The organism is Pseudomonas coleopterorum (assembly GCF_900105555.1).
Lineage (GTDB): Bacteria > Pseudomonadota > Gammaproteobacteria > Pseudomonadales > Pseudomonadaceae > Aquipseudomonas > Aquipseudomonas coleopterorum.
In genome coordinates, this window is sequence record NZ_FNTZ01000001.1 from 1,715,717 (window position 1) to 1,771,229 (window position 55,513).

A 55,513-nucleotide genomic window follows, 5' to 3' on the forward strand; every position below is an offset into this window, starting at 1 on the left:
ATTTACCAGATGAAAGAGGCCGCTTGACTTCCCGTGCGGCTGGCGGCATCATTTCGCCATAGTTAATATTTTGCCTCTGGCAAACACAGCGAGCCCGGACGAACCTCCGGGCTTTTTTGTGCCTACGATTTACCCAATCCCTCGGAACCTCTGATCGCCATGTTCAGCGAGGGCCTCAATAGTACCGGAGCAAAGATGGACCCAACCGACCTCGGCCCAGGCACAGCTACCTGGCTGGGCGGCACGGGCACCGTATTGCTGGGTGGATTCCTGTGGTTGCGCAAATTCCTGTCCAAGGACGCAACCGACAGGGCCATGGACAACGCCGACATCGGCACCGTCCGCCGCCTGAATGAACTGCTCGATTCCGAACGCGAGGCCCGCAAGGCTTCAGATGCTCGTGCCGATCAGTTTGCCAAAGAACGTAACGAACTCGCTGCCGCAGTTGGCCGTATGGAAGGGAAGATAGAAGCCCTCACTGGCCAGGTCGCCCAACTCACAGACAAGGTAACCAGTCAGAGCGCCGAGATTGCGCGGCTGCGTGCCCAGCTCGGAGGCGCCAACTGATGGACAGATGCGCAATGGAATTCATCGCCCGCCGATGGTGGAGGCGCGTAGAGGTATGGGTGATTGCGGTGCTGTTGGTTGCTGGGGGCTTGGTCCTCGGATTCCAGGCAGCTCAGTGGTCGCTTGCCAGCTCTTACGTCGCCCAGGTCGCCCAGGTTCGTCACGCGTATGACGAGGCACTGAAGCAGCGTGACCTTCGCTTGACCAAGTTGGCCAACAGCGCCACAGAGGCAGCCCAGAAGGTCGAGCAGGCCGCCAGCAGTGCTACCCAGGCAGCTGACACCGCCAGCAAGGCCGTCGACAAGGCGACCGAAGCGGTGGATCGGGCGAATCAGTAGGCCGGCCAATGCTCTAAAAAATGACTTGCCGGTCGTCCTGAACGGATCAGCGAAATGAACTCGTTTTCGGCCTTAGCATCTCAGCAATATTCACCTGATGCTGAGTTATTGCCATGAATAAACACACCGATCTTGAGTCCGATAGCGATATGGATTTTGCAGCTGACCTGGAGTGTCTAGGTACGCTTTTGGTCATCATGATTGTCTTGGCGGCGACCTGGGTACTGCTGTAATCCATCATCGCGCCACAGATTCAGCACAGCCATTTTGTGGCGCGGAGAAAATCATGAAGCTGATACTCAAGCGGGTAGAGCCGAGCATTGAAACAACATCGCTCGAAGATATCGGTAGACGCAGGGAGATTGGCAGCACCATCAGGGCACGCCCATTTGCACTTCACACCGAGGATGGGCAGGTTCTTCCCTGCCAATCCAGCACGACCATCGTCAGCCTGCCGTGCAGCGCCGTGGAGCTCACCGTGAAGTTCATCATCGACGGCAAGAAGCTGCGTCTTGAAGGCGACCCTGCGGGGGAGTGATCCATGGCCGCATCCAGCATCACCGTCACCATCAGAATCGCCTGGTGGGTGAATCCCTACATCAGCGCGGTGAACGCGTTCGCGGCAATGGCTGGCATGACGCCTGACGTGGACAAGGTGGTCGCCACTGCAATGCGTGGCGTTAAGTTCAGATTTCCATAGTTACAGGTAGCCCAATGACAACCAAGCAACCCGACTGGGAGGCGATTGAACGTGCCTACCGGGCCGGGTCGCTTTCGGTTCGAGCCATCGCCGAAGAGAACAGCATCTCTCACGTAGCGATCGCCAAGCGAGCCAAGAAGGAAGGATGGGCTCGCGACCTCACCGACAAGGTGCGTGCTGCTGCCAAGCGCAAGGTTACCGATGCGGTTACCACAAAGGGTTACCAAGACCCACTGGTAACCGAAGCTGAGATAATTGATGAGGCATCCGACAAGGTTGCTGCCGTCGTGCTGGCTCACCGGATCGACTTGGCTCAGTGGCGTGGCATTGCAAACAAGCTCAGCGCCGCGCTGCAAGAGATCGAAGTGACCGAAGACAACCTCGGCGACTTCTCCCGCTCGCTCAATGCTGGCGTCGACGCCCAGCTCAAGGTCATCAAGGGCGAACGCCAGGCCTATAACCTCGACACCGAGGAGGGCGACAAGACAGTTGATACCTTGGCCTCTCTGATGGACGAGCTATCGAAGGAAGCCTGACATGAAGCCCGAGCATCTGAAGCTGCTCCGGGACAAGCGCTGGCGACTGAACAACCTCTACTTCATCACGGACAAGCAGGGCAAGAAGGTCCGCTTCCGGATGACGGACGAGCAGGTCGAGTACTTCGAGGGTATCCACACTCGCAACATCATCCTCAAGGCTCGACAGCTCGGCTTCACCACTGAGTGCTGCATCATCCAGCTGGATGCAGCACTGTTTGAGTCTGCGAAGTGCGCCCTGATTGCTCACACCCTGAACGACGCCAAGCGCTTGTTCCGGGAGAAGGTGAAGTACGCCTACGACAACCTGCCGAACGAGATCAAGGCAGCGAACCCGGCCAGCAACGACGCTGCCGGCGAGCTGGTGTTCAGCAAGGGCGGATCGATCTACGTCAGCACCTCGTTCCGGGGCGGCACACTGCGCTACCTGCACGTTTCCGAGTTCGGGAAGATCTGCGCCAAGTATCCGCACAAAGCGCGCGAGATAGTCACTGGTGCGTTCGAGGCGGTGGCCGCTGAATGCTTTGTCACGATCGAGTCGACCGCAGAGGGTAGGGCGGGCTACTTCTTCGATTACAGCCAGGCTGCCGAGAAGCAGCACCTTTCCGGCGTCCCGCTGGGTCAGCTGGATTGGAAGTTTTTCTTCTTCAGCTGGTGGAAGAATCAGGGCTACTGGCTCGACCCTTCTACCGCGATCATCCCGGACCGGCTGACCAAGTATTTCGACGAGCTTTGCGCCAAGCACGGCATTGTCACCAACCCCGGTCAGCGCGCCTGGTACGCAGCCAAAGAGCGGACGCTGGGCGACGACATGAAACGGGAATACCCGTCGATACCGGCCGAGGCGTTCCAGCAGTCGATCGAGGGCGCGTATTACGCCCAGCAGTTCAACAAGCTCTACACCGATCAGCGCATCGGTGTGATCCCGGACAACCGACACCTGCCGGTGATGACCTTCTGGGACATCGGTGTGAGCGACTCCACGGCTATCTGGTTCGTGCGCAAGGTGGGCGAGCAGTACCACCTCATCGACTACTACGAGAACAGCGGCGAGGGCCTGCGGCACTACATGAAGGTGCTGAAGGACAAGGGGTACACCTACTCCGAGCACTGGGGGCCGCACGACATCGACAACCGCGAGTTTGGCAGCGATGCCAAGACCCGGCGGGAACTGGCCCGCGAGGGCTATGAGATCGACGGCCAGAAATACAGCATGACGTTCCAGGTGGTGCCGAAGATCGGCATCAACGACGGTATCGAGCAGGTCCGCGAGATCCTTCCCCACTGCGCGTTCGACGAATCCAAATGCGAGGAGGGTATCGCGTGCCTGGAAAACTACCGCAAGGAGTGGGACGACAAGCGTGGCTGCTGGAAAGACAAACCGCTTCACGACTGGACCTCGCACGGCTCTGACGCCTTCCGGTACTTCGCTGTCGCCAAGAGCGCCCGCAAGCCGGTCAAATCAATCAAGATGGGATTCGCACGCTGATGCCAGACGTCCAATTCAAACGCACCGAATACGACGGCGCCCAATCGCGTTGGCGCTTGGTGCGTGACGTCTGCAAGGGCTCCGAAACTGTAAAGCACCGCGGCGATTTGTACCTGCCCCGACCAAACCCGGGCGATACATCGGACGACAACAAGGCGCGGTACCTGAGCTACATCGCTCGTTCCGTGTTCTACAACGCCACCGGCCGCACGAAGAACAGCCTTGTGGGTGCAGTCTTCCGCACCTGGCCGACATTGACTGTTCCGGCCGCGCTCGACTACGTCGCAAAGGACGTGGATGGCCAGGGCGTGAGCATCTACCAGCAGTCCCAAGCCGTCATTGGCCATCTGCTGGAGGTTGGCCGTCACGGCCTGCTGGTTGACTACCCCACGGTTGAATCAGGCGCTGTGAGCGTCGCTGACAGCGTTGCCAGCGGTATCCGGCCAACCGTTGCCAGCTACGTCGCTGAGTCGATCATCAACTGGAAGGCTCGCAAGGTTGGCGGTCAGTACCTGCTGAGCCTGGTCGTGCTCAAGGAAGTGGTCGACAAAGAAACCGAGGATGGTTTCGGCGTTGAGGCGAAAGACCAATACCGGGTTCTGCGCCTGACTGATGAGGGCGTCTATCAGCAGGAGCTTTGGGACGAAGAGGGTGGCTGGACTGCGGCGACCGAGGTGCAAACCCCGCTCGATGGTGCAGGTCAACCATGGCGGGTAATTCCGTTCATCTTCGTGGGCAGCGAGAACAACGATTCCAGCATTGACGACGCGCCGCTGTACGACATGGCCGAGATCAACATCGGCCACTACCGCAACAGCGCCGACTACGAGGAGGCCAGCTACTTGGTCGGTCAGCCTCAGCCGTGGATGGCGGGCCTGGACGAGCAGTGGCGGGATCACCTGGAAGAGACTGGGATCTACCTCGGTGCGCGTGCGCCGTGGTTGCTACCTGCCAATGGCACATGCGGCATGCTGCAGGCTCAACCCAACACACTGGCCAAGGAGGCCATGGACGCCAAGGAAAGCCAGATGGTTGCCCTGGGCGCCCGGCTGATCGAACGCGGCAGCGCAGTGAAGACTGCCACGCAGGCCGACAACGAAAGCGCCGCTGAGCACAGCGTGCTGTCGCTGGTCGTCAGCAACGTAAGCGAGGCTTACACCCAGTGCCTGGCCTGGATGCAGCAGTTCATGCGCCTGTCCGGTGAGGCTGAGTACAAGCTCAACCAGGACTTCAGCCAGATCACCCTGGACGCGACCATCCTCTCTGCGCTGTTCAATGCTGTGCAGGGCGGGCGCCTACCGGCTGCCGACTTCTGGCAGTACCTGCGCGATCGCGGCGTGATCAACCCAGAGAAGACCGACGACCAGATCCGTGGCGAGCTTGAGGCTGAAACGGCAAGCCTGGGCCTGGATGATGAGGAAGACGAAGATGACGGAGCAGCAGCAGGCAATACTTGATGCCACGATCCGCAACGCCGTCTTTCTGGAGCGATTGAAAGCCTCGGAAGTGGAGAAGTTTGCCCCATTCCTCAAGGAGATCGACCGATCGCTACGCCAGCGGCTCAATCGTGGTGACCTGAGCACTTACACGATTGAGCGGCTCAATAGGCTGCTGGACGAGGTAGGCGCTCTGCTCTTGGGTATCTTCGGCCGATTCACGGATCAGCTGACGCTTGACCTGGTGGACCTTGCCAATTATGAGGCCCAGTTCGAGGCGACCAATCTGACCAAGGCAGCACCTATCACCGTGAGCGTCGAAGCAGTGGTGCCCACGGCGGCTGCAATCAGGTCAGCGATCCTCACCAACCCTCTGAGCATTCGTGGGGCAGATGGCGGCAAGCTTCTGGAGCCCTTCATCAAGGATTGGACCACTGCCGAGCGCAACCGGGTAACCGGTGCGATCCGGCAGGGATTCTTCGAAGGGCAGACCAACAGCCAGATCATTCAGCGCCTTCGCGGCACCAAGGCGCTGAAGTATTCAGATGGAATCCTGGCTGTCACAGACCGCAACGCGACGACGGTGGTGCGCACATCCATCCAGCACGTTGCCACCCAGGCGCGCATGGAGACGGCCAAGGCCAACACCGACATCGTGACCAGGATCGAGCTGGTGGCCACACTCGACAGCAAGACCAGTCAGATCTGCAGGACGCTAGACGGCAAGACGTTCCCGGTGGATTCGGGGCCTCGGCCGCCATTCCATCCGAACTGCCGAACCACCTTCGTTATGGTGACCAGGCTCAGCGAGTTGTTCGCTCAAGGCGCCACGCGCGCTTCGAAAGGCGCTGACGGGCCAGGCCAGGTCAGTGCTGACCTCACCTACTACGAGTGGCTCAAGAAGCAGCCTGCAGCATTCCAGGATCAGGCCATCGGCAAGGCCCGCGGCGCCCTGTTCCGCAATGGCGGCTTGACCACCGAACGATTCTCCGAGCTCCAGCTCGACCGCAACTTCAAACCGCTGAACCTCGAGCAGATGAAGGCCCTAGAGCCTTTGGCGTTCGAGCGCGCAGGCATCTGACCCGCTGGCTGAGCCGGCACACCAGTCCCAGGGGGACAAACATGAAATATCTGATCGACAAGGCCGCCTACGACGCTTTGGAGCCATCCCTGCAAGCCTTCTACAAGGCCCAGGGTGAAAACTACGTGCTGGTGATCGAAGGGCTGCCTGCCCCCGAAGACACCGCGGGCTTGAAAGCCAAGGTCGACGAGTTGTTGCGGGAGAAGAAGGACGAGAAGACCAAGCGCGAGCAGGCCGAGGAAGCTGCCCGCCTGGCCGCCGAGGAAGCCGCTCGCAAGAACGGCGATACCGAAGCGCTGGAGCGCAGCTGGAACGAGAAGCACACCAAGGCACTGGGCGAGAAGGACACAGCCCTCTCCGCTGCTCAGGCGCAGATCCACGCGCTGACTGTGGGCGCCACTGCTGCCCGCCTGGCCGGTGAGCTTGCTGTGCATGGCTCTTCCGCCGTCCTGCAGCAGCTGATCGAGCCACGCCTGAGCATGGAGATCCGCGACGGCAAGCCTGTCGTGATCGTGCTCGACATCGATCGCCGCCCATCTGCGCTGACGGTCGACGAATTCAAGGAACAACTGTTCAACGATGCCGCTCTGGCGCCGTTGATTGCAGCAAGCAGGGCTACTGGCGGCGGGGCCGGCGGTGGCAAAAGCGGCGGGGCCGCGAAAACGTGGGACCAAATGAGCGGCATGGAGCGCGTTGAGCTCCGCCGAACCAACCCCGCCGAGCACGCGCGCCTGAGCGCCGCGGCCAAGGCAAAGTAAAGGACATCAGCAATGCCAACCATCCTCTCCGATGTGATCTTCCGCGACGAATTGCGGGATTACATCAACGTGAACACCTCCGAGCGCACCGCGTTCTTCCAGTCCGGCATCCTCGCGATGAACTCGGATATGGCCCAGCTTCTGGCCAGTCCATCGAACACCTTCACCATTCCGTGGTGGGTCGATCTGGACGCCTCGATCGAGTCGAACTACTCGAACGACGTGTACACCGACATCGCGGTGCCGCTGTCGGTCACCAGCGCCTCCATGCAGGCGCGCGCCGCCTACCTCAACGAAGGCTGGAACGCGATGAACTTGGTGAAGAACATCACCAAGCAGGATCCGCTGGAATTCGTGGCAGGCCGTCTGACCAGCTACTGGCAGCGTGTCGCCCAGCGCCGCACCATCGCTACCAGCATCGGCATCTACAACGACAACGTAGCGTCCAACGGTGGCGACATGGTCGTTGATGCAGGCGGCACCATCAACGCTGCTTCCATCATCCGCGCCAAGGCCACCATGGGTGACTACTCCGGCCAATTGGGCGGTCTGAGCGTCATTGCAATGCACTCGGCGGTGCAGACCGAACTGCAGATCCTCAACCTGATCGACTTCACCCCGCTGGCCGACCAGATCCCCGAGTTCGGTCGCTTCCAGGGCATGCGCGTCGTGGTAGACGACTCGATGCCAGTGATCGGCACCGGTGCAACTGCCAAGTACCTCTCCGTCATCTTCGGCCCTGGCGCAATCGGCTACGAAGAGCAGCAGCCTGAAGGCGAAGACGGCCTGGAATACGAGCGCGCCCCGGACCGCGGCAATGGTGGCGGTACCGAAACCCTGTGGAGCCGTCGCAACTTCGTTGTGCACCCGCTGGGCTTCTCGTTCACTGGCAGCACCATCACCGGCACCCCTACCACCAGCCGTCCAATCTCGGCGAACTGGTCGGACCTGGCGCTGGCGACCAATTGGGAGCGCAAGTTCGACCGCAAGCAGGTCCCTCTGGCGTTCGTAACCTCCACCGTATCGGCCTGACCGACAGCTGGCCCCGCCCGGGGCCGGCAGCTCTGAAGGAGAAAGATCATGGCAGTTGAAAAAGACAAGCACATCGACCCGAACGTAAAAGCGCGCTGGGGCTACGGTGGTTCCGAAGGTAATATCACCGTCGGCCCGCAAACCGTTGGCGAAACCGGTGGTGTGGATTCGGTCCGCACTGATTCGGACGAAACCGCGGCGCGCAACAACGGCGGCGGCAAGAACACCGAGGCCGCCAAGGCCGGGAAAACCACGAAGGAATAATCCATGCTCATCATCGAGGACGGTACCGGCAAGCCAAATGCCGACAGCTACTCAACGGCGGAGGAACTGGTCAGCTACGCCATGATGTATGGCGTGACCATTCCGGCCGATGAGGTGGCGCAGGAGGCGCTGCTGCGCCGGGCCGCCTTGGCGATGAATGGCATGAAGTGGAAAGGACGCCGAACAAACCCGGATCAGGCCTTGGCCTGGCCCCGGAAGGACGTGATCGTCGATACCGAGATCAAGCCTTCCAACTACATTCCTGCACGTATCCAGTACGGGCAGATGGCGCTTGCCGCCGAGATCCATGCCGATGACGTTGACCCGGTTGATTCGCGCAAGGGCGCGGTCACCCTGGAGCGTGTCGAAGGCGCTGTGACGCGTGAGTACGCCGCGATCAGCAGCACCAGCAGCAGACTGTTGCCGGCGGCGCCAGACCGGCCCAGCCGCTCGCAGTTCGCTGATTACCTACTCAAGCGGGGGCTCTTCGCCGTCCGCGCCTGATATAATGGTCGGGCGGCTAGGTTGATCCCCGAAGAGCCGGCCCCTAACCGGCCTGCCGCACCTCCAAGTTAGGGTTCGTACTGTAGGGGTATGAAATGGCAGAAGCAGATAAGGTCTGCAGCGAAAGCGGCTGCGCCAGAAAGCATTACGGCCGCGGATTGTGCGGACTGCACTATCAACGGCAACGGAAGTCCGGCAGCACCACTGCAAATGGCACTGAGCGCGGCGCGCCAAAACGGATGCTGGATGCAGCATGTGATTCGAAATCTGAACTTTGTCTGATTTGGAAATTTTCCGTAGGCGGCCACGGCTATGGCCAAATCAATATCGGCGGGGCGCCCAGGCTTGTTCATCGCATTGTCTGCGAGAAATTACACGGTCCGGCACCTTCGTGCGAGTTCGAAGCAGCCCACTCTTGCGGCAATCCGCTCTGCATAAACCCACAGCACCTTGCTTGGGCTACACCAGTTGCCAACCAGTCGGATAAGTACAAACACCAAACAGATAACAAAACAGTCCAGAACTGGCAGCGCAAGCTGACCACACAAGATGTTGTCGAGATTCGGGAAAACGTGCTTGGGTTAACTATCAAGCAGGCTGCTGCGCACTATGGTGTATCGCTGAGCAGCATTATTCGAGTCCGTGCGCTAAAGCAGAACGCTGACGTGATCTAAATATAAGGAGCAGACGTGGCCATTTTCTACGACGAGATGGCCGCAGTGGCTCTCGACCTGATCACTGAGTTCGGCCAGCCGGTGATCATCCTGGACGTAACGCCGGGTGAGTATGACCCCGAAACAAGCCAGAACGGCCCAGACACGGTCGTGGAGCGCACCGCGCAAGGCATCCTGCTCGACTTCACCGGTTACGAGTTCCAGACCAACAGCCTGATCCAGTTCGGCGACAAGAAGCTGAAGATCGCCGCGCAGGGCCTTGGATCGGCGCCCGGCCTTCTGAGCAAGGTCGCGGCCCAAGGCCGAACCTGGTCGATCATCCCGCCGGTGAAAGAGATCAACCCGGCCGGCACGCCGATCCTGTACGAGCTGCAGGTGCGCTCATGAGCAAGTACGCGGGCAAGCAGGGCAGCTTCGGACTGCAGCTGGCCGAGTTTGCAGAAAAAGCCAATGCGGCGATCAATGCCTCAGTACGCGAAGTGGCCATAGAGATCGGCAACTCGCTGATCCGCATGTCTCCAGTGGATACCGGCCGATTCAGGGCCAACTGGCACGCCTCTTTGGACTTCATTGAGCCATACACCTTTGACGATCTCGACCCAAGCGGGCGCGAGACGATCGAATCGCTTGTGGCCGCATTCAACGACTTTCGGCCAGGTCAGCAGATCTACATCGTGAACAATCTGCCCTACGCCATCCCGCTCGAGTACGGCCACTCTGCTCAGGCGCCCGGAGGGATGGTGCGGATCACTCTGGCCCGATTCCAGCGGATCGTCGACGAAGCCATCAGGAACAACCAGGTATGACTCACGCGACGATACGCAAGATCTACGAGGCTCGACTCCAGGCTTGGGCCGCCGCTCGGGTACCGGCACTGCGCATCGCCTATCAGGGCGACAAGTTCGAACCCCAAGCCGGCGAGACCTACCTGGCAGCCTTCACTCTGCCGGCCAGCGTCGATAGCCAGGACCTGCAAGGCGCGCACCGGCTCTACCTCGGCATATTCCAGGTGAGCATCGTCACACCGGCAGGCAAGGGTGCAGGCTCAGCCGAGGCGATCGCTGACGAGCTGGCAGCGCTGTTCCCGCTGAACCTGCGCCTGACGCGTGATGGGATGACAGTCATGGTCTACACGCCCGTTGAGCCAGGCCCAGGCATCAGCGAGGACGCCACCTACACCGTCCCGGTCTCCTTCCGATACCGCTCAGACACCATCTAAATTCGCCCGTTGGGCAAACACCAGAACCCGCCATGTGCGGGTTTTGTCATTTCTGCATAGAGGGAAACACAATGGCATTTCGTCTGCCCAACGGCGCAACCATGGAAATCGCAGCCACTTTCAGCGCTCTGGCGCTGGTCACTGCGATCAGCAACGCAAACCCGGCCGTGGCCACTTCGAACGCTCACAGCTTCGAGGATGGCGACATCGTTGTCGTTACCTCCGGCTGGTCGCGCCTCAACGAGCGTGCGGTGCGCGTCGACAATTCGCTGACCAACACCTTCGCGCTTGAAGGCGTCAACACCCTCAACACCCAGGTCTACACCGCCGGCGGCGGCGCTGGCAGTGCGCGCTCCGTCGACAGCTGGGTGCAGATCCCGCAGATCACCGATGTGGCATCCACCGGTGGCGAGCAACAGTTCCTCACTGTCGGCTTCCTGGAAGACGACGAGGACAAGCAGATCCCCACCAACAAGAACCCGATCAGCATGACGCTGACGGTCGCCGACGACCCGACCCTGCCATATGTGCCCGTGGTCGAAGCCGCCGACGAGGACAAGGAAGCCCGCGTCCTGCGACTGAACCTGCCGGATGGCTCCTCGATCCTCTACAACGCCTTCGTGTCGATCACCTCGACCCCAACTCTGGGCCGAAATGCGCTGATGACTCGCACCATCACCATCTCGCTGACCAGCCGTATCGCCCGCTACATGGCCGCGTAAGGACAGATCATGCCCAGCTTCAAGATCGCTCAACCGACCACGTTCACCGTGAAGGTGCCTATCCCGCAGGTCGGCCTCCAGCCTGCGATGGTGGGGATGACGTTCAAACACCGCAACCGCGAGGAAATCGCCGAGCTGTACGACCAGTGGGACAAGCAGGTCGAGCAGCTTCGCAAGAGCTTCGAAGGCAAGGAGCCGACTCTCGCCGAGGTCACCGCCGCCGAGATCGACAACAGCGCGCGACAGGTGAAGGACCTGGTCGTCTCCTGGGGCTTCGACGATGAGTTCAGCGACGAGAACATCCGTGAACTGGTCAAGAGCTGCATGGGCGTGTCCGACGCCATCGTGCAAGCCTATGGCGACGCCTACACCAAGGCCCGCCTGGGAAACTGAAAGCGGCCGCACGTATGCTTTACGAAGCCGGGCCCAGCGCTGCCGAGGTTGGCGCGTTCGGCCTGACGCTCGACCAGATACCCCAGGAAGAGTGTTACGTGTGGCCGGAGAACTGGCCAAGCTTCTGCGTGTTCGAGTCAATGACCACGCAGTGGCGCAGCGGGCCGGGCGGCGCGACGGGGCTGGACTACGTGTCCATACCGGTTGTGATGCGCCTGGTGGGGGTCGAGAAGAAGCGCCGGCCCATGGTGTTCGAGGATGTGCGCGTCATGGAGGCTGCTGCGTTGGGTGTGATGGCTGATGAGCGGGACCGGTCGGCATAGTTGGCTATCCGTACAGATGCTAGAATCATCGCATCATGAACGGAGGTATCAACGTGACGGAACCGTCGAGCCCATTGCTTTCCATTGGATTGCTGCTGTTGGCGTTCTTCGCCTATTTTCTGCCTGCAATGATTGCCTCCAAGCGCAATCATCCTAATGCGCCGGGCATATTCCTTCTGGACCTGTTCTTGGGCTGGACATTCATCGGTTGGCTCGCAGCGCTGATCTGGTCGGTGTCCGCTATCCGTGAGAAGGATTCGGTACCCTCGACCGTGGCTGGTGAGGACAAGTACCAGACACTGGAGCGGCTGGCCGCCCTGAAAGAAAAGGGCGCGCTAACTGAGCAGGAGTACCAGCTGGAGAAATCCAAGCTGCTGAGCTGAAACGAATACCCAACTGAACCCGCTCCGGCGGGTTTTTTTATGCCCGGAGAAAACATGAACATCGCTGAACTTGGCATCAGAATCGACACGACTGGTGCCGACAAGGCGACCGCTGACCTCGACAAGTTGACAGCTGCGGGTGACCGTGCAGAGCAGTCCACGACTGGGCTGATGGGCGAGATCAATGCGCTGGAGAAGTCCCTTTCGCAAGGGGCGAAGTCTACGCAGGAGCTGGCCAAGCAGCGCGATAGCCTGGCGCGCCTCACCAAGGCTGGCGCCTACAATGAATCCGAGTTCGCAAGGATCACCAAAGACCTGGACAAGCAGCAGGTCGCCCTGGTCAAGTCGACGCTGGACGAGCAAAAAGCCCTAAACAGCCTCCTCGCAGCGATTGATCCGGCTCAAGCGAAGCTGTCAAAGCTCGACAGTCAAGTGCAAAGCCTGGGCAAGGCATTCGACCAGGGTAAATTGACACAGCAGCAGTACAATGCGGCGTTGTCGAAGATCGACTCCCAGCACTCCGAACTCGACAAGGGCGCATCAGCCATGTCGCGCCTGGGGCTCAATACTAGGCAGGCGCAAGAGAACGTCGTTCAGCTCGGCAATGCCCTCTCGACTGGCGATGTGGGTAGCGGTCTGCGCGCCATTACCCAACTCGGCGCTGAGGCGAAGGTTTCGGCGGCAAGCATTGCTTCAATCGCTGTACCTGCTGGTATCGCAGCGGCTGCCATCGGCACAGTAGTCTACGCCTGGATTGACGGTCAGCGCGAAGCGTCCGCATTCAATCGAGCGTTATCGGTAGGAAACAATGCAGCAGGTCTGACTGCTGATGGCCTGCAGGCAGTTGCTCGCCGCGCCGCTGACGTCACACAGAACTTCAGCGCCTCCCGCGATGCTGCGCTTGCCCTGGCCGAAAGCGGAAAGGTCAGCGCTGACCAGATGCAAAACCTGACAGAGGCGTCTGCCGCGATCGCTACCTTTACCGGTAAGGGAGCAGATGAGGTAGCGAAGGGTTTCGCCTCCATGGGGCGCTCGGCAAGTACCGCGGCCGAGAACATCAGTCAGCAGTACGGCCTGATCACTTACGAGCAGTACCAGTCCATCAAGGCCATCGAAGACAACGGCAGTGCGCAGGAAGCGCTTGACGCACTCAGCGCCACACTGAACGAAAACGCTCAGAGCCGGCTGAAGCGCTACCGCGAATCGCTTTCTGACATTGAGCGCGTATGGGACGACATCAAAGAGGCAACCAAGCGGGCCTATGCAGAGGTGCGCGGCGAGATATTCCCTGACGCCACCAAGCAGCTGGAGCTGGTGCGCCGGCAGATCAAGTTTATCCAGGACAATCCGCTCACGTCGGCGATCCCATCCTTTTTCACCAACGGCCTGAAATCCCGTGATGAGGTATTGGCTGGATACGAAGCTCAGGCGGCAGCCCTGGAAGGGCAGATCAAGCTGACTGGGGAGCAGACGAAAGAGCAATCGGAGCTGGACAAAGCCAATCAGCGGCTGATTGATCTTCAGAAAGGCCTCGATGCACAGATGGACAACGTCAGCCCGCTGGCGCGCCGCACGAAGGCGATCAAGGACCTCAGGACGCAGTTCTTCGAACTGTATGAGGCATCTGAAAGGACGGGCACGAAAAGCCCACTGCTCGACGGAGTGGACTTCGACGGCAAGAACTTCTCCGGCGGAGCCTATGACAGCCTCCTGAAAGGAATCAATGATCGCATCAAAGACAAGCGCACTCCCAAGGCAAAGGCTTACACGGAGGATGCAGGCACGAAGGCGCTGGACAATGCCAAACAGCAATATGCCGTCCTGCTACAGCAAGAATCTGCTATCGACAAGCAGTCGCTCAGCTCTGAGAAAATCGGAGCTCAGGCCCAAGCTCTGATCAAATTTGAGCAGCAGCTAGCCGACATCAAGGAAAAGAAAACACTGACTGCCGAGCAGAAATCTTTGCTGGCGAATCAGGAGCTCATCCGCGCCCAGCTCAAGAGAAACGCCGATCTTGAGGCTAGCATCACAAAGCAGCAGAAGGGTATTGAGGCAGTAAAACAGGCCGAGAAGGATCGTATCGAGCTGCTCAAGCTGACCGGTCAGGCGTTGGCAGCGAACGCTGCTGAGTCCGGCATCCTAGAAGCCGAGCAGCGCTTGAAGTACGAGCGCGAGGGTAACGTCGAAGCCTTGAAGCGCCTGGAAACTTTGAAGAAGATCCGCGACGTTAATCTGCGTGCCTCTCAAAAGACTGACACAGTCGAAGGCGTCAGCAAGGCACCTGAGGCCGCTGGACTCGATGCTGTTGTCGGTGGTGCGGCGAGCGAAATAACGAGGCTCGACAAGGCGGCCAAGGAACTGGACGACTGGCGCCAGAAAGAGCTTGAGAAGCAGAAGGCCTATTTCGACCTTAAGGAACTCAACGAGGATAAGTACTTCGAGCGAGTTTCAAATATCAACAAGCAGTCCCAAGATAACCAGTCCAAGATCGAAGACGCGCGGAACAAGGCTTCCCTCGAGAACGCCTCGGAGTTCTTCGGCACGCTGGCCACCCTGACCCAGTCCGAGAACAAGAAGCTGGCCGCGATCGGTAAAGCTGCGGCAGTTGCCCAGGCCACCGTTGACGGTTTCCTCGCTGCGCAAAAGGCACTTGCTGCGTTCCCGCCCCCGTTCAACTTCGTCGCTGCTGCAGCGGTAGGTGTGGCCACCGCGGCCAACATCGCCTCCATCGCAGGGGTCGGCTTCATGGATGGCGGCTACACCGGCAACGGTCGCCGCGACGAGGTGGCCGGCCCTGTGCACCGCGGCGAATACGTCTTCGACGCACAGGCCACATCGCGCATTGGTGTCGGCAACCTTGAGGCGCTGCGCAGCGGCAACATCACTGCCAGCGCGGCGCCGATCGTGGCAGCCAGCCGCGCGCCGGTGTCCTCTGGGGCAGGTAACCCGATCCAGATCACCCAGCACAACAGCTACCCAGGTATCAGCAGTGCAAGCGAGGCCAAAAAGAGCAGCGCTCAGGCATCGAGGGATACCGTGCGGGCCATTGACAGAGCAAGGAGACACACCTGATGGCACAGTTCCTCGAAGAAAGGCTGCCGGCCACGATCAGCTATGGGGGCAGCTTTTCCGAGGATCATGCGGTGTCCACGGTTGAGACAGTCGGCGGCGATGAGTATCGAAGCCTGAGGCATCCGTTCGTGCGGTTGTCCTACGATATCTCGTACGCGCGGAACATCGGCTTCGTGCGGGACAAGGTGCTGAACCTCTACGCGCGCGCCAATGGCATGTACCGCGGCTTTCGGGTGAAGGACTTCAAGGACTTCACCACGAACGCCTACATCCTGGCACCGACGGCGCTGGATCAGCCGATGCAGTTGGTGACGCCCGGCGTTTACCAGCTGATGCGCTGGTATGGCAGCCCGACAGATCCGCAGGCGGCGCGGCGGAGGCTGCGCAAACCGGTCGCCGGGACGGTTAAGATCGCGTTCGGCGGTCAGGTCATTCCGAATGATCAGGTGACCATCGATTACACCACCGGTCTCGTCAGGCTTCCAGGCCTGGTCAGGTCCAGCATCACAGCGATCACAAAGGCTGCGCAGGCGGTGGTCACGGCTCCGGCGCATAGCTTCACCACAGGCCAATCGGTCGCGCTGTACGGTGTGCAGGGCATGACGCAGATCAACGGCCGCCGGGCAATTGTGACGCGCACCACCACCAACACCCTGACCCTGGACCTCGACAGTTCGTCATTCAGCGATTACGCCAGCGGCGGCCAGATCCAGAACCTGCCCCTGGATGGCGAGCAAATGACGGCGGGGTGTGAGTTCGACATCCCGTGTCGCTTCAATTCAGACATCTCGACCGGCTTCCCCGGCCACGGAGTGCTCACCTCCGACGGCATCCAGATCATCGAAATATTCAACCCGTAAGGCTTCCCTGATGAAAGCACACGTTGCCGACTGGCAGACGCGGGTTTACTGCGTCCGCATCGTGCCCGAGGGTGCTCCACCGGTGCGCATTGCCGGGTACCCGATCCCGCTGATCATGGGCAATGGTGCCGAATACCTGACCGAGAACGGCTACGAGTTTTCGGGCCTAGGCTCGGAGAGCGGCCTGGCTGCGGCGAGCGTCGACCTGGAAGGGATCCTATCGGCCGGCGCTATCAGCCGGGCCGATCTGACCTCGGGCGTCTACGACAATGCCCGCGTCTACCTGTTTGCTACCAGCTGGGCCGCGCCGGTCGAGGATGAAGAGCCGCTGAGCCTGATGTTCTGGGGCAAGACGACCATCACCGACGACAACAGCTACAAGGCCGAGCTGATGGGCGTGATCGATCTGCTGTCGCAGGAGACGGCGCGCACCTACGGGAACATGTGCGACTACACGTTCCTGGACCGCAGCCTGGACGGGACGGTGCTGCGCTCGTTCCGCAGTCGCTGCACCGGGCCGCGCGCCGCGCCGGACGGGCCGGTGTTCGAGAACCTGCTGGTCACCGGCACTGCTACGGCGGTGGCCTCCCAATACGTATTCACCGACGCCGCGCGCACCGAGCCCGACGACTACTTCGGCAACGGGGCCATACGGTTCCTGACCGGCCTGAACGCCGGGCTTAAGCCTCTGGAGATCAAGAGCTACGCCGCCGGCGTGATCGAGGTGCATGAGGCGTTCTCCTACCTCCCGCAGGTGGGCGACCAGTACGAAATGCTCCCCGGCTGCCGCAAGCGCCTCACCGAGGACTGCGCGGGCAAGTGGGGTAATGGCAAGAACTTCGGCGGCTTCGATGACGTGCCGACACCGTCGCAGTACACGCAGGTAGGGAGGAACTGATGGATATCGTGGATTACGCGCAGGAGTGCGCGCGCACGCCCTTCAGGCACCAGGGCCGGGTGAAGGGGCTGGGCATGGACTGCGCGGGCCTGCTGGCCTACTGCCTGGACCGTGCCGGGCTTCCCTACAAGGACGAGAACGGCTACGGCCGCAACCCCTTCGACGGGACGCTGGAACGCGCGCTGGATGATCAGCCCTCGCTCGATCGCATTCCCACCGGTGAGGCCCAGCGCGGCGACGTGCTGCTGATGCGCCTGCTCCGGTCCCCGCAACACATCGCAATCCACGCCGGCGATATCGACGGCCATCCCTATGTCATCCATGCCAGCGAGCAGCACGGCGGGGTCGTCACTCACCGCCTTGATGAGGTGTGGGGCGCCCGGGTCATGCGTGCGTACCGAGTGAGGCCATCTGAATGAGCACAAGCGCACTGCTGGGCGGCCGTGGCTCCATCCTGTTCAAAGCGTTCAATACCACATTCCTCGGCGTGCCCGGTTGGCTGGACCGAAAGTTTGCCGCGCCTGAGACCGAAGGCCCGCGCCTGGGCGACCTGTCGGTGCAAACCTCCACCTACGGCGCCGAGATCGGCCACGTGCACGGCACAATCGCGCTGGCGGGCAACCTGATCTGGCTTGAGAACAACAAGCTCAAGGAGACGGTGCACAAGAAGAAGTCCGGCGGCAAGGGCGGGGCCAGCACCACGCCGACGCGTACCTTCAGCTACTCGGCGACCTTCATCATCGCCATCTGCGAAGGGCCTATCGATGGCATCGCGCGGATCTGGTGCGGTGACAAGCTGATCTACAACGCGGCCAGTTCCGACATTGGCACCATCATCGCCAGCAACAAATCGGCCAAGGGCTTTCGGATCTACTACGGCACCGATGACCAGCTGCCGAATCCGCGTTACGAGGCAGCCAAGGGCGTCGGCAAAGCCTCTGCATTCCGTGGCCTGGCCTACGTCGTCTTCGAAGATTTCCAGCTGGCCGACTATGGCAACACGCTGCAGGCTGCCGAGTTCAAGTTCGAGATCGTGCAGGTTTCAAGCTACAGGGACGAGCGAGAAGTTAATCACTCCGAAATCCCGATCAAATTTAAGTCAGGTTCAGCGGATGGCGCGGGCTACCCCTATCTGGCATCGGCTGACGGGGTGCTAAACGTCACTACCGGGAAGGGTGGACAATACACATTCGGGCTCGACGGAGATTTCCTTGGTCCTATAGGGTCAGGAAAGGTTTTACCAGAATTTCCCCCAGGGGGACCATACCCTTGCGGTTTCGTAGGTACAGACCTTGTCACGTTGAATGACGCCCTCATCGGCTCCCTGACTATCGGGCAGAAGGTATTCCTGACGCCACGAAAGTATCAAGATTTCCTTCCCCAGAATCATTATCTCGTCGGCATGGCGTTCACTGATGATGCAGAAACGCTGATGGTCTTCACGGACTCTCGACCTGGTTCGGAACAGGCCCATTCGGCTGACACGTTTTTCGTGCTAGACAATGGCGGGCAGATCCAGAAACAGGGGAAAGTTAGCGCCACCGGGCTCAATAGTCAGACAATAGGGTTCGGTCCTGCAGCTCGAGCCAGCTATGTGTGCAATTCCTTGGAAAATGAAGGCGAGTACCTCTGGACCGCAAGTGGGCTGCGTGCCGGCAACCTGATCCTGTATAGGATTGCAGATGAGCTATCGCTCGTGGGCTCTATCCCTGGCACGGTCTATTCGGACTTCGCGTACCCATCGATGCTTGCCAAGGACGGGATGGCCTATGTCGTTGCCGGCGACCGTATCAACGTGTTCACTCGTCTCGGCCAGCTCCTGTCCGAGCCGCCCGCACTTGAGCAGGTCCTATCGGCCGAGGTTCTGCGCTCAGGCCTACTGAATCAAGATGACATTGATGTCTCGATGCTTGACTCTTCAGTCAAGGGATACGCTGTACAGGGCGGAACCATCCGGTCGGCTATAGAGCCACTGCAGCGCGCGTATCGTTTCGACGTGGTGCAGTCCGGGTATGTGGCCCGATTTCTCCCGCGCGGAGGTGAGCCCGTCGCAACAATACCGTACCTGTCCCTGATCTCCGAAGGGGGCAACTCGTCGGATGTGTTGCTTGAAGAGCGCGAGATGTACACCGAGCTGCCAGTGCGCACCACAGTGAAATACATCGATGCGCCGCGGGAATACTCTGTATCGAATCAGACTTTCGAGCGCCTGAGTGCGAAGGCGGTTGGCAAGCAGGACCTGGAAGTGCCGATCGTGCTGACGGCAACCGAGGCGCTGCAACTGGCCGAGATCATGACGTTGCTGCCCTGGCTGGAGCGTTCGTCGTTCAGCTTCAAGCTTCCGCCGATCTATCAGCCCTTGGAGCCGGGTGACGTTATTATCATACCGGCGCCGTGGGCGACCATGGAGCTGCGCCTGGACAAGGTCGACTATGGACAGGACGGCACGCTGCAATGCGAGGGCATGCCGAATAGATCGACGCTGTACACCAGCAAGGCCATTGCCAACGAGCCACCGGAGCCGATCAGCACCATACCGGTCTCTGGGCCGACCTTGTTCGTGCCGATGGACATACCGGTCATATCGGAGAACCAGCAGAACTCGCCGAGCTTCATCGGCGCTGTAGTTGGCTACACGCCTGGCTGGAACGGCGCGCTGCTGGTGCAGAGTCAGGATGACGGCCAGACCTGGTCGGACCTGCAAGGCTTTGTCGGGCCAAGCACCATCGGTATCGCTTCCAACACGCTTCCGGCCAGTGCCTCGACAGTGATGGACGAGCGCGTGCTTTCGGTGCGTATGATCGCCGGGCAACTGGAGAGCATCACTCGCGACCAGATGCTGGTGGGCCGGCATTACGTGGCCTACGGCGTGGACGGCCGATGGGAGATTGTACGCTTCCAAAGCGCTGAACTGCAGGCCGATGGCACTTACAACGTCAGTCGCTTCGTGCGGGGCGAGCGAGGTACCGAGTGGGCCACAGGCCTGCACCAGGCCAATGACTACTTCATCCTGCTGGACGACCCCGACAACATCAGCATCGGCATGTCGACTGAATCGCTGATGGCCGACCGTACGTACCGCGCGATCACCAACGGTTCCGACCTGGACAGTGCCAGCGACGTGGACTTCACGTATCGGGGTGTCAACCTCGAACCGCTGAGCCCGGTCTACCCGGCGGCGCGGCGCGATGCCGATGGGGCAGTTACGCTCACGGTGCAGCGCCGCAGCCGGCTGTCATCGTCGTGGTGGGCAAACGGTATGGAGGCACCCGTGGGCGAGACCACACTGACCCTGGAGGCGGACGTCATGTCAGGCGGATCCGTCAAACGAACCCTGACCAGCACCACCGGCGTGTTCACCTACAGCGCCGCCGAGCAGACCGCCGACTTTGGCGCCGTACAGGCCTCGATCAACTTTCGTGTCTACCAACTCTCGACCGTTGTCGGTCGGGGCTACCCCCTTGAGGTCTCCGTATGACAGCAACCAACAAGCTCGGGCTTGAGCTGCTGCAGAATGCTGCCGCAAACCAGACCCTGGCCAACACCACCTTTGCTCTCTTGAACCAGCTGGTGCAGGCCGGAGTGGCGGACAAGGATCTGGCCGCGCCGCCTGCGTCGCCTGCCGATGAATCACTTTACATCGTGGGTGCGTCGGCCACCGGCGCCTGGGCGGGCCGAGATGGCCAACTGGCCTACTGGCTGATCACAGCTGGCGCCTGGCAGTTCATCGAGCCAAGGGAAGGCTTCTTCCTGCATGTGAACGATGAGGACGTTTTCTACAAGTTCACCGGAGCGGCCTGGGAAGTTTTCTCTGGCGGATCGGGCGGAGGTGGGGACTTCAAGAAAGACGGCTCGGTTCAGATGACCGGTGCGATTGAATACGCCAATGAGGTCTCGGTCACTAACGCGTTCAGCGGTAATGTGTGGGATATGGGTGCTGCGAATAGCAACTTCGTATCCGCCACGTTCTACAGTCCGAACCCCGTCATCACCATGCTCAGCAGTTCACCGCTTCCTCAAAACGGTTCATTCCGGCAAGTACGATTTGAAAACGATGGAACACTGAAGCATGACCCCGCATTCCTGATACTGCCCACCGGCGCCGATATTGCAGTTCGCGCAGGCGATACAGCGATTTTCCGTTATCGAGGGCAGAGCGAAAACAAATGGGAATGCTCTTTTTACCAGCGCGCGGATGGAACGCCTCTCAAATCTGGAGCTGGCTTCACCGAAGCCCAGGTGCGCGCAACGCCGCTCACCGGTCTCCCTGCAACAACCGGCGACGTCACCGAAACCGACAGCGTACTGTCCGGTATCGGCAAGCTCCAGGCGTCTAAGGTCGCCAAGGAGAGCGGCAAGATCCTGTCGACCAACGACTTCACGACCAATGAGAAGAACAAGCTGGCGGGTATCGCGGAGGGCGCTCAGGTCAACTCTGTCACTTCGGTTGCTGGGCGCACTGGCGATGTAAATTTGGCGAAAGGGGATGTAGGCCTCGGCAACGTCACCAACACCGCCGACGCCGATAAGCCAGTTAGCACAGCTCAGCAGACAGCGCTGAATGCCAAAGTCAGTAAAGCTGGTGCCGAATCAATTGATGGGGTCAAAACGTTCAGTAGCAGTCCCATTGTGCCTACACCTGCTGCTTCGGATACCTCGGCCAGTGTCGCGAATATGTCCTCCCTACGATCGGCGATGGCTCTATTTGGGATTGGAACGGTCAACGGACCCGCTATATCCGACGCCAATAGTGCAAACAACGGAGGGCTATTCAGCTTACCTTCCAATGCTTCCAATAACCCAACGGCTACTCCTTCGGCATTGCTGGTGGTGCCCTTCGATAGCGGCGGCTGCTTACAAATCTGCGCTTCTCTAACGTCAGGACAGAGGCTTCTTTGGCGTACAGAAGCAGGTGGCAGCTTTTCAGCTTGGCAGGAGGTTGCTCGGATCACATCTCCAACATTCATGGAGGCAATGAATGTTCTTTCAACCACGGGTAATGCCGGACTCCGTTTTGGCCGACAGAACGGAGCCGCATCAACTCCATACTTTGATTTTATAAGCGGCGGGGCAAATATAGGTTATGACTTCCGTCTGATTGCAACAGGAGGAAGCCCTTCTAACACTACCGTTGGTACTGGATTGCTAAGCATGTTGGGCGCAGGCCTAAATATCGGTACGCAATCGCAAAACGGTTCTGACAGGCTAACCGTAGCAGGCTCTGCTTCGTTTACCGGCGCCGTCAAGCTCGGAACCTTTACGCTAACCACATTGCCATCCGCGAGCGCGTTTAGCGGCTGTGTGATTTTAGTCTCGAACGCTACAGGGGGGCCGAAGTACTGCCACTCAAATGGCAGCGCCTGGCAAATACTCAACACTACGACGACTGTGAGCTGATAATGCCCGTATACAACGAAGACACCTTCAACTATGAAATCCTCCTGCGCTTCGGCGACACCGGCCCGAACAAAGGTCTGCTGACCGGCGCATCCAGAACCACCATCACGCAGACCACAAAGGATGGTGTGCCGATCGCCACGAACATCAATGCGCCCGAGCAGCTGGCGCTGATCGCGGGCGAGGAAGGCGAACTGCTCTCCACGGTCCTGGGCGAGGTCAACGCTGAAACCATCGTGCTGAACGGCCAATTGCAGGCCAGCTTGGCCGACCTCAATGCCATCGCAGCGCAGCAGCTGGAGCAGTTGACCCAGGTGCGCGGCGAACTCAGCGCCAAGGTGGCGGATCTGACCACCGCCCAGCAGACCATTGCAGACCTGCAGGCGCAGCTTGCCCAAGGCCGCACCACCGAGGAAGCGCGGGTCGAGGTTGCGGCCGAGCCCGACCCGGCAGCCTGACCCATCGCGCCATCCGATGCCCGCCCCGTGCGGGCTTTTTTTCGCCTGGAGAAAAGCATGAAGACCTCATCGAAGGGCATCGCCCTGATCAAATCCGCCGAAGGGCTTCGCCTCAAGGCCTACCCAGACCCCGGCACCGGCGGCCTTCCCTGGACGATCGGTTACGGCAGCACTTCGGGCGTCACCCGGAACATGGTCATCACCGGAGCTCAGGCCGAGGAGATGCTCGCGGAAGATCTGGTGCGGTTCGAGTGCATCGTGGAGCGCGCGGTGCGCGTGCCGCTCAACCAAGGCCAGTTCGATGCGCTGGTGTCGTTCACCTACAACGTCGGGGAGGGCAATTTCACCAAGTCGACGCTGCTACGCAAGCTGAATGCCGGTGATACCGCTGGCGCCGCCGGGCAGTTCTCCCGCTGGGTCCATGCAGGCGGCAAGGTGCTGCCGGGCCTGGTCAAGCGCCGTGCCGCTGAGCGGGCCATGTTTCTGGGTGTCGCGTGACGCGGGGCAAAGCGCTGGCCTATCTGGCTGCTGTGCTGGCGCTCATGGGCCTGTGCGGCGCTGCGCTGTACGCCGCCTACAGCCACGGCGTCACGGTGACCAACGCCGCGCGGGACGCTGAATGGTCGCAGGCCGTGGCCACCCAGCAGGCCGAACTTGCGCAGGCGGTGCAGACCGCTCGCGCCGAAGAACAACGCCTCCAGCGCGAGGCCAACCAGGTAGGAATCAATGCGAGAGAAAAGAACGCTGCTGCCGATGCTGATGGTGTCAGCCTTGATGCTGCTGGCGACCGGCTGCACGTCGAGGCCGGAAAGCTTGCCGCCAGCGTCGGCACCTGCTCCAGTGGTACCGGCGCTGCCGATCGAGGCGCGTCAGCCACCCGCGCCGCCCTGGTGCTCTCCCAACTGCTCGATCGCGCTGATGCGAGAGCGGGAGAACTGGCAAAGGCTTATGACCGAGCCCGAATAGCGGGGCAGGCGTGCGAGCGTGTATATGACAAAATTAGCAGTTACCGTTAATATCTAAAGCGACCTAAGCCAGGAAATAACACTTAGGTATGAAGGGCTAGCTGAGAGCTGGATTATGTTGCTTATCGTACTCGAAAGATTTGAGCTGTTTTGAAGGTAATCTTTAAGCTTTGATGTTTTTATTAAATTTACTTTTTCTTCATCAGATCTTTCGCCTTTCGATTTTAAGAGCGACAGTGCATCAATCAAAGCATCCGGCGGTGTGTCTTTAGGTAGAGCAATGTGTTCGAAAAGTGACACAGGCTCACGCTCTTGATATCCAATCTCCCTAGCCGATATTCTTCCTCCGTCGAAAACAACCTCAGTGCCATGCGAAACAGATATTCCAATGTTTGCGCCATCAATGACAACGTTAGTGAACTTTGCAGGCATGGTTAAATCCTTTTAAAGTTTAATTTAATTAAGCTTATTTAATTTCAGTATCAATCGGCTGGATCAGCGCGAGTTCTCTCCACAATTCACAGTAGATCAAGCCAAGGGAATTTGCTCTGACCGCCCGTCAGCTTGCAGTAGGGGTTGCGCAGGAATGGTTGGGTTGAGTCGACGAGCTGCTGCCACCCATCACAGCTTCTGCAGCGGATGTGCGGGAAGGGGTCATCGTGCACAGATCGGAACTTGGTCCAGGTGTCTACGTCACTGGGCTTGGGTGTCAGATTCAGCCATCCCGGCGTGTCGATATCCGCCTCCGTTCTTCTGGAGTAATGATAGTCGCCAGAGCCGTTCCTCGTTGCAGGATTGCAAAGCCCGGCTGGCTGGTGCAAGAATACTGTTCATCTGTACAGTGTTCGAGCCATGCCATGGAAAGCCCATTCCAATCCGAAGCCCTCAACATCTCCCTTGATGACCTGCTGTGCATCCGCGCGCCCGGAACTTATCTGGTTCGCGTGGCCGGGGACAGCATGACCCGCGCGGGGATCTTCGATGGTGATCTGCTGATCGTCGACAAGGGTGCAGAAGTGAAGCAGGGCCAGGTGGTGATCGGCGTGGTGAACCAAGAGCCGATGGTGAAGCGCCTGGATTATGTCCGGGGCATGCCCGTGCTGAGGTCTGAAGGTACGGGCCACCACCGCTTCATCATGGAAGGCGACGAGTTCACCGTTTGGGGCGTCGTCACCCACAGCGTACGCCAGCATGGCGTCGAACCATGAGGTGCCAGGTCACCCGCAGGATGCTACAGGGGAAGCCGATTGATGCGGCCGAGGTACGGGCGCTTCCGCCGGCGGTTGGCGATCTGCGGATCAACGACGAGATGTGCCAGGCCCTGGGCCGGACATCGAAGACGGCCAGTGTCCGAGGGGTGAATTCAATCGGGCCGAGTGAGCTGCCGCTGCTGCATGAGGCGGTGCTGTCATGGATGGCGCCGAACGGGTTCGTTCTGAGCGGCCTGGAGGAAGAGGGAGGTTGCCTCTATGCGCAGTCTTGGTGGTGCAGGAATTTGGGATAGAGTTGGGCAGAACGCCCGAGGAAGGATGCGTGAGGTGCTGCGTGACTTTTGCGTGACTCTCATGAAACCCTGTGAGCACCTATGAGCATTCGGTTGCAGCGAGCGCCAAGGAAAAGTGCCTATTTACAGGGGTTTAGAGCTGTCTGCACGCATGGGGTGCAAGGGGTCGAGTGTTCGAATCACTCCGTCCCGACCATTTATTCCTGAGTAAAATCAGACAATTAAGCCACTTCCTGAAAGTGGCTTTTTTGTGCCTGCGTAAAAAAATGCGCAAAACTATCTCGCAATACCGCTGATATCCAAGTCTGCTTGGACCTCCGACCAGACCACGTCCGCATGGTTTCACTTGCAGGTACGCGTCATCTCTTCGCTGGCGTGGCCGGCGATCTTCTGTCCGTCCTCTCCGGCGAGCTTGTACAGGTGTAGCGACAGAGCAGGGATCTCACTAAAGCCTGGCACTTCCTCTTCCTGCCATTTTCAAAACCTGTTCACCGGAATCTTCAAGCTGCACAACCCGCTCTCATCCGCAGGCGGAAGATTCCCGGCCCGGATGTTCACCTGTATCGCCGGCAACAACAGCGCAGGAACCGACAGGGTGGCATCACGCGCTGTGCGCATGCGCACGAACGACGCCAGATCCGCAGCGTCGCTGACGTGGATGTTCTTCTCCCGCTGCTCGGCCACGGTGGTTGTCCAGCACGCCTCTCTGCCAGCGGGAGGGTAGTCGTGGCACATGTACAGTCGGGTGTGTAGGGGCAGGCTCAGCAGGCGTTTGATCGATCCGTACATTTGTTCGGCATCCCCGCCCGGAAAGTCGCATCGGGCGGTGCCCACATCAGGCATGAACAGCGTATCGCCGACGAGGACATGTGAGTCGTCGACCTGATAGGCGATGTCCGCCGGCGTGTGTCCAGGTACATGCAGAACTTTCACCGGGATCGCGCCGATGTGAAACGTCTCGTCGGCCTCGAACAGCCTGTCGAACTGCGAACCATCGGGCAGGAAACTGGGTTCGAGGTTGTAGATGTCGCGAAACACTTTCTGCACCGCAGTGATCTGCGCACCGATGCCGATCTGGCCGCCAAGTGCATCCCTGAGGTAGGCACTGGCGGAGAGATGATCCGCATGCGCGTGGGTTTCCAGCAGCCACTGCACCTGCAGCCGGTGCTCGTTCACGAACGCGATGATACGGTCTGCGTTGTCGGTGTGGATGCGTCCGGCCTTGGCATCGTAATCCAGCACCGGGTCGACAATCGCGCAAGGTCCTCCCGGAGCCTCGAAAACGACATAGCTCACGGTTGCCGTGGCGGTGTCGTAGAAACCTTCGATCTGCGCAGCCATTGGCAGCCTCCTTCAATGCACGTCATTACACTATATTGAAAGATATACTATCCAATCGTAGACTGTCGATCTTCCACCGTCGGGGCTTGCCATGTCTGCTCAATTGTCTGCCGAGGAAATCGGTCTGCTGCGCGATTCAGCCTCCAAGGCGTGTGCCTTGCTCAAGGCGTTGGCCAATGAGGACCGTCTGTTGTTGCTGTGCCAACTGACGCAGGGCGAGCGCAACGTGGGAGAGTTGGAGGCATTGTCCGGGATCAGGCAGCCGACGTTGTCGCAGCAGTTGGGCGTGCTGCGTGACGAGGGCATGGTCAACACGCGCAGGATGGGTAAGTACATCTACTACTCGTTGGCCAGCTTCGAAGTGGTCTCGTTGATGCAGACGCTGTCGGGCCTGTACTGCGGCCAGGCGCTCAAGAAGTAAGCCTCTGCACCCTCATACAGCGTACATGCCTGGAGTTTGCAATGGAGCAAGTGGTAAAGCGTATAGATGCAGGGTTCTCGGTGGCGGGCCAGCTCGAGCCGGGTGATCTGCCGCAGGTGCGGGCGCAAGGCTTCGCCAGCGTGATCTGCAATCGTCCGGATCAAGAGGGTGGGGCGGAGCAACCCGATCATCTGGCCATGGAGCGCACGGCCCTCGCTTCAGGGTTGGAATTTCACTATCTGCCTGTGGCCAGCTCCGGTGCAACCGATGCGCAGGGTCAAGCGCTGAAGGCACTGCTGGGGCGGCTGCCCAAGCCCATTCTTGCCTACTGCCGTACCGGCAATCGATCCGCCAGACTCTACGAGCTGGCAACCAAGGGCAGCCCTGAAACCCGGCAGTACGAGGTCGTGATCATGGGCGGTGGTTCTGCCGGCATCGCTGCCGCGGCCAGTCTGCTCAAGCGGGATGCGTCGCTACGCGTTGCGATCGTCGAGCCCGCCAGCGAGCATTACTACCAGCCCGCCTGGACGCTCGTGGGCGGGGGCGCCTACAACATCGATGACACCTTGCGTCCAATGGCCAGCGTCATTCCCCAGGGCGCGCACTGGATCAAGGCGTCGGTATCGGCCTTCGCGCCCGGCCGTCAGCGTGTGTTGCTCAGCGATGGTACCGAGCTGGGTTACCAGCAGCTCATCGTCTGCCCCGGCCTGCAGCTGGCCTGGGAGAAAATCGAGGGTCTCGAAGACACCCTTGGCAAGCATGGGGTGACCTCGAACTACCGACACGACCTGGCGCCCTACACCTGGGAACTGGTGCGCGCTCTGCGCAGCGGGAACGTCTTGTTCAGCCAGCCAGCGATGCCGATCAAATGCGCAGGCGCACCGCAGAAGGCGATGTACCTGTCCTGCGATCACTGGCGCAAGGAGGGCGTGCTGAAGTCGATTTCCGTGGAATTCAACCTGGCGGGGCCTGCGTTGTTCGGGGTTGCCACATTCGTCGCCCCGCTGATGAAGTACGTCGAAGCGTACGGCGCAGCACTGGCCTTTCAGTCCAATCTGGTCAAGGTCGATGGTCCCGGCAAGACCGCCTGGTTCGATGTCACGGACGCGCACGGCAATGTGACCCGTGTGCAGAAGCGTTTCGATGTCCTGCACGTCGTGCCACCCCAACAAGCGCCGGATGTGATTCGTCGCAGCGAACTGGCCGACAAGGCAGGCTGGTTCGAGGTCGACCCGGCGACCTTGCAGCATCCGCGCTATCCGGAAATCTTCGCCGCAGGCGATGTCTGCGGCACCAGCAACGCCAAGACTGCTGCGGCAGCCCGCAAGCAGGTTGTGGTGGTTGCAGAAAACCTCATTGCATTGCGCAAGGGCCTTGAACTGCCTCGTCGTTACGACGGTTACGGTTCGTGTCCGCTTACCGTCGAGAAGGGCAAGGTCATATTGGCCGAATTCGGCTACGGCGGGAAACTGCTGCCGACGTTTCCCATGGACCCGACCATACCGCGTAGGTCGGCGTGGTTCCTCAAGGCGCGGTTGCTGCCATGGTTCTATTGGAACGGCATGCTCAAGGGGCGCGAGTGGTTCACCGACTGCGCCTCGAAGTGAGCGGATGCTGACGTTCCTGCTGGGGGCCTGCGTGGGCCTGGTGCTGGGGCTCACCGGCGCAGGTGGTGGCATCCTGGCGATTCCGGCGCTGACTCTGGGGCTGGGTTGGTCGGTGACCCAGGCCACGCCCGTCGCCTTGCTTGCGGTCGGCAGCGCGGCGCTGATCGGCGCGATGCAGGGGCTGCGCCAAGGCCTGGTGCGCTACAAGGCGGCAGCCACCATGGCCGCCGTAGGCTGGTTGGTTGCGCCGCTGGGACTTTACGCCGCCGCGCGAGTCCCTGGCACAGTGCTGATGATCTTGTTCGCCGCAGTCATGCTGGTGGTGGCTTGTCGGATGTACCTGCAGGCCAGGGCAGACAGCGAAGCGCAAGGCACGTTGCAGCGTAACTGCATGCTCGATCCTGCCACGGGCCGACTCGACTGGAATGCCCGCTGCCTGGCCACCCTCGCCTCGATTGGCGCAGCGTCGGGATTTCTGACCGGCCTGTTGGGCGTGGGGGGAGGATTTCTCATCGTCCCCGCCTTTCGAAAGTTCAGCGATGTGCGCATGCACGGTGTGGTCGCCACCTCGTTGATGGTCGTCACGCTGGTCTCGCTGGGCACCTTGGGCCATCTGTTCAGCCAGGGGGTTACGTTTTCATCGGCAGGCGCCTTGTTCACCGTATCGGCACTGGTCGGGATGATTGGTGGTCGCCTTGCGGCGCCGAACCTGCCTGCACGGCTTTTGCAGCAAATGTTTTCTGTGCTCTGCGTCTGCGTGAGCCTGCTGATGCTGGGCAAGGCTTTCCTTGCCATTGGATGAGCGGTCCAGACAGCTAATGCTGCAGTGCTGCCCGAAGGATGCCGCTCGTGCGGGCATGCGCCGGTGCATCATCCGACCCCTGCATGCTTGAAGGAAAAATCCCACAACGCAGGGTTCCCATTTCCCGCAGCCCTCGTTATGCTTCCGCCTACTACTGGATATGCATACAGCTTCAGGGGGCGGTATGGTGGGGCACGTGGAGGCGGCGCACGAGGAGCGCCAAGGATTGACAGGGATGGAGCGCCTGAGCTTGCGCGTGTCCGAAATGATCAATCATCCGATCGCCCAACTTCAGCGATGGGTGACTATTGCCAGGCTGGACAGCGATGGCGACAGGGAATGGCACGAGGTGCTGGGCATACTGGCGGATACCGACGAACTGGAGTTGTCGCACAATGATGACGGTAGCGTAACGGTCCGGTGGGAGGAGCCCGAGAAGAAAGGCCGGCCGGGCGTGGATGAATGGGAGCAGGATAGCCAGGTGGAAACGGATCCCTGGGCCTCCGACTCCAGATCGGCGCCATTCTGAATGTGAATGTACAGATAGCGCCTGCCTTTATTGAGCTTCAGCCGCCCGTCAAACGGGCTGCCCATTCCACACGTACAACACCCGGGCCAGGATGTGCGTATCGTCTACGCGGATTTCTTCCGGGTCGTGATGCTCGTTGTCCGAGATCATCTTGAACCGATCCTTGCCTTTCTTCTGAAGACGCTTCACATAGAGCATCTCATCGTGGGAGAAAAGGTAGATGCCGTCGCCGGTGAACTCGCGAATCGTCACATCCACCAGCAGGGGATCGCGATCCTTGATCGTCGGCGCCATCGACTGGCCCCAGCCGGTGATCATCTTCAGATGAAAGTGCTCCTTGAACCTGACCCCCATCTCGCGAAGGTGCTGCGGGCTGACCCTGATGTCCTGGAGCATTTCCGGGTATTCATGGGGAATCTGCCCGCCACCCATGGCGGCGCGCACGTCGTAATGGGCAATCCACACCTCATCCCCGATCTGGCCAGGGCGCGAGAAATCGACCGTGATGACGTTGTCTCCATGCTCGGCAGTGGCAAGAATCCTTTGCTTCAAGCCTTCCGGCAGTTTGGAAGCGCGCGCCAGCATGTCCTTCACCAGCGCTATGGCCGAAGCCGGCTCGGCCTGTGCTGCCGAGTCCTGGGTCGCGGCAGCATCCAGTGGCGCATAGCCTCTCAATTGATCGGTGCTGATCCGAAAGTGATCGGCGATCGGCCGCACCTGGGTGTCGGTCGGGTTCTTGATTCCCTTGGGGCCGTTGGGCTTGAGTATTCGCGAGATCGTGGGCTGACCGACCTTCGTCAGGGCTGAAAGCCTGGCCTGGTTCAGTCCTTCGCGAGCCATCAGCTCGGCCAGAATTTTATCGATAGTTTTATGCATGAGTGCAATCCTCGCTTCAGGCGGTGCATACATCAAGGATGCACTCTGTTTACAAGTATGCACCAGTGCATTATTGTGTGCATATATTTACAGGGAGAGTCAGTAAATGGCCCGTATCCGCACCGTCAAACCCGAGTTCTGGTCGAGCGAGCAGGTCATGTCCTGCCGCCCATTGGCCCGTCTGCTGTTCATTGGTCTTTGGAATTTCTGCGACGACGGCGGCAACCATCCGCTGTCACCCAGGACGATCAAGGCGCTCGTGTTTCCCGGCGATGACATGACCAGCGATGAGGTCAGCGAACTGTTGGGCGAGCTGGAAGGCGCCCATCTGACGCGTCGCTACACCGTCGAGGGCAAGCAGTACTTGCATGTCATGGGCTGGAAGCATCAGAAGATCGAGAAAAAGAACTTCAGGCATCCGCCTTTTCCCGCGGCGCTCTACGACGAATCGTCGAGCGGTCGTCGACCGCTCGACGCCGGAAGGGAAGGGAATGGAACAGGAGAAGATCAACACAACTCGCTCGGCGCGGGCGTTGAACATCCCCCTGAATCAGTCGATCCCACAGCGGCTTGCCAGATGAGCCTCGAGTGGAAGCCCGACCCGCGCTTGCTGGCCGCCTTCGCCAAACGCATGGGTCTGGCCGAGGCGCTGTTCACGCATGAGGCCATCGGTGCGTTCGTCTGTCACTACGCCGCCTCTGGCCGTTTCGAGACGCCGCTGGCCTGGGTGAGTCTGCTGGTGAAGTGGATCAAGCGCGATGCGGCCACCGGCGCGAGCGTCCATCCGTTCCCGTTGCGCAAGGCCAGCGAGCCTGATTTCGATGACACTTCGTGGGCCGAAGGGCTGATGGTGAAGGCATGAAATCAGTGAATCAGTTGCTGGCATCCGCTCACAATCTGCCTGCGGTCGAGACGGTCCAGGCTGTGCCGGTTTCGGCCGAAACCACCGCAGTCGTCAATGCACTGTTTCGCAAGCTGCGCGGAATCTTCCCGGCCTGGCGCCAGGCGTGGCCATCGACCGAGGCACTGAACGCGGCGAAGGAAGAGTGGATCCAGGGGTTCGCGGCGCAGGGTATCCGTTCGCTGGAGCAGATCGAGTTCGGTATCCAGAACTGCCGCAAGGCGCAGAAGCCGTTCGCACCAAGCGTGGGTGAGTTCATCGCCATGTGCAGGCCAGGCCCCGAATGCCTGGGCATGCCGTCGGCGATGGAGGCGTGGATCGAAGTGCTGATGGGCACTTACAGCCATGAGGGCGTCCATCTGGCGGCCAGGGCCACCGGTTTGTTCGATCTGCGTGGGGCCAGGCCGGACGATAAAGGCCTGCGCCAGCGCTTCGACCGTCACTATGCGGTCATCCTGCTGCGCGCGCAGGCGGGCCGCCCCATGGAAGCCGTGATCCAGATTGACCAGGAGCGGCGCAAGACCAAGCTGCAGCGTGCTGATGAACACGCCGATCGTCAGGTGCAGGCGAGGATGATTCAGCAGGGTATTCCAGCGGACGGTACTCAGGCCCGCGAGCTGCTGATGGCGACAGTGGGCAAGCGGAGCATTTCGTAATGACTGACTGCGGCGAATTCAAGGAGAGCACAGCATGATGCAACTCAACAACGCCCGGTCAGCCTGGCACGACGCTTTGTATAGCCCATGGGACCGCCAAGGTGCGCACTTCGAACAGATCGGCCGTCTGGGCTGCTCGGTGCAAAAGACCGCGAAGTCGATCAACAGCCGGCACGCGATGCACCAGTCGATCTCGGCGCGGATCCAGCAGGCGATCGCAACACTGCCGGGTTATCTGCAGGCCTTTGGCAACCATCTGTACAGTCCGCTCAGCGATATCGATGAGCAAGAAGAGGCGCAGGAGCGCGTGCTGCACATCGCTTATGCCGCCGGCCCGAAGATGACGGCGCGCAAGTTGGAGAAGGCGCGGTATGTGGCTCAAGTGGTGCTGTTGCGCTACAAGCGTCTGAACCAGGGCGGGCAGGGGGAGGGGATCGACCCTCTACCAACAGTGGAGAAGATGCGCGAGTACATTCTGGAAACTTCAGGGGTGCGACTGGTGGGTGATCAGTGGGCCAGGGACTGGGGAAGTTTCGTCGATCGCTGTTTCGATGCCTGCAGCCAACTGGATAAGGCTGCGTTGACGCCCGTTGCAAAAACAATCGCTGCCATGAAAGAAGTTGCTTGATCTTTTGTCGGCGCTCAGGCATCATTTTCCCATCTTGAGCATTTCGTCTTCATAACCTTGCTCCAAGAAAATCACTTTAAAGACCCGACCTAGCGTCGGGTTTTTTTATGCCTGACAGAAACCTGAGAGCCCCGAACATTTCGGGGCTTTCGCGTTTCTGCACTTCGCAAAAATGAAGCGTTGCGTTCGCGGGCGCCGTAACTCGCAAAGGACCCGCCTGCACGCTTGCCACCTCCAATGGCCCAGCCGCGGCGTGCAACGTAGCTGAAATCAAAGGACTTAGCAGATGTTGAAAGACTGCCGATGCGGTAAATGCAAACGACTGCTTGCCCGCATGGGCGAGTTCACTGAGCTCCAGATCAAATGTACCCGCTGCGGGACGTTGAATCATGTGAAGGCCACGAGCCTCGAGCGATCGCCTGTGAGCGACACGAAAGCGGAATCCTCCGCATCAAACTCAACTCAAAGGTGACTTCACATGGCAACTTCCCCAATCGATCTTCACTGGTCCCTGACCACCCCCGAAGCTGACGGCGACTCGGCCAAGACCTACACGCCCTCGCAAGTAGCGGCTATCACCGGCAACAAGTACTTCGAGATCACCGACAGCTACCTGCGGTTCACGGCGCCGGTCAATGGTTTCACCACCGCACGATCCACCAAGACCCGTAGCGAGTTCCGGGAATACAAGCCCGGCACCAATCAGGAGTGGAACTGGGAAGCTACCGGCGGCACCCATGCCATGGGTGCGTCGCTGGTCGTCAACAGTGTTCCCGACAAGGTAGACACGCGAGAAGGCTCGGTATACATCGGCCAGATCCATGTCGACAATGGCGAGAGCCCGCTTTTCAAATTCACCTACGAAAAAGAGCGCGCGCCTGCGACGACTTACAAGGTGGTGGCCTCCTTCCGCGCAGACCCGGCCAAGGATCCTGTCAACAGTGATCTGTTCAAAGGCATCGCGAAGGGTGCCCGGATCCAGTACTACGTCAAAGTCAGTTCGACCGGGGAACTCACCGCCTATGTTCAAGTGGGCGAGGTGCGCGAGAACTTTGCCGGGGATCTGGCGCTGTGGCTGCAACAGAGCACGGCGCCGCTGTTCTACTTCAAGGCCGGTGTCTACAACAACTCCACTGCTACCAGCACCGTGGAGGACGCCAACCAATCCGAAGCGCTGTTTTATAAACTGACCACTACCCACGCCTGACGGTCTTGGAGGTCGCGGATGCTGCTGCCATAACGAAGGCATCCGCGACATCCTTGCGCAACAGCAAGCGTCACACCCTATTTCAGCGAGGCCGGGAGACAACGTGTCTCGACCGGCTCGCAACCCCATCAAACGCTTTTTTGGAAAGAGCGTTTGTATCCCACTTCAAACTTACCGGAGCACTTATGGACCCTAACGACCTCGGCCCGGGCACAGCCGCGTGGCTGGGCGGGACGGGCACCGTATTGCTGGGCGGATTTCTCTGGCTGCGCAAGTTCCTGTCCAGGGATGCCACCGATAGGGCAATGGACAAAGCCGATATCGATACCGTCCGCCGGCTCACGGAATTGCTCGACGCCGAACGCATGGCCCGCAGGGAATCCGACGCCCGCGCCGATCAATTCGCCAAGGAACGCAATGCACTTGCCGCTGCAGTGGGCCGCATGGAAGGCAAGATAGAGGCCCTCACCGGGCAGGTCGCTCAGCTCACGGACAAGGTCACTACGCAAAGTGCCGAGATCGCTCGACTGCGATCACAGCTCGGTGGCTCGGTTTGATGGACACAAGCGCAATGGCGCGTATCGCACCTCACCGCTCACATCTCCTATCCCGCCGCGTGCGGGTTTTTTTTCGTCTGGAGGAACACATGAAGACATCCGCAAAAGGCATCGCTTTGATCAAGTCCGCTGAGGGTTTGAGACTTGAGGCGTATCCGGACCCTGGCACTGGCGGGCCGCCCTGGACGATCGGATACGGCAGTACATCGGGCGTTACCCCTGACAGTGTCATCACCGAGGCCCAGGCTGAGCGAATGCTGGGCGAGGATCTCGTTCGATTCGAGCGGGCTGTGGAGCGGCAGGTGATCGTGCCACTCGACCAAGGGCAATTCGATGCACTGGTGTCGTTCACGTACAACGTCGGCGAAGCCAGCTTTGCCGAATCGACCCTGCTGCATCGGTTGAATGCGGGCGATGCCGCTGGCGCAGCCGAGCAGTTCAGCCGGTGGGTGAGTGCCGGCGGGAAGGTCCTGCCTGGCCTGGTCAGGCGTCGCGCCGCCGAGCGAGCGCTGTTTCTGGGCGTTACGTGATGTCAGGGGTAGCGCAAGTCCGGCTCGTCATCGTGCTGGGGCTGGGCGCCACCGCGCTGTATGGCGCCTACCGCCATGGGGTGACGGCCACCCATGCTGCCAGAGACGCACAGTGGGCGCAGGCCGTGGCCGCCCAGCAGGTCGAACAGGTGCGAGCCGTCCAGGCCGCTCGCGACGATGAGCAACGCTTCCAGCGCGAAGCCAATCAGGTAGGAATCGATGCAAGAAAGGAAATCGCTGCTGCCAATGCCGATGCTGTTGGTCTCGATGCTTCTGGTGACCGCTTGCGCATCCAGGCCGGAACGCTTGCCGCCAACGCTGGTACCTGCGCCAGCACTGCCGGCGCTGCCGACCGAGGCCCGTCAGCCGCCCGCGCCGCCCTGGTGCTCTCCCAATTGCTCGAGCGCGCTGATGCGCGAGCGGGAGACTTGGCGAAGGCTTATGACCGCGCCCGAATAGCCGGTCAGGCGTGCGAGCATGCTTATGATGTGATCAGCGGGCAGCGCGGCGGTCGAGCCCATGATGGCGCCGCTGCGCACGCTCATGAGTGAAGGCACTCCTGGCGCCAACTGCCGGGTACGCAGAACGGCCGGTTCTTCAAATCCCCACCAGGCTCAACACCGCCCGAGCAAACTCATCCGGTGCCTCCTGCGGGACGTTGTGGCCCACGCCTTCGAGAATCGTCCGACGAACAGGGCCGCTGAATCGTCGTAGCGCCTGCTGCTCATCCTGAACCGGAGTGACACCGTCGCTGGCCCCGGCCAGGATGACCGTCGGCACGGCGATGACCGGTTGCTTCGCCAGTCTCTGTTCGATGGCGGCGTACTGCGGATCGCCGTCGACCAGTCCGAAGCGATGGCGATAGGAGTGCGTGACCACGTCGACGAAGTCGGGGGTGTGGAACGACTGCGCCGAGGCCGAAAACACCTCATCGGTGAATGCCCAGGTCGGCGACCATAGGTGCCACAGCAGCTTGCAGAAGGCATCCCGATTGGCTTCAAGGCCGGCGTAGCCACGGGCGCCGTGCAGGTAGTACTGATACCACAAGCGATGCTCGGCTTCCGGGGCGGCGGGGCGGGTCGCATGGGCAATGTCCTGGATGTTGTAGCCCGGCTCGCAACTGACCAGTCCCGCGACGCGCTCGGGCCATAGGGCGGACACCACACATGCGGCGCGGCCGCCCCAGTCGTAGCCGGCAAGTACAGCCTGTGGAATGTTCAAAGCATCCAACAATGCCAGCAGGTCCGCCCCCAAGGCCGCCTGCTCACCCGAGCGAGGCGTGTTGGCAGCGATAAACTGCGTGCCGCCGTATCCGCGCAGGTAGGGGACGATGCATCGGCAACCGGCAGCGGTGATCCGTTCGGCCACCGCGTCGTAGGCGCGGATGTCGTAGGGGAAGCCATGCAACAGCACGACCGCGGGCCCATCGGCTGGGCCAAGGTCCCGGTAGGAGACGTTGAGCACGCCTGCTTGAATCATTTTCACGGGCTCATCCTCCTGTGGGTGATGAGGCTGTGACAACGGCGGGACCAGCGCATCACCGTCCTGAATAGCGATGCAGGCACGAAGTCAGCGCCACGGCGAGGATGCTCACCACAGTTCCTGCTGAGTGATCGCCTGCCGAGCTGCTTCCCGATACCCCAGCAATACGTCGTAATCCTCCAGGGCGGTTTCCTCGACCGTCACGATGCCCAGCACCTCGGCCACCTCGGGCAAATTGGCCAGGGCGGCGTTCATCGCCGCTCTGATCGATTCCGGCTCCGGGCCCTGAAAGCCGGTGATGAACGGCAGGGTCGGCGCATCGGCGGTACGGGCCAGCACGCGCACGCCCGCCACCTCGCTCGGTGCATGCCGAGCCAGGTAGGCGAACGTCACGCTGTCGACGGCAGCCAGGTCGGCTTGATCCAGCGCCACGTGGGCGATGCTCTGGCGATGGCTGCCGGTCGCTTCGAGGTGCTTGAAGAATCGACCGTCGCGCACATGGGCAATGAGCGCGTGGCGCAACAGGTTCATGCCGCTGTTGGAGTCGATGCTGTTGTAGGCACCGCGGCAATTGAAGAACTCGGGGAGGGTCAGGCGTGAGTCATCATGGCGAACGATCAACAGGCTGCAGTGCTGTCCCGTCGATGCGTGGGGCAGCTTGAAACAAGGTCGGCCCACAACGCGGACTCGTTTCTTGAGCTCTGTGACCAGCGGGAAACCGCAGGTTTGCGCGAGCACCAGTTGCGGATGCAGCCAGAGCTCTTGCAGGGAGCCCTGCCAGTTGTCCCGTCGTTGAATACCCAGCAACTGCAGGGTTTCTTCCAGCCAGCGCTGGTAGGCGCCCCCGACGGCGGTGGGTGCGGGGTACATCGACAGTTCGGCGATCACTTCACGACTCATGTTCAGGCGCTGGCGCTGCGCGGGTGCAGGGGGCTGTCCACGGGGCGCACGGCATAGTTGCGGAACAGTTCGCTGTAGCCATTGACCAGAAAATGCCCACTGCGTTGCAGCCAATCGGCCCGCCGCTCGCGGTAGACCCGGGGCAGGTAGTACCAAGGCAACCCCGGCAGGTCATGATGAACCAGGTGCAGATTGAGATTGAGGAACAGCCAGCGCCACGGCCAGCCCGCTTCGTTGAGCACCGAGCGCTGCTCGGGGGCATCGGCGGGACGATGTTCGTAATAGGAACGGACCATGGACAACGCAAGTGCAAGCACGCTGGCCAGCAGGTAGTCGATCACGGGCACGCCGTGACGGGTGATGAACCAGAACAGTACCGCCACGCACGCCAGGTGGGTCGTCCACATCAGCCAGGCCTGCCTGTCACCGCGCACCAGCCGTGCGCACTGATCCTTGGCCAGCCCGGCCAGCGCCAGCGCCGGGCCCACGCTCAGACGGCCGAGCAGGGTTTTGTTCAGCCAATGCAGCGCTCGCCCCAGCCCGGCGCTGCCCGACCAGGTCTGGGCATCGAGGTAGCGGCTTTCAGGGTCGTGCTGCGGCACGGTGATGGTTTCATCACGGTGATGGGCCAGATGGCTGTCGCGATACAGCGTGTAGGGGTACCAGATGGCCAGCGGCGCGTAGCCCAGCAACTTGTTCACGGTGCGCCAGCGTGTGGGATGCCCGTGGAGCAGTTCATGCTGCAGCGACATCCACAGCGTGATGAGGGGGATCAACAGCAGCAGGGTCAGCAGACGCCCGATGGAAGGGGTCAGAGTGATCACCGTCCACCAGCCGCCGGTGATACCCAGCAGCAACAGCCACGTAGGCCACTCGCTGCGCGCGGTCCAGGTGGCCTGCAATTGCAGGATGGAGTGTCGGTGGTGGGCATCCAGGTAGTTAGGCATATGAAGTCACGCAACTGCTGATCGTTATGGGACCGACAGTAGCACTGACGCTTATGTCTGGATAATCACCAAAGGCTCTCTAGAAAGCACTGAATGGAATAAATGATGAGTGCAGAGAATGGGCGTCGAAGTTACGCGGCTTTGCCCATTCTCAATGCTGCACCTTTCAAGTCCTGGATCGACAGTGCCAGAGCACCTGCCTGGTTTTCGATCAGCAGCACGTCGTCGATCAGGTGGTCTATGTTGCGGCTGCGCAGGAAGAGGGCGTGTCCGCTGAGCATCTGATACAGCATCTCCAACTGGAGTGCGGCGTCTTGTACGTCAGCTTGCATTTCCTTGAGGTGGGTGGCGGCCATGAGCTGCTCCAAAGGCTCTATCGTTGTTTTGGCGTCCTGGCCAATCGATGAGCACGGCGTTCTGATAGGGTTGTAACCAGTCTATCGGCCATGCCCCACTGAACTTCAATAGTATTTGTCGATGCTGGCGATAGGCTTCGCGCTTGATGGATCGCCTGGGATAGGCCAGCATCGAGGAACCGGGCCATCGCGATGGCTATTCCCGTCAATGGAGGAATGTACCTGTGAGTGACGTCAGATACCGCCGCCTGGGCCGTCATGGTCTTCAGGTTTCCGAAATCACCCTGGGCACCATGATGTTCGGCGGCCAGACCGACGACGCCACTGCCAAGCGCATCGTCGACGATGCGCTGGAGCAGGGCATCAACGCCATCGACACGGCGAACAACTACAACGATGGCGCCTCGGAAATCACAGTGGGCAAGCTGATCGCCGGGCAGCGTTCGCGCTGGGTGTTGTCGAGCAAGTTCGTCAATCCCAACCCGGGCGTCCAGGGGCCGAATGGACGCGGGGCATCGCGGCACAGTGTGGTCGAGTCGGTGGAAGGCAGCCTGCGTCGTTTGCAGACCGACTATCTGGATCTGTATTACGTGCACCGCGAAGACCCGTTCACCCCGGTCGAGGAAACGGTGCGTGCCTTGGCCGATCTGATACGTGCCGGCAAGATTCGGGGCTACGGGTTGTCGAACCACAGCAGCTGGAAGCTTGCCGAATTCTGCCGTGTTGCAGACCTGCTGAACGTCGAGCGGCCCACCGTCAGCCAGCCGTTGTACAACCTGGCCAATCGGCAGATCGAGAGCGAGCATCTGCCAGCGGCCGAGCATTACGGTATCGGTGTGGTTTCCTATAGCCCATTGGCGCGCGGCGTGCTGACCGCCAAGTACGAGCCCGGCGCCGAGCCCGGCAGCGACACGCGGGCCGGACGCAGTGATCCGCGGCTGCACCAGACCGAATGGCGTCCCGAGTCGCTCGACCTGGCCCAGCGAATCAAGGATCACGCCCAGGCGCGAGGGATTACCTCGGGGCAGTTTGCCTTGGCGTGGGTGCTGAACAATCGGTTGATCAGCTCGACGATCGCCGGCCCGCGCACCGAGGAACAATGGCGGGACTATGTGCCAGCGTTGCAGTACCGGTTCACCGAGGAAGACGAGGCGTTCGTCGATGGCCTGGTCGTGGCAGGCCACAGCTCGACGCCCGGGTACACCGACCCCAGCTACCCGGTGACGGGTCGCCGGGTTCAGTTCTGAGCCGCGACGCAGGCGATCGAAGGCCCGGGAACGGCAGTCGCTATCGTGCTGCCTGCCTGCGGATACCCATATAGGTAGCCCTGAGCATAGTGGCAGCCGTTTTCCGCCAGCCATTTGGGCAGGTAGGGTTGGTGGAAATCCTCGATGCCCTCGGCCGTCACCTTCATGTTCAGGCTGCGTGCCATCCCCAGGATGGCCTCGACCATGGGCAGATGGTCGATGTTTCCGGCTTCGAAGAAGGAACGGTCGATCTTGATCTTGTCGATGGACAGCCGCGTCAGATGATACAGGCCAGAGTAGCCGATCCCGAAGTCATCCAACGCGACGCTGATGCCATGCCCGTGCAGTTTGCTGAGGTTGCGCTGGGCTGCTTCCAGGTTGCCCACCAGCGCTTCTTCGGTGATCTCGACTTCGAATCGCTCGAACGGGAAGTTCTCCTGTTTGAGTTGATCGAAGAGGTGATCCGGAAACAGCTCGTCGGTGATCATCGTCGCACTGACGTTCAGCGACAGATGCAGGTGGTCATCCCAGCGGCTGGCCGCTCGACAGGCTTGCCTGACCAGCGAGCGCGTCATCGCCGGAATCAGCCCCAGACGCTCCAGGATCGGTATGAAATCCCCGGGCATGCCGGTGCTGCCATCGGGCTTGAGCCAGCGTGCAAGGACCTCGAAACCCACGATCTGCTGTGAGGGCAGGGTGACGATGGGCTGGAAGAACGGCACGATTTCTTCTCGGTCGACCGCTTGCTTGAGCGCCAGATCCAGATCGGCTTGAGCGCGCATCAGCCGCTCGTAATCGTTGTCGTAGAAATTGAACGTCGAGCGACCGGTGTTTTTTCCCCGGTACATGGCGGTGTCTGCGCAATGCAACAGGGACGAGGCTTCCCTGGCGTCCATCCATGAACGGGAAATGCCGATGGTCGCGCCCAGGCGCCCGCGCAGCGTAGCTTCGAGTACCGGCTCGCTCAGCCAGCGCACCGTCAGCTCGGCGATTTCGCTGAGTTCGCTTTCTTCCCGGTGGCCCTGGAACATCAGGCAGAATTCGTCCCCGCCCAGGCGCGCGGCCGTGCCCGCGTGGATTGCGGCAATGCCCTGCAGTCGATGAGCGATCTCCACCAACACGCTGTCTCCCGCCGAGTGACCGTGCTGATCGTTGATGGCCTTGAAATGGTCCAGGTCGATCAGCAAGATCGCCACGGGCCGACTTTCGTCCAAATGTTTATGCAGGACGTCCATGAATACGCGTCGATTGATCAGCCCACTGAGGGCGTCGTACTTGGCCAGGGTCTCGGTCTGCGCCTGGATGATTTGCAGGCGCCGATAGCTCGATTGCGTATTGACCACCAGGCGCTTGAGCACAACGGTGGGGAGGATCAGGGACAGCATCGAAAAGCCCGAGGCCGTCAGGACGAAGCGCCAGCGTTCGGCGTCTTCGAAATCACCGTCGTAGGGCAGGTTCAGCCAATGCATGACGGAGGCTTCGAGGTGGAATTCCCAGAGCATGGAAAGACCCACCACGGTAAGCAGACTGAGCAGCAGAAGCGTGGGCAGGCGGCACGGATTTCGGCGGTGTAGATCGGTCATGGTGGCCTCGCAGGGCCAGGTGGAGGATGGAGTGATGTCAGACAGCCATTATTCCATAAGTGTTCCCACCGCTGATCGGCATTCGTGTGCATTTGGTCGCCGTAAACCTGGCCGGGTGTGTGCGATGGGCTAAGCGACGAACGTCATTCAAGCTTCGAGGGTGCGCGCCGATAGACCGCTCATAACGCCCATGACCTTATGCAAGGCGCCTACTCCGCGGCGCTTTCGGTCGAACTGACAGGATTTTCGTATGACGTGGCTGCGCGATGCAAAGTTATCCACCAAAATGCTCGTAGCCTTCGGGCTGTGCGCCTTCATCACGCTGGCCGTGGGCGTGCTAGGCGCACGCGGGATCAGTCAGCTGTCAGACAGCCTGAAAAACGTGTTTGCCAACAACCTTGTGTCTGTCTCCAAAACAGCCGAAGCCAAGAGCAAGGCGATTGCGCAACTCAAGGATCTCTACGCTCTGATAGCCGCCCACGCGGAAAATGACTCGCAGAGCGTCAAGGACACCATCCGCCAGGCCATGACCACCAATCAGGCGGACAGCGAGAAGGCCTTCGCGATCTATCGCAAGACGCCGCTGGCGGACGACGAGCGTGCCGCTGGCGACCAGATGGAACGCGACTGGCCGATCTATCAGGCGCAGATCCAGAAAGTGCTGACCGTTCTCGATTCCGGTAACGTCCAGGGAGCGCGCGCGCTCATGTCCGGCGAGATCCAGCAGGCCTATCGTACGGTCATGGACGAGTTGACCATCATGGTCGAGTCGAACAACCGGCAGATCGCCGAAGGCGCACGCGACGCCGAAGAGCAGGAACAGGCGGCAATCACCGTGCTGTACATCGGCATCGCCTTGGCCTTTCTGGCTGCCCTGGCACTGGGGCTGTTCATCAGCCGCTTGATCAGCCGGCCCATCGCCACGGCAGTGGCCAGCGCCCAGTTGATCGCCAAGGGTGACCTGACCCACAGCATCGGCAGCGCGGCGCGCGACGAGACCGGGCAGTTGCTCACGGCGCTGGGCGAGATGCAGGAAGGCCTCAAGGCGACCATTCACCAGATCGCTGACGCGTCGAATCAGCTCGCTTCGGCTGCGGAAGAACTGAATGCGGTCACCGAAGACGGCAGTCGCGGGCTGCTGCGCCAGAACGACGAGATTCAGCAGGCGGCCACGGCCGTGACCGAGATGACTTCGGCGGTGGAAGAAGTTGCACGCAATGCCATTTCCACCTCCGAAGCTTCGAAGACCGCCAGCAGCCAGGCCACAGACGGTCTTGTGCAGGCGCGCAATGCCGTGGATGCGGTGAACAACGCCACGGTCGAGATCCAGTCGTCGACCACCATCGTCGAAGACCTGGCGGTGCAGGTGCGCGATATCGGCAAGGTGCTCGATGTGATCCGCGGGATCGCCGAGCAGACCAACCTGTTGGCCCTCAACGCGGCCATCGAAGCGGCCCGTGCCGGCGAGCAGGGACGCGGTTTTGCCGTGGTTGCCGACGAAGTCCGGGCCCTGGCTGCACGGACCCAGTCTTCGACGGGCGAGATCGAAAGCATGATCGGGGCGGTACGTTCGCGTGCGGATCAGGCGGTGGCGGCCATGGGCAAGAGTCAGGGGCTGGTGGGCGATACCCAAGTGCTGGCCAAGGCCACCGGCGAGGCGTTGCAATCCATCGCCACCGGGATCGCGCAGATCAATGACCGCAACCTAGTGATCGCCAGCGCCTGCGAAGAGCAGGCCAATGTGGCCCGTGAAGTGGACCGCAACCTGATCAACATTCAGGATCTGTCCACGCAGACCGCGGCCGGTGCCCATCAGACCAGCGCATCGACCCAGGATCTGTCGCGCCTGGCCACCTCGTTCAACGATCTGGTGAGCCGCTTCCGTCTGTAAAATGTTCGAAATGGTTCAACGGGCTCGGCAAATGATCACGGCAACCCGTACAATACAGATGGGACGCATTCGCGTCTTTCATCCAGTACGGAGTTACATGCGTGGTCAAGTCGTTGAATCGGGCCCCTTCGTGGGTGCTGTTGTGCTCAGTCCTGCCTGGCCTCGCCATCGCAGCCACAGAGTTGCCTTCCAGTGTCATCCAGGCCACCGGCGAAGCTGACGGCGCCGACAGCTACACCCAGGCCCGTGGGGAAACGGCGAGCAAGAGCGCCACGCAGAATCGCGACGAAGCGCAAACCGTCAATGCGGTCACCGCCAGGACGCTGGACGACTACCAGGTCAAGGATCTCAACGACGCCATGCGCTTCGTCAGCGGCGTCACCCAGACCAACACCCTGGGCGGCACCAAGGATGCGCTGATCAAGCGCGGCTTTGGCAGCAACGACGACAACTCCATCCTGCGCGACGGTATCCGCTCGGCCATCGGCCGCAACCTGGGCGCGACCACCGATCATGTCGAGGTGCTCAAGGGCCCGGCGTCGCTGATGTATGGCGCACTGGAACCGGGCGGGGTCATCAACGTCGTCAGCAAGCAGCCCCAGTTCACCCGCAGCACGACCCTCAGCGCCTCGGGCTTCAGCGAGGGCGGCGGTTCGCTGTCGATGGACACCACCGGCCCGCTGGGTGACACCGACCTGGCCTACCGACTGGTGGCCGAGCGCAGTCATGAGGATTACTGGCGCAATTACGGAACCGACGAACATACGCTGATCGCGCCGTCGATCACCTGGGTCGGCGAACGCGCCAGTGCTTCGCTGGCCTACACCTACAACGACTATGCCAGTCCCTTCGATCGCGGCACCGTGTTCGTCGGCGGCCGACCGGCCGACATCAGCTACCGTGACCGCCTCGACGAGCACTGGGCCAAGACGGTCGGCATCAGCCAGAGCACCACCGCCAAGTTCGAGTACCAGTTGAGCGATGCCTGGCGCAGCCGCCTGACCTACGGCTGGACCGAGGACCGTTACAGCCTCGCCATCGCCCAACCCAATACCCTCAACGGCAATACGCTGCGACGCATCGCCAACGGCGGCCATTACGACTACGAAAGCCGCTATACCGCGCTGGATCTGATCGGCGATCAGCAGCTGTTCGGCCAGCGCCATGAAATCGTGGTGGGCCTGGACAACGAGTCGCTGGACAAATACCGCGGCAAGACCTACCGCAACGCCAACACCGCCGCCGGCAACATCGACATCCGCAACCCCGTTTATGGCCGTCTGGCCGAACCGACCACGGTCAGTGCGGCGCAGAGCAATGCCGAGAACAATCTGGTCACCACCTCGCTGTACTTCAAGGACAACTGGCACTTGAACGACCGCTGGATCCTGGTGTTCGGTGGCCGTCAGGCCCATTGGGACCAGTACAGCGACCAGGGTCTGGGCCGCTCGTACGCACCCGGTGCGGACTCCAATGGCGATGAATTCATTCCGTTCGGCGGGATCGTCTATCAGCCCAGTGACACAGTGGCGCTGTATGCCAACTACAGCCGCTCTTTCGTGCCCAACGACGCCGACGACGCGGGTAACAGCTTCAAGCCGACCGAGGGTCGCAGCTATGAGGCGGGGATCAAGTACACCCCGACCGCGGCGCTGAACGTGAACCTGGCGGTCTATGACATCGAGAAGAAGAACCTGGTCAACAGCGTGCTGCAGAGCAATGGCGACAGCCTCGACGAAGCCGTCGGCAAAGCCCGCTCACGGGGTATCGAGCTGGATGTGACCGGCGAGATCGCGCAGAACTGGAGCATGATCGGCACCTACGCCTACAGCCATACCGAAGTGCTGAAGAACGCCGAGGCGCCCGAGCAGGAGGGCAATCGTCTGCCCAATGCACCGATGCACACGGCCAGCCTGTACCTGACCCACCATCTGGCCTTGCCGGCACAGACCGGTCAATGGCATGTGGGCGCTGGTGCGCGCTACGTGGGCGAGCGGGCGGGAGACAACGCCAACAGCTTCTGGATGGACAGCTACACCCTGGCAGACGCTTTCGTGCGATGGGATCTGCCGACTCAGGGCTACGAGACGCGTCTGCAGTTGAACATCGATAACCTGTTCAACAAGGAGTACTACCCGGCCACTACCGGCAGCAGCACCCTGCAGGTGGAAGAGGGTGCGCTGCGCACGGCGCGGCTGACGGCCAGCGTGAAGTTCTGAAGGACGCCTTTCAGGTAGCCCTCACAGCAACCACAACGCGGCGATGAGGGCCGGGGGCATGACCACGGCGCCCAGCTTGAGAAAGGCCCAGGCGCTGATCTGCACCCCTTCGCGGCGTATCGCGATCAACCACAGCAAGGTCGCCAGGGAGCCGGTGACCGACAGGTTGGGGCCCAGGTCCACGCCGACCACCAGCGCGCCGGTGACATTGGGCGGCAGATGGCCCAGCTCGTTGATGGATCCGCTGAGCAGGCCGACCGGCAGGTTGTTGCCGATATTGCAGGCTATGGCGACCAGTATTCCAGCCCACCAATGAGCCTGTTCCGGCGCCTGCTTCGCCGCCTGCTCCAGCCAACTGGCCAAGTGTGCGGTCACGCCGGTCTGGCCGATGCCCTCCACCAGCACGAACAGTCCGGCCACCAATGGCAGCACGCCCCAGGCCACGCCCTTGCAGACCGGCCAGGGATTGCTGCGCTGGTACAGGTGCACCAGCGCAAGGGTGGCGAAGGCCGCCAGGAAGGTCGGCAAGCCCAGGGCTTCGTCCAGCGCCGATACGGTCAGCAGTACCACGGCCGTGACGCCCAGCCCGGCGGCTGTAAGCCGTGCGCCCATACTCAGGTGGGGCAGTTCTTCGATCAGTTCCAGGCGCTGCTGCAAATGCCGCCGCTGGGTCAGGCGCAGGACCAGGTAGGTCATGCCGATGGCCGCCAGCGACGGCAGGCTGAACATGGCCAGCCACGCCAGCAACGGTGGCATGTGCTCGCCGAATATCACCAGGTTGGCCGGGTTGGAAATCGGCAGCACGAAACTGGCAGCATTGGCGATGAACGCACAGACGAACAGATACGGCAGCGGGTTGACCTTGGCTGCCCGTGTGGCTGCATACACCGCTGGCGTCAGCACCACGGCCGTGGCGTCGTTGGACAGAAAGATGGTCACCAGCGTGCCCACCGCGAACACCAGATCGAACAGACGCTGCGCGCTGCCACGGGCCTGGCGGGCGGCAACGGTCGCCAGCCAGTCGAACAATCCCTCGCGCCTGGCCAGTTCGGCCAGCAGCATCATGCCCACCAAGAATAGATAGACATCGGTGCCCTTGAGCACTGCGGCCAGAGCCGCCGACCAGGCGATCAGGCCAGCGGCAACCAGCCCGATCGCTGCCGCCAGTGCCCAGACGTATTCGGGAATCCGCAGGGGGCGGGTGATGATGCCCAAGGTGGCGAGGAGGCTGATGCCCCAGATGATCAGACTGGCGTGGGGCAAGGTACGGCTTCCTCTTCGGTGTCGCGGCGCAGGGTTTCCGGCATGGCGGTGAGCAGCAGGAGGAAGGCCGCGCCGGCGACCCCGGCCAGGGTGAGGAAGGCTGCGCTGTAACCGGCTACCTGCACGACGAAACCGGCCAGACCGTTACTCAGTGCGGCACCCAGGCCGAATGCGGTGGTCAGCGCGCCCAGGCTGACATTGAAGCGCCCGGTGCCGTGGGTGAGGTCTTTTACGACCAGTGGAAACAGTGCGCCGAACAGGCCGGCACCGATGCCGTCGAGCAATTGCACGCCGACCAGCCAGTAAGGGTCATTGGAAAACGTATAGAGCACGCCGCGAATCGGCAGAATCAGGAAACCTGCCAGCAGCAACGGCTTGCGGCCCCATTGATCGGCCCGCGCACCCACCAGCAGGGCGGCAGGGACCATCACCAGTTGCGCGGCGACGATGCAGGCCGAGGTCAGCGGCGTGGCCATGCTCAGGTCGATCTGTGAAAGCTTCTGACTGACCAGCGGCAGCATGGCCGCATTGGCCAGGTGGAACAGCGCACAACTGACCGCGAATACCAGCAGCGCGCGGTTGCCGAGCAGCACTTTGAAACCTGAGGGTTGATCGTGTCCGTCCTGGTGATGTGCTTCCAGCCCGCGCGCGACGTCGTGATCGATGGCGTCCGCTTTCACGCAGCTCACCGCCACCACGCTGGCCAGCGCCATGGCGGCCATGAGATAGAACACCGCGACCGGCCCGAACAGGTAGGCAAAACCACCCGCGAGCAAGGCCGCGAAAGCGTTGCCGGCATGGTTGAAGGTTTCGTTGCGCCCGGTACGGCGGGTGAACGCCTTCGGGCCGGTGATGCCCAGGGAAATGGCGGCGATGGCCGGTGCAAACACCGAGCCTGCGATGGCGCCCAGTGCCTGGGTGGCGGCGACCAGGCCGAACGAGGTGATGAACGGCAGGACCACGCAGCTGGCAGTGACCAGCAGGGCGGCGGCCACGACCACCGCGCGCTTGCGTCGGGTCCTGTCGATCAGCGCGCCCGCCGGTGTCTGGGTCAGCAGCGCCGCCAGCCCCGCCAGGGTCATCACCAGGCCGATGCTGCCAGGATCCCATTTGTGCACGGCCAGCAGGTAGATCGCCAGATACGGCCCGAGCCCGTCACGGACATCGGCCAGGAAGAAATTCAGGCCGTCGAGAGACAGCGCGTTACGCCGCGAGGGGGCAGATGTGGCCAAGGCAGTGGTCTCGGATGAGGGCAGGCAGGTACAGAACTGAGTGGGCGAAACGGGCGTAAGTTCCAGATGCAGCGGCGCGAGCGCGTGAAGATTTTTCTAGCCGACTCGAGGCCTCAGAAAGATCGCCACCACGGCCGGTAGGGCGAAGGCAAAAAGGGCGCCTGTGACCCCGACGGCATCCAGGGTTGCACCGAACAGCGGTGCTCCGGTTGTCTGCCCCAGCGCCAGGCACAGGAACGCGAATCCCAGGCCCAGGTCCGGTCGATCCGGGAGCAGGGCGATGCCCTGGATCAGGTAGGTGCCCGAAGACATGATATAGGCAGCCCCGAATACGCCCATCGCCACGAAGCCGAAGACCAGGCTGTATCCGCTGGCCGCCAGGGTCAGGATCGCCGCAACGATACCCAGCAGCGAAAAGGCGTGGACCCGTGCCGTACCGAAACGCTCGATCAGTACACCGGTGGCCGCGCCGCTGACACCGGCAGTCCCCAGAGTGATCCACGCCCAGGCGATGCCGGTGTCGCTCAGGCCAAAGGTACCGCGAATGTCGGCGCCGAACGTCCAGATGGCGGTGCTCGACAGGCCCATGGCGAAGGCGCTGGCGCAGAGCACTGCCAGCCCGGGGCGATGAAGGATCTTCAGCGAGAAGCCCGCAGTGGTTTCGCTGCTCCGCGCCTTCCGCAGGGCGAACCACAGCCACAGCGTGACTGCGGCGCCGATCAGGGCGAACAGGGCATACAGCTCACGCCATGCGCTCACCGTCATGGCCGCTGCCGCGCCCGAGAAGACGATGCCAGCGGCCGTGCCGGCGTTGATCGCGGCATTCGCTCTCGCCCGGCCTTCATCGGCGAAGTGCGCGGCGACCGCGCTCGCCAGCGGTGGAGACGTCAAGCCGGTGCTCAGCCCCGCCAATGCAACGCCTGCACCCATCATCCAGGCCGACGAGGCGACCACGATGCACGCCATGCCAGCCGTGGCGGTCAGGCCGGCGAAGGCGGCGAGGGTGCGTGGGGTGAAGCTCGCACTGCAGACGAAGGTCAGGACGATACCGACGCAGTAAGCGGCAAAGGCACCGCTGCCGATCCAGCCAGCGGCGGTCGCTTCCAGCGCCAGCTCCGCGCGGATCTGCGGCAGCAACAGACCATAGGCGAAGCGCGCCAGCCCATATGAAAGCGCGGTGAGGGCGAAAGCGGCCGCGACCAGATTGAGGCCGCGCTTCATGACCGAGCGGCTTTGGCACACGCCATCAGGGTTAGCGCCGCCTGTTTGGCCGCTTCGATCACTGCCGTGCCTGCTACCGTGGCGGCGGCCGTGGCCCCCTCGAACAGCAGCCAGACCTGCAAGGCCAGCGCGGCCTCTTCACAGCCGAGATCGGTGTGCACGCGCGCGGCAATCTCGGCATGGAACTGCGCTTTCTGCTGCTGCACCAAGGCGACGATGGCCTCGTTGGCCTGGGCGTATTCGCTGCGCGCGCGCAGCAGCATGCACCCGCTGGCGCCCCGGACGTTCACCCAATGCGCCAGCGTATCGAACAGGGATGCGATCGCCCCGCCGTCTGCACGCTCGCTGGCCAGTTGGGCCATGAATTGCCGATGGCGGTCTTCAAGCACGGCCATCACCAGACCGTCACGGGAGCCGAAGTGCTTGTAGAGGGTTCGCGTCGAAGCGCCGGAGGGCGCGAGGACCTGATCGATGCCAACGCCACGCAGGCCTTGGGTTTCGAAGGTACGGGTGGCACTGGCGAGAATTTCGGTTCGTTTGTCCATGAATCGAGTGTAAAGCGATCGTTTTACCTGTCAAGCGCGTGATACAGTTGCAGGCTTCATAAGTTTGATAGCATTTCGCTATTATTTTTCCGTGAAATTGCAATTGGTTTCCGGATCGGTGGCGCCGTAAAGTCCGCCACGTCGGCGTGATCGCAGTTCAGCATCGCGCACCTATTGAGTCCTTGCCTGGACTACTGCCGAGCCTCCCATGAAAAGACCCTTGTCCCTGGCCACGCGCATAGCCCTGAGCTTCGCAGCCATTCTCGCCTTGCTGATCATGATCACTGCCATCGGCATTCAACGGGTCGCCTTCATCGACTCGACATTGAGTGACGTCAGCGAAAACGCCGCCAAGATCCAGCGCTACGCCATCAATTTCCGCGGCAGTGTGCACAACCGGGCCATCGCGATTCGTGATGCGGTGCTGGTGGACAACGACCGTGACCTGGAAAAACACCTGGCGGAAGTGGCCACTCTGGAAAAGGCTTACATCGATTCGGCCGCACCGATGGATCAGCTCTACGACAAGGCCTCCGTGACGCCCCAGGAGCGCGAGTTGTTGGGTGCGATCAAGAGCATCGAGCGCCAGACGCTGGACTCCAGCCGCACCCTGATCGACCTGCGCCGCTCCGGTGATATCCAGGGCGCGCAGGCCTTGCTGCTGCGTCAGACCTCGGCCGACTACAGCGAATGGCTCAAACGCATCAATGCGCTGATCGATTACGAGGAGGCCTCGATCAAGTCCAAGCTAGGCGCAGTGCAGGCCACAGCCAGTCAGTTCAGCACGCTGATGCTGGTGGCGACCGGCATCGCGCTGTTGCTGAGCATCGTGCTGTCGATCGTGATCATTCGCTTCGTCAAGTCGACGCTGGGCGCCGAGCCGGCCGAGGTCGCCCTGGCGATCGAGCAACTGGCGGCGGGCAACCTCAACCAGACCATCGTCACCCAACACCCCGGCAGCGTCATGGGCGTGTTGAAGACCGCGCTGGGCCACTTGGCCGAGACCATCGAGCAGGTGCGCACTGCAGCGCGGGAGGTCAATCACTCCTCTGCACAGCTGTCCGCCACCTCGACGTCCAACGACGCGCACATCCGCCTGCAGACCCGCGAGGCAGAGCAGGTGGCCACGGCCATCACCCAGATGGCCGCGACCGTGAGTGAAGTGTCCGGCTACGCCGCCCAGGCGGCGGATGCGTCACGGCTGGCGGATGTCGAAGTGGAAAGCGGCAACCGGCTGGTGGCCAGCACCACCCAGGCCATCGAGCAACTGGCGGCGACCTTGGAACAGACCACCGACACCGTCGACCAGGTCTCGCGCCACAGCGAAAAGATCGAGTCGGTCATCGATGTGATCAATTCGATCGCCGCGCAGACCAACCTGCTGGCCCTCAATGCCGCGATCGAAGCCGCTCGCGCCGGCGAGCATGGCCGTGGCTTCGCGGTGGTCGCCGACGAAGTGCGTTCGCTGGCCAACCGCACCCAGCAGTCCACCGAAGAAATCCGCGAGATGATCAGCACCTTGCAGTCGGGCACCGAAGCCGCCGCGCAGACCATGCGCAGCAGCTGTGAACTGGTCGGGCAGACCGTCACCCAGACCCGCAGTGCCCAGGACGCCCTGGCCAAGATCAGCGAGCAGGTGGGCGCGATCAACCTGATGAACGCGCAGATCGCCAGTGCTTCGCTGCAACAGAGCGCGGTGGCCGACGATGTTTCGCAGAACATCACACGGATCCACGGCTCGACGGTGCAGTCGGCCACCGGCTCGCAACAGGTCGCCACCGCCAGTACCGAGCTGGCACGTCTGGCCGATCGACTGTCGCAGAAGGTGGCGTTCTTCGGCGCGGTCTAGGCGGACGAAGGGCAGTGGAACGGTTTGCGCAAAGCCGTATACAGTTTGGGGAAAGGCTGCCGATACATCGTATGCAGCCTCGTTTCGAGTGATTCCCCTTGCGACTGACCATCGGGCAACGACCACAGTGATGACCCATTTCGCTCCAACTTTGCCAGACAACGAGCGTGAGCGCGTTCGGCGTGTTGCCGACCTGTGCTACCGCGACGCGGTCGACGACGAGGTGCTGGACCGGATCGTTGCCCTGGCCGTGGAGGTGTTCGACACGCCGATCGCGCTCATCTCCATTCTCGAAGAACAGCAGCAATGGTTTCGTGCGAAGGTCGGCATCAGCGCAACTTCCACGTCGCGAGACGTATCGTTCTGCGGCCACACCATTCTGGTCGATGACTTCTTCGAAATTCCGGACACCCACCTCGATCCACGCTTCCAGCACAACGAACTGGTCACCGGCGCACCGGGCATTCGCTATTACGCCGGCGTTCCGTTGCTGACCCACGACGGTCTCGCCTTGGGCAGCCTGTGCGTCATCGACCAGAAACCGCGCCCGCCGATGTCGGCTGCTCAGCTGGCCAGCCTGCATCATCTGTCTCAGATGGTAGTGCTGCGGCTGCACGACCTGCGTGCCGCGTCGTTCATCGACCGGCCCACGCGCCTGATGAACCGCATCCGCCTGGAAGAAGACATTCATCGCCACCTCAGCCAGCGCGAAGAGCCGCTGCTGATCGCGGTGGATTTCCTCTCGCCCGGCTTCGTCAACGATATCGTCAAGGCACTGGGCTATTCGTTTTCCCAGCACCTGGTCAGTGAAATCAGCCGCCGGGTGGCCAGCCTGATCGGGCCTGAGTGCGTGCTCTATCGAATCGGCCTCACGCGCTTCGCGTTCATCAAGCCGCGGGACGAGTGCCTGTCGACCTTGTACGAAAAGTTTTCCACGGCCTTCGCCCTGCCGGTCGAGCACGACGGCATCCCCATTCGCGCCCAGATCGGCATGGGCGCGCTGGAACTCGACCGCCATACCATCGACGATCGCGACTGGGTCCGCCTGGTGGTCAGCGCTGCCGATTACGCACGCGACCGGGGCATCGGCTGGGCCAGGTACCAGGCCGAACTGGACATCGCCCAGCAGCGTGCCTTCGTGTTGCTCAGTTCCCTGTCCTATGCTCTGGAAGAATCCGAGCAACTGGGACTGGTGTTCCAGCCGCGCATCGATTTTGCCAGTGGACGCTGCTGCGCGGTCGAGGCGTTGCTGCGCTGGACCCATCCGACCCTGGGCCCGGTCGGGCCGGACGAGTTCGTGCCGCTCGCGGAAAAGACCGATCTGATCCGCCTGTTGAGTGTCTGGGTGGTCGAGGCAGCCATCCAGCAGACGCGGCAGTGGCAGGATGCCGGGTATGACTTCAAGGTGGCGATCAACGTCAGCCCCTGTGACCTCGAGGGGCCGGCCTTCACCGACCGGCTGATCCAGGCACTCATACGCCATGGTGTCGAGGCCACGACGCTGGAGATCGAGTTCACCGAGGGCGCGCTGATCAAAAATCCCGCGGAATGCCGTAATCAGCTGACGCGTCTGCGGGCCTTGGGTGTCGAGATTTCCATCGATGACTTCGGCACCGGGTACAGCAACTGGACCTACCTGCGCGAATTGCCGGCCACCTCGGTGAAGCTGGACCGTTCGCTGATCAAGGACATCCAGAACGAGGAGCGGGATCGACGCCTGGTCATCACGCTCATCGACCTGGCCCAGCGCCTGGGCTACAAGGTCGTGGCCGAAGGTATCGAAAACCAGGCCAACTTCGACGCGGTGAAAAGCTGGGGTTGCGATGAGGGGCAGGGGTACTTCATCGCCATGCCGATGCCCGCCGAAGAGCTGGTCACGTGGATCCAGAATCAGGCCATTGTTGGCAAAGCCGTCCATTGCGACCCACCAAGCGTTCATTAAGTGGCAGAATCTGCGCCACTTGATTCCAATGGAGACCCCCATGCTTCGTGCATTCGAACGCAGGCTCGACCCTTTTCCACCTGACGAAGTGCCACCACCGCCAACCGGTCTGGCGCGCTTTCTATGGGCCTGCACCCGCGGTGCTCGGGGCTACATCATCGCCTTCGCCGTCCTCAGCGCCGCCGTGTCGATCTACGAAGCCTGGCTGTTTTCCTTCCTGGGCCAGGTCGTCGACCTGCTCACCACCTGGCAGCAGGGCGGCGAGGCTGCCGCCCAGGAAAGCCGGGTGCTGTGGGGCATGGGGCTGGTCATGGTCGGCAGCATCGCCTTGGTCGCGCTACGTACCATGGTTCAGCACCAGATTCTGGCGATCAACCTGCCGCTCAGGCTGCGCTGGGACTTTCACCGGTTGATGCTGCGGCAAAGCCTGTCGTTCTTCTCCGACGAGTTTTCCGGACGGGTCACCACCAAGGTGATGCAGACGGCATTGGCCGTGCGCGACGTGCTGTTCACCCTGATCGAGATCCTGCCCGGCATCGGCGTGTATTTCATCGCGATCATCGCGCTGGCCGGCGGCTTCGCGCCCAAGCTCATGCTGCCGTTCGTGGCCTGGCTCATTCTGTTCGGCCTGGCGATGTGGTACTTCGTGCCACGCCTGGGCAAGGTCGGCCAGGAGCAGGCCCATGCGCGTTCGTCGATGACCGGACGCATCTCCGATGCCTACACCAACATCGCCACGGTCAAGCTGTTTTCCCATTCCAATCGCGAGGCGCATTTCGCCCGCGCGGCCATGGAAGACTTCAAGAACACCGGCTTTCGCCAGATGCGTCTGGTCAGCCAGTTCGAGATCGTCAACCAGGCGCTGGTGGTCGGTCTGCTCATGGCAGCCGGTGGCTATGCCCTGTGGCTCTGGCACCTGGGCGAGATCGGCACCGGCGCCGTGGCGGCGATCACGGCCATGGCCCTGCGCATCAACGGCATGTCGCACTGGATCATGTGGCAGATGACCTCGCTGTTCGAAAACATCGGCACCCTGCAGGATGGCATGGGCACCCTGACCCGGGGCGCCAAGGTGCAGGACGCGGCCAATGCCGGCGAACTCAGCACCACAGGCGGTGCAGTGACGTTCGACAACGTCAGTTTCAACTACAACGGGGAACGCCAGGTGCTCGACGGTCTGAGCCTGAATATCCGCGCGGGCGAGAAGA

At 61.3% G+C, this 55,513-nt stretch carries 61 protein-coding genes and 1 pseudogene (2 of these 62 cut by a window edge); 50 read left to right on the plus strand and 12 right to left on the minus strand.

Annotation, left to right across the window (positions count from 1 at the left end; all coding sequences use genetic code 11):
- The 30 genes from BLV18_RS07730 to BLV18_RS07870 all read left to right on the plus strand — a co-directional run.
- Positions 1-27, plus strand: partial view of a hypothetical protein gene (locus tag BLV18_RS07730; RefSeq protein ID WP_090357475.1) — the 3' portion only. 555 nt of this gene lie to the left of the window's left edge; only the last 27 of its 582 coding nucleotides appear in the window; its start codon lies off the left edge, out of view; the stop codon is at positions 25-27.
- Positions 28-195: 168 nt separating this feature from the next.
- Positions 196-567, plus strand: coding sequence for a DUF3450 domain-containing protein (locus tag BLV18_RS07735; RefSeq protein ID WP_090357477.1), 372 nt, complete (start codon positions 196-198; stop codon positions 565-567).
- Complete coding sequence (locus BLV18_RS07740; protein WP_090357478.1) at positions 567-905, plus strand: hypothetical protein; 339 nt, start codon at positions 567-569, stop codon at positions 903-905. The genes BLV18_RS07735 and BLV18_RS07740 overlap by 1 nt, the downstream gene beginning before the upstream one ends.
- Before the next feature lie 286 nt (positions 906-1,191).
- The gene (locus BLV18_RS07745; protein WP_244156817.1) at positions 1,192-1,443 is read left to right on the plus strand and encodes a hypothetical protein; all 252 of its coding nucleotides are present in this window, start codon (positions 1,192-1,194) and stop codon (positions 1,441-1,443) included.
- A gap of 3 nt (positions 1,444-1,446) precedes the next feature.
- Positions 1,447-1,605 (plus strand): hypothetical protein, encoded by a 159-nt coding sequence (locus BLV18_RS22325; RefSeq protein WP_167375916.1) that lies wholly within the window; start codon positions 1,447-1,449, stop codon positions 1,603-1,605.
- A 14-nt stretch (positions 1,606-1,619) separates the two neighbouring features.
- The gene (locus BLV18_RS07750; RefSeq protein ID WP_090357481.1) at positions 1,620-2,141 is read left to right on the plus strand and encodes a hypothetical protein; all 522 of its coding nucleotides are present in this window, start codon (positions 1,620-1,622) and stop codon (positions 2,139-2,141) included.
- Position 2,142: 1 nt separating this feature from the next.
- Positions 2,143-3,630 carry a terminase large subunit gene (locus tag BLV18_RS07755; RefSeq protein WP_090357484.1) on the plus strand — a complete coding sequence of 496 codons (1,488 nt, stop codon included), beginning with the start codon at positions 2,143-2,145 and terminating at the stop codon, positions 3,628-3,630.
- A complete protein-coding gene (locus BLV18_RS07760) occupies positions 3,630-5,087 on the plus strand; it encodes a DUF4055 domain-containing protein (protein WP_090357486.1) in 1,458 nt (485 codons plus the stop codon). Before BLV18_RS07755 ends, BLV18_RS07760 begins: the two co-directional genes overlap by 1 nt.
- Complete coding sequence (locus BLV18_RS07765; RefSeq protein ID WP_090357488.1) at positions 5,059-6,147, plus strand: phage head morphogenesis protein; 1,089 nt, start codon at positions 5,059-5,061, stop codon at positions 6,145-6,147. Before BLV18_RS07760 ends, BLV18_RS07765 begins: the two co-directional genes overlap by 29 nt.
- A gap of 41 nt (positions 6,148-6,188) precedes the next feature.
- Positions 6,189-6,905 carry a hypothetical protein gene (locus tag BLV18_RS07770; protein ID WP_244156818.1) on the plus strand — a complete coding sequence of 239 codons (717 nt, stop codon included), beginning with the start codon at positions 6,189-6,191 and terminating at the stop codon, positions 6,903-6,905.
- A gap of 12 nt (positions 6,906-6,917) precedes the next feature.
- Positions 6,918-7,937: a hypothetical protein gene (locus tag BLV18_RS07775; protein ID WP_090357489.1), complete on the plus strand. Its 1,020-nt coding sequence runs from the start codon at positions 6,918-6,920 to the stop codon at positions 7,935-7,937.
- Positions 7,938-7,985: 48 nt separating this feature from the next.
- Entirely contained in the window at positions 7,986-8,201 is a 216-nt protein-coding gene (locus tag BLV18_RS07780; RefSeq protein ID WP_090357492.1) for a hypothetical protein, read from the plus strand.
- Between the two features lie 3 nt (positions 8,202-8,204).
- Positions 8,205-8,705, plus strand: coding sequence for a DnaT-like ssDNA-binding protein (locus BLV18_RS07785; RefSeq protein WP_090357494.1), 501 nt, complete (start codon positions 8,205-8,207; stop codon positions 8,703-8,705).
- A gap of 95 nt (positions 8,706-8,800) precedes the next feature.
- Positions 8,801-9,379 (plus strand): HNH endonuclease, encoded by a 579-nt coding sequence (locus BLV18_RS07790; RefSeq protein WP_090357497.1) that lies wholly within the window; start codon positions 8,801-8,803, stop codon positions 9,377-9,379.
- Positions 9,380-9,415: 36 nt separating this feature from the next.
- Entirely contained in the window at positions 9,416-9,766 is a 351-nt protein-coding gene (locus tag BLV18_RS07795; RefSeq protein WP_090362108.1) for a hypothetical protein, read from the plus strand.
- Complete coding sequence (locus BLV18_RS07800) at positions 9,763-10,185, plus strand: HK97 gp10 family phage protein (protein WP_090357498.1); 423 nt, start codon at positions 9,763-9,765, stop codon at positions 10,183-10,185. The genes BLV18_RS07795 and BLV18_RS07800 overlap by 4 nt, the downstream gene beginning before the upstream one ends.
- Positions 10,182-10,598: a phage tail terminator-like protein gene (locus tag BLV18_RS07805; RefSeq protein WP_090357500.1), complete on the plus strand. Its 417-nt coding sequence runs from the start codon at positions 10,182-10,184 to the stop codon at positions 10,596-10,598. The genes BLV18_RS07800 and BLV18_RS07805 overlap by 4 nt, the downstream gene beginning before the upstream one ends.
- Before the next feature lie 71 nt (positions 10,599-10,669).
- The gene (locus BLV18_RS07810) at positions 10,670-11,320 is read left to right on the plus strand and encodes a phage tail protein (protein WP_090357503.1); all 651 of its coding nucleotides are present in this window, start codon (positions 10,670-10,672) and stop codon (positions 11,318-11,320) included.
- Between the two features lie 9 nt (positions 11,321-11,329).
- Positions 11,330-11,713: a phage tail assembly chaperone gene (locus tag BLV18_RS07815; RefSeq protein ID WP_090357505.1), complete on the plus strand. Its 384-nt coding sequence runs from the start codon at positions 11,330-11,332 to the stop codon at positions 11,711-11,713.
- Between the two features lie 14 nt (positions 11,714-11,727).
- Entirely contained in the window at positions 11,728-12,036 is a 309-nt protein-coding gene (locus tag BLV18_RS07820) for a DUF1799 domain-containing protein (RefSeq protein ID WP_090357508.1), read from the plus strand.
- Between the two features lie 35 nt (positions 12,037-12,071).
- A complete protein-coding gene (locus BLV18_RS07825; RefSeq protein ID WP_090357510.1) occupies positions 12,072-12,419 on the plus strand; it encodes a superinfection immunity protein in 348 nt (115 codons plus the stop codon).
- A 54-nt stretch (positions 12,420-12,473) separates the two neighbouring features.
- Complete coding sequence (locus BLV18_RS07830; protein WP_167375917.1) at positions 12,474-15,491, plus strand: phage tail length tape measure family protein; 3,018 nt, start codon at positions 12,474-12,476, stop codon at positions 15,489-15,491.
- Positions 15,491-16,351: a DUF2460 domain-containing protein gene (locus BLV18_RS07835; protein ID WP_090357514.1), complete on the plus strand. Its 861-nt coding sequence runs from the start codon at positions 15,491-15,493 to the stop codon at positions 16,349-16,351. The genes BLV18_RS07830 and BLV18_RS07835 overlap by 1 nt, the downstream gene beginning before the upstream one ends.
- A 10-nt stretch (positions 16,352-16,361) precedes the next feature.
- Complete coding sequence (locus BLV18_RS07840) at positions 16,362-17,249, plus strand: phage/gene transfer agent baseplate hub protein (protein ID WP_090357516.1); 888 nt, start codon at positions 16,362-16,364, stop codon at positions 17,247-17,249.
- Positions 17,249-17,668: a C40 family peptidase gene (locus BLV18_RS07845; protein WP_090357519.1), complete on the plus strand. Its 420-nt coding sequence runs from the start codon at positions 17,249-17,251 to the stop codon at positions 17,666-17,668. Before BLV18_RS07840 ends, BLV18_RS07845 begins: the two co-directional genes overlap by 1 nt.
- The gene (locus tag BLV18_RS07850) at positions 17,665-20,727 is read left to right on the plus strand and encodes a phage tail protein (RefSeq protein WP_090357521.1); all 3,063 of its coding nucleotides are present in this window, start codon (positions 17,665-17,667) and stop codon (positions 20,725-20,727) included. Before BLV18_RS07845 ends, BLV18_RS07850 begins: the two co-directional genes overlap by 4 nt.
- Entirely contained in the window at positions 20,724-22,646 is a 1,923-nt protein-coding gene (locus BLV18_RS07855) for a DUF2793 domain-containing protein (protein WP_090357523.1), read from the plus strand. The genes BLV18_RS07850 and BLV18_RS07855 overlap by 4 nt, the downstream gene beginning before the upstream one ends.
- A 2-nt stretch (positions 22,647-22,648) precedes the next feature.
- A complete protein-coding gene (locus tag BLV18_RS07860) occupies positions 22,649-23,104 on the plus strand; it encodes a hypothetical protein (RefSeq protein ID WP_090357525.1) in 456 nt (151 codons plus the stop codon).
- A gap of 57 nt (positions 23,105-23,161) precedes the next feature.
- Positions 23,162-23,602, plus strand: coding sequence for a lysozyme (locus BLV18_RS07865; protein WP_090357527.1), 441 nt, complete (start codon positions 23,162-23,164; stop codon positions 23,600-23,602).
- Positions 23,599-24,120, plus strand: a complete 522-nt coding sequence (locus BLV18_RS07870) for a DUF2514 family protein (protein WP_425272622.1) — start codon at positions 23,599-23,601, stop codon at positions 24,118-24,120. The genes BLV18_RS07865 and BLV18_RS07870 overlap by 4 nt, the downstream gene beginning before the upstream one ends.
- Before the next feature lie 3 nt (positions 24,121-24,123).
- Here the strand turns inward: BLV18_RS07870 and BLV18_RS22210 are convergent, their stop codons facing one another.
- A complete protein-coding gene (locus BLV18_RS22210; RefSeq protein ID WP_139211011.1) occupies positions 24,124-24,501 on the minus strand; it encodes a hypothetical protein in 378 nt (125 codons plus the stop codon).
- A 425-nt stretch (positions 24,502-24,926) separates the two neighbouring features.
- Here BLV18_RS22210 and BLV18_RS07875 point away from each other — a divergent pair, with 425 nt between their 5' ends.
- The gene (locus BLV18_RS07875) at positions 24,927-25,277 is read left to right on the plus strand and encodes a LexA family protein (RefSeq protein ID WP_090357529.1); all 351 of its coding nucleotides are present in this window, start codon (positions 24,927-24,929) and stop codon (positions 25,275-25,277) included.
- Positions 25,278-26,050: 773 nt separating this feature from the next.
- Here BLV18_RS07875 and BLV18_RS07885 read toward each other — a convergent pair.
- Positions 26,051-26,914 (minus strand): MBL fold metallo-hydrolase, encoded by an 864-nt coding sequence (locus BLV18_RS07885; protein ID WP_090357532.1) that lies wholly within the window; start codon positions 26,912-26,914, stop codon positions 26,051-26,053.
- A 91-nt stretch (positions 26,915-27,005) separates the two neighbouring features.
- On the opposite strand from BLV18_RS07885, the gene BLV18_RS07890 reads away from it, so the two are divergent.
- The 4 genes from BLV18_RS07890 (at position 27,006) to BLV18_RS07905 (ending at position 30,273) form a co-directional block, all read left to right on the plus strand.
- Positions 27,006-27,335, plus strand: coding sequence for an ArsR/SmtB family transcription factor (locus BLV18_RS07890; protein WP_049859180.1), 330 nt, complete (start codon positions 27,006-27,008; stop codon positions 27,333-27,335).
- A gap of 41 nt (positions 27,336-27,376) precedes the next feature.
- A complete protein-coding gene (locus BLV18_RS07895) occupies positions 27,377-28,942 on the plus strand; it encodes a bifunctional protein tyrosine phosphatase family protein/NAD(P)/FAD-dependent oxidoreductase (protein ID WP_090357534.1) in 1,566 nt (521 codons plus the stop codon).
- Positions 28,943-28,946: 4 nt separating this feature from the next.
- Positions 28,947-29,744 carry a sulfite exporter TauE/SafE family protein gene (locus BLV18_RS07900; protein WP_090357536.1) on the plus strand — a complete coding sequence of 266 codons (798 nt, stop codon included), beginning with the start codon at positions 28,947-28,949 and terminating at the stop codon, positions 29,742-29,744.
- A gap of 184 nt (positions 29,745-29,928) precedes the next feature.
- Positions 29,929-30,273, plus strand: a complete 345-nt coding sequence (locus BLV18_RS07905) for a DUF1654 domain-containing protein (RefSeq protein ID WP_056843041.1) — start codon at positions 29,929-29,931, stop codon at positions 30,271-30,273.
- A 48-nt stretch (positions 30,274-30,321) separates the two neighbouring features.
- Here BLV18_RS07905 and BLV18_RS07910 read toward each other — a convergent pair whose 3' ends face one another.
- Positions 30,322-31,149 (minus strand): XRE family transcriptional regulator, encoded by an 828-nt coding sequence (locus BLV18_RS07910; protein WP_090357538.1) that lies wholly within the window; start codon positions 31,147-31,149, stop codon positions 30,322-30,324.
- Positions 31,150-31,255: 106 nt separating this feature from the next.
- Between BLV18_RS07910 and BLV18_RS07915 the strand changes: the two genes are divergently transcribed.
- From BLV18_RS07915 to BLV18_RS07950, 8 genes are all read left to right on the plus strand, one after another.
- Entirely contained in the window at positions 31,256-32,011 is a 756-nt protein-coding gene (locus tag BLV18_RS07915) for a DnaT-like ssDNA-binding domain-containing protein (protein WP_090357541.1), read from the plus strand.
- The gene (locus BLV18_RS07920; RefSeq protein ID WP_090357543.1) at positions 32,008-32,706 is read left to right on the plus strand and encodes a replication protein P; all 699 of its coding nucleotides are present in this window, start codon (positions 32,008-32,010) and stop codon (positions 32,704-32,706) included. Before BLV18_RS07915 ends, BLV18_RS07920 begins: the two co-directional genes overlap by 4 nt.
- 34 nt (positions 32,707-32,740) lie before the next feature.
- On the plus strand, positions 32,741-33,334 hold the full coding sequence (locus BLV18_RS07925; RefSeq protein WP_244156819.1) for a hypothetical protein: 594 nt from the start codon (positions 32,741-32,743) through the stop codon (positions 33,332-33,334).
- 286 nt (positions 33,335-33,620) lie between these two features.
- Complete coding sequence (locus BLV18_RS07930; protein ID WP_090357545.1) at positions 33,621-33,806, plus strand: Com family DNA-binding transcriptional regulator; 186 nt, start codon at positions 33,621-33,623, stop codon at positions 33,804-33,806.
- Between the two features lie 6 nt (positions 33,807-33,812).
- Positions 33,813-34,541, plus strand: a complete 729-nt coding sequence (locus BLV18_RS07935) for a polysaccharide lyase family 7 protein (RefSeq protein ID WP_090357548.1) — start codon at positions 33,813-33,815, stop codon at positions 34,539-34,541.
- 185 nt (positions 34,542-34,726) lie between these two features.
- A complete protein-coding gene (locus tag BLV18_RS07940; RefSeq protein ID WP_049859186.1) occupies positions 34,727-35,098 on the plus strand; it encodes a chemotaxis protein in 372 nt (123 codons plus the stop codon).
- Positions 35,099-35,187: 89 nt separating this feature from the next.
- Positions 35,188-35,628, plus strand: coding sequence for a lysozyme (locus tag BLV18_RS07945; protein WP_090357550.1), 441 nt, complete (start codon positions 35,188-35,190; stop codon positions 35,626-35,628).
- Positions 35,628-36,179 carry a DUF2514 family protein gene (locus BLV18_RS07950; RefSeq protein ID WP_090357553.1) on the plus strand — a complete coding sequence of 184 codons (552 nt, stop codon included), beginning with the start codon at positions 35,628-35,630 and terminating at the stop codon, positions 36,177-36,179. The genes BLV18_RS07945 and BLV18_RS07950 overlap by 1 nt, the downstream gene beginning before the upstream one ends.
- A gap of 46 nt (positions 36,180-36,225) precedes the next feature.
- Here BLV18_RS07950 and BLV18_RS07955 read toward each other — a convergent pair whose 3' ends face one another.
- From BLV18_RS07955 to BLV18_RS07970, 4 genes are all read right to left on the minus strand, one after another.
- On the minus strand, positions 36,226-37,107 hold the full coding sequence (locus BLV18_RS07955) for an alpha/beta fold hydrolase (protein WP_208598880.1): 882 nt from the start codon (positions 37,105-37,107) through the stop codon (positions 36,226-36,228).
- Between the two features lie 111 nt (positions 37,108-37,218).
- On the minus strand, positions 37,219-38,010 hold the full coding sequence (locus tag BLV18_RS07960) for a phosphate/phosphite/phosphonate ABC transporter substrate-binding protein (protein ID WP_090357558.1): 792 nt from the start codon (positions 38,008-38,010) through the stop codon (positions 37,219-37,221).
- Positions 38,011-38,012: 2 nt separating this feature from the next.
- Positions 38,013-38,957: a fatty acid desaturase gene (locus BLV18_RS07965; RefSeq protein WP_090357559.1), complete on the minus strand. Its 945-nt coding sequence runs from the start codon at positions 38,955-38,957 to the stop codon at positions 38,013-38,015.
- Positions 38,958-39,088: 131 nt separating this feature from the next.
- Positions 39,089-39,313 carry a hypothetical protein gene (locus BLV18_RS07970; RefSeq protein WP_090357561.1) on the minus strand — a complete coding sequence of 75 codons (225 nt, stop codon included), beginning with the start codon at positions 39,311-39,313 and terminating at the stop codon, positions 39,089-39,091.
- A 224-nt stretch (positions 39,314-39,537) separates the two neighbouring features.
- Between BLV18_RS07970 and BLV18_RS07975 the strand changes: the two genes are divergently transcribed.
- Positions 39,538-40,560: an aldo/keto reductase gene (locus BLV18_RS07975; RefSeq protein WP_090357563.1), complete on the plus strand. Its 1,023-nt coding sequence runs from the start codon at positions 39,538-39,540 to the stop codon at positions 40,558-40,560.
- Here the strand turns inward: BLV18_RS07975 and BLV18_RS07980 are convergent.
- On the minus strand, positions 40,551-42,143 hold the full coding sequence (locus BLV18_RS07980) for a putative bifunctional diguanylate cyclase/phosphodiesterase (protein WP_090357565.1): 1,593 nt from the start codon (positions 42,141-42,143) through the stop codon (positions 40,551-40,553). The genes BLV18_RS07975 and BLV18_RS07980 overlap by 10 nt on opposite strands.
- A gap of 250 nt (positions 42,144-42,393) precedes the next feature.
- On the opposite strand from BLV18_RS07980, the gene BLV18_RS07985 reads away from it, so the two are divergent.
- Both BLV18_RS07985 and BLV18_RS07990 read left to right on the plus strand, forming a co-directional pair.
- Positions 42,394-44,034 carry a methyl-accepting chemotaxis protein gene (locus tag BLV18_RS07985; RefSeq protein WP_090357568.1) on the plus strand — a complete coding sequence of 547 codons (1,641 nt, stop codon included), beginning with the start codon at positions 42,394-42,396 and terminating at the stop codon, positions 44,032-44,034.
- Positions 44,035-44,168: 134 nt separating this feature from the next.
- On the plus strand, positions 44,169-46,253 hold the full coding sequence (locus tag BLV18_RS07990; protein ID WP_425272646.1) for a TonB-dependent siderophore receptor: 2,085 nt from the start codon (positions 44,169-44,171) through the stop codon (positions 46,251-46,253).
- A gap of 21 nt (positions 46,254-46,274) precedes the next feature.
- On the opposite strand, the gene BLV18_RS07995 is transcribed toward BLV18_RS07990, so the two are convergent.
- The 4 genes from BLV18_RS07995 to BLV18_RS08010 form a co-directional block, all read right to left on the minus strand.
- Positions 46,275-47,516 (minus strand): arsenic transporter, encoded by a 1,242-nt coding sequence (locus BLV18_RS07995; RefSeq protein WP_090357573.1) that lies wholly within the window; start codon positions 47,514-47,516, stop codon positions 46,275-46,277.
- A complete protein-coding gene (locus tag BLV18_RS08000; protein ID WP_090357575.1) occupies positions 47,498-48,748 on the minus strand; it encodes an MFS transporter in 1,251 nt (416 codons plus the stop codon). Before BLV18_RS08000 ends, BLV18_RS07995 begins: the two co-directional genes overlap by 19 nt.
- Before the next feature lie 96 nt (positions 48,749-48,844).
- Entirely contained in the window at positions 48,845-49,969 is a 1,125-nt protein-coding gene (locus tag BLV18_RS08005; RefSeq protein ID WP_090357578.1) for an MFS transporter, read from the minus strand.
- Positions 49,966-50,514: a TetR/AcrR family transcriptional regulator gene (locus BLV18_RS08010; RefSeq protein WP_090357580.1), complete on the minus strand. Its 549-nt coding sequence runs from the start codon at positions 50,512-50,514 to the stop codon at positions 49,966-49,968. Before BLV18_RS08010 ends, BLV18_RS08005 begins: the two co-directional genes overlap by 4 nt.
- Positions 50,515-50,722: 208 nt before the next feature.
- Between BLV18_RS08010 and BLV18_RS22745 the strand changes: the two are divergent.
- From BLV18_RS22745 to BLV18_RS08025, 4 genes and pseudogenes are all read left to right on the plus strand, one after another.
- A pseudogene (locus BLV18_RS22745) lies at positions 50,723-51,232 on the plus strand (MCP four helix bundle domain-containing protein); the annotation flags it as partial.
- Between the two features lie 423 nt (positions 51,233-51,655).
- Positions 51,656-52,363, plus strand: a complete 708-nt coding sequence (locus tag BLV18_RS22750; RefSeq protein WP_425272647.1) for a methyl-accepting chemotaxis protein — start codon at positions 51,656-51,658, stop codon at positions 52,361-52,363.
- A gap of 130 nt (positions 52,364-52,493) precedes the next feature.
- Positions 52,494-54,305 carry a putative bifunctional diguanylate cyclase/phosphodiesterase gene (locus BLV18_RS08020; RefSeq protein WP_090357586.1) on the plus strand — a complete coding sequence of 604 codons (1,812 nt, stop codon included), beginning with the start codon at positions 52,494-52,496 and terminating at the stop codon, positions 54,303-54,305.
- A 40-nt stretch (positions 54,306-54,345) separates the two neighbouring features.
- Positions 54,346-55,513, plus strand: partial view of an ABC transporter ATP-binding protein gene (locus BLV18_RS08025; protein WP_090357589.1) — the 5' portion only. Its footprint extends 692 nt past the window's final position; only the first 1,168 of its 1,860 coding nucleotides appear in the window; it begins with the start codon at positions 54,346-54,348; its stop codon lies off the right edge, out of view.

Coding starts and splice junctions, on each gene's coding strand:
- BLV18_RS07735 (WP_090357477.1), top strand. CDS start 196: ATGGACCCAACCGACCTCGGCCCAGGCACAGCTACCTGGCTGGGCGGC.
- BLV18_RS07740 (WP_090357478.1), top strand. CDS start 567: ATGGACAGATGCGCAATGGAATTCATCGCCCGCCGATGGTGGAGGCGC.
- BLV18_RS07745 (WP_244156817.1), top strand. CDS start 1,192: ATGAAGCTGATACTCAAGCGGGTAGAGCCGAGCATTGAAACAACATCG.
- BLV18_RS22325 (WP_167375916.1), top strand. CDS start 1,447: ATGGCCGCATCCAGCATCACCGTCACCATCAGAATCGCCTGGTGGGTG.
- BLV18_RS07750 (WP_090357481.1), top strand. CDS start 1,620: ATGACAACCAAGCAACCCGACTGGGAGGCGATTGAACGTGCCTACCGG.
- BLV18_RS07755 (WP_090357484.1), top strand. CDS start 2,143: ATGAAGCCCGAGCATCTGAAGCTGCTCCGGGACAAGCGCTGGCGACTG.
- BLV18_RS07760 (WP_090357486.1), top strand. CDS start 3,630: ATGCCAGACGTCCAATTCAAACGCACCGAATACGACGGCGCCCAATCG.
- BLV18_RS07765 (WP_090357488.1), top strand. CDS start 5,059: ATGACGGAGCAGCAGCAGGCAATACTTGATGCCACGATCCGCAACGCC.
- BLV18_RS07770 (WP_244156818.1), top strand. CDS start 6,189: ATGAAATATCTGATCGACAAGGCCGCCTACGACGCTTTGGAGCCATCC.
- BLV18_RS07775 (WP_090357489.1), top strand. CDS start 6,918: ATGCCAACCATCCTCTCCGATGTGATCTTCCGCGACGAATTGCGGGAT.
- BLV18_RS07780 (WP_090357492.1), top strand. CDS start 7,986: ATGGCAGTTGAAAAAGACAAGCACATCGACCCGAACGTAAAAGCGCGC.
- BLV18_RS07785 (WP_090357494.1), top strand. CDS start 8,205: ATGCTCATCATCGAGGACGGTACCGGCAAGCCAAATGCCGACAGCTAC.
- BLV18_RS07790 (WP_090357497.1), top strand. CDS start 8,801: ATGGCAGAAGCAGATAAGGTCTGCAGCGAAAGCGGCTGCGCCAGAAAG.
- BLV18_RS07795 (WP_090362108.1), top strand. CDS start 9,416: ATGGCCGCAGTGGCTCTCGACCTGATCACTGAGTTCGGCCAGCCGGTG.
- BLV18_RS07800 (WP_090357498.1), top strand. CDS start 9,763: ATGAGCAAGTACGCGGGCAAGCAGGGCAGCTTCGGACTGCAGCTGGCC.
- BLV18_RS07805 (WP_090357500.1), top strand. CDS start 10,182: ATGACTCACGCGACGATACGCAAGATCTACGAGGCTCGACTCCAGGCT.
- BLV18_RS07810 (WP_090357503.1), top strand. CDS start 10,670: ATGGCATTTCGTCTGCCCAACGGCGCAACCATGGAAATCGCAGCCACT.
- BLV18_RS07815 (WP_090357505.1), top strand. CDS start 11,330: ATGCCCAGCTTCAAGATCGCTCAACCGACCACGTTCACCGTGAAGGTG.
- BLV18_RS07820 (WP_090357508.1), top strand. CDS start 11,728: ATGCTTTACGAAGCCGGGCCCAGCGCTGCCGAGGTTGGCGCGTTCGGC.
- BLV18_RS07825 (WP_090357510.1), top strand. CDS start 12,072: ATGAACGGAGGTATCAACGTGACGGAACCGTCGAGCCCATTGCTTTCC.
- BLV18_RS07830 (WP_167375917.1), top strand. CDS start 12,474: ATGAACATCGCTGAACTTGGCATCAGAATCGACACGACTGGTGCCGAC.
- BLV18_RS07835 (WP_090357514.1), top strand. CDS start 15,491: ATGGCACAGTTCCTCGAAGAAAGGCTGCCGGCCACGATCAGCTATGGG.
- BLV18_RS07840 (WP_090357516.1), top strand. CDS start 16,362: ATGAAAGCACACGTTGCCGACTGGCAGACGCGGGTTTACTGCGTCCGC.
- BLV18_RS07845 (WP_090357519.1), top strand. CDS start 17,249: ATGGATATCGTGGATTACGCGCAGGAGTGCGCGCGCACGCCCTTCAGG.
- BLV18_RS07850 (WP_090357521.1), top strand. CDS start 17,665: ATGAGCACAAGCGCACTGCTGGGCGGCCGTGGCTCCATCCTGTTCAAA.
- BLV18_RS07855 (WP_090357523.1), top strand. CDS start 20,724: ATGACAGCAACCAACAAGCTCGGGCTTGAGCTGCTGCAGAATGCTGCC.
- BLV18_RS07860 (WP_090357525.1), top strand. CDS start 22,649: ATGCCCGTATACAACGAAGACACCTTCAACTATGAAATCCTCCTGCGC.
- BLV18_RS07865 (WP_090357527.1), top strand. CDS start 23,162: ATGAAGACCTCATCGAAGGGCATCGCCCTGATCAAATCCGCCGAAGGG.
- BLV18_RS22210 (WP_139211011.1), bottom strand. CDS start 24,501: ATGCCTGCAAAGTTCACTAACGTTGTCATTGATGGCGCAAACATTGGA.
- BLV18_RS07875 (WP_090357529.1), top strand. CDS start 24,927: ATGGAAAGCCCATTCCAATCCGAAGCCCTCAACATCTCCCTTGATGAC.
- BLV18_RS07885 (WP_090357532.1), bottom strand. CDS start 26,914: ATGGCTGCGCAGATCGAAGGTTTCTACGACACCGCCACGGCAACCGTG.
- BLV18_RS07890 (WP_049859180.1), top strand. CDS start 27,006: ATGTCTGCTCAATTGTCTGCCGAGGAAATCGGTCTGCTGCGCGATTCA.
- BLV18_RS07895 (WP_090357534.1), top strand. CDS start 27,377: ATGGAGCAAGTGGTAAAGCGTATAGATGCAGGGTTCTCGGTGGCGGGC.
- BLV18_RS07900 (WP_090357536.1), top strand. CDS start 28,947: ATGCTGACGTTCCTGCTGGGGGCCTGCGTGGGCCTGGTGCTGGGGCTC.
- BLV18_RS07905 (WP_056843041.1), top strand. CDS start 29,929: ATGGTGGGGCACGTGGAGGCGGCGCACGAGGAGCGCCAAGGATTGACA.
- BLV18_RS07910 (WP_090357538.1), bottom strand. CDS start 31,149: ATGCATAAAACTATCGATAAAATTCTGGCCGAGCTGATGGCTCGCGAA.
- BLV18_RS07915 (WP_090357541.1), top strand. CDS start 31,256: ATGGCCCGTATCCGCACCGTCAAACCCGAGTTCTGGTCGAGCGAGCAG.
- BLV18_RS07920 (WP_090357543.1), top strand. CDS start 32,008: ATGAAATCAGTGAATCAGTTGCTGGCATCCGCTCACAATCTGCCTGCG.
- BLV18_RS07925 (WP_244156819.1), top strand. CDS start 32,741: ATGATGCAACTCAACAACGCCCGGTCAGCCTGGCACGACGCTTTGTAT.
- BLV18_RS07930 (WP_090357545.1), top strand. CDS start 33,621: ATGTTGAAAGACTGCCGATGCGGTAAATGCAAACGACTGCTTGCCCGC.
- BLV18_RS07935 (WP_090357548.1), top strand. CDS start 33,813: ATGGCAACTTCCCCAATCGATCTTCACTGGTCCCTGACCACCCCCGAA.
- BLV18_RS07940 (WP_049859186.1), top strand. CDS start 34,727: ATGGACCCTAACGACCTCGGCCCGGGCACAGCCGCGTGGCTGGGCGGG.
- BLV18_RS07945 (WP_090357550.1), top strand. CDS start 35,188: ATGAAGACATCCGCAAAAGGCATCGCTTTGATCAAGTCCGCTGAGGGT.
- BLV18_RS07950 (WP_090357553.1), top strand. CDS start 35,628: ATGTCAGGGGTAGCGCAAGTCCGGCTCGTCATCGTGCTGGGGCTGGGC.
- BLV18_RS07955 (WP_208598880.1), bottom strand. CDS start 37,107: ATGATTCAAGCAGGCGTGCTCAACGTCTCCTACCGGGACCTTGGCCCA.
- BLV18_RS07960 (WP_090357558.1), bottom strand. CDS start 38,010: ATGAGTCGTGAAGTGATCGCCGAACTGTCGATGTACCCCGCACCCACC.
- BLV18_RS07965 (WP_090357559.1), bottom strand. CDS start 38,957: ATGCCTAACTACCTGGATGCCCACCACCGACACTCCATCCTGCAATTG.
- BLV18_RS07970 (WP_090357561.1), bottom strand. CDS start 39,313: ATGGCCGCCACCCACCTCAAGGAAATGCAAGCTGACGTACAAGACGCC.
- BLV18_RS07980 (WP_090357565.1), bottom strand. CDS start 42,143: ATGACCGATCTACACCGCCGAAATCCGTGCCGCCTGCCCACGCTTCTG.
- BLV18_RS07985 (WP_090357568.1), top strand. CDS start 42,394: ATGACGTGGCTGCGCGATGCAAAGTTATCCACCAAAATGCTCGTAGCC.
- BLV18_RS08005 (WP_090357578.1), bottom strand. CDS start 49,969: ATGAAGCGCGGCCTCAATCTGGTCGCGGCCGCTTTCGCCCTCACCGCG.
- BLV18_RS08010 (WP_090357580.1), bottom strand. CDS start 50,514: ATGGACAAACGAACCGAAATTCTCGCCAGTGCCACCCGTACCTTCGAA.
- BLV18_RS22750 (WP_425272647.1), top strand. CDS start 51,656: ATGGCCGCGACCGTGAGTGAAGTGTCCGGCTACGCCGCCCAGGCGGCG.
- BLV18_RS08020 (WP_090357586.1), top strand. CDS start 52,494: ATGACCCATTTCGCTCCAACTTTGCCAGACAACGAGCGTGAGCGCGTT.